The organism is Microcoleus sp. N3A4, assembly GCF_036701805.1.
Lineage (GTDB): Bacteria > Cyanobacteriota > Cyanobacteriia > Cyanobacteriales > Microcoleaceae > Microcoleus.
This window is the reverse complement of sequence record NZ_JAUBRJ010000039.1, coordinates 17,272-61,871: the sequence shown is the minus strand read 5'-3', so window position 1 is coordinate 61,871 and position 44,600 is coordinate 17,272. Positions and strand designations below refer to the sequence as shown.

The 44,600-nt window shown below is 45.8% G+C and carries 37 protein-coding genes, 2 pseudogenes and 2 CRISPR repeat arrays; of the genes and pseudogenes, 26 read left to right on the top strand and 13 right to left on the bottom strand.

Annotated features, from left to right (window positions below; all coding sequences use genetic code 11):
* Positions 1 to 13: 13 nt before the first annotated feature.
* From QUA56_RS36900 to QUA56_RS21625, 5 genes and pseudogenes are all read left to right on the top strand, one after another.
* Positions 14 to 571, top strand: a pseudogene (locus tag QUA56_RS36900) (leucine-rich repeat domain-containing protein); the annotation flags it as partial.
* A gap of 15 nt (positions 572 to 586) precedes the next feature.
* Positions 587 to 1,666, top strand: a complete 1,080-nt coding sequence (locus QUA56_RS36895) for a DUF6745 domain-containing protein (RefSeq protein ID WP_445242934.1) — start codon at positions 587 to 589, stop codon at positions 1,664 to 1,666.
* A 260-nt stretch (positions 1,667 to 1,926) separates the two neighbouring features.
* Positions 1,927 to 2,877 carry an ABC transporter ATP-binding protein gene (locus tag QUA56_RS21635; protein ID WP_333361330.1) on the top strand — a complete coding sequence of 317 codons (951 nt, stop codon included), beginning with the start codon at positions 1,927 to 1,929 and terminating at the stop codon, positions 2,875 to 2,877.
* A gap of 193 nt (positions 2,878 to 3,070) precedes the next feature.
* Complete coding sequence (locus QUA56_RS21630; RefSeq protein ID WP_333361328.1) at positions 3,071 to 4,747, top strand: hypothetical protein; 1,677 nt, start codon at positions 3,071 to 3,073, stop codon at positions 4,745 to 4,747.
* Between the two features lie 715 nt (positions 4,748 to 5,462).
* Positions 5,463 to 7,625, top strand: coding sequence for a DUF4394 domain-containing protein (locus tag QUA56_RS21625; protein WP_333361327.1), 2,163 nt, complete (start codon positions 5,463 to 5,465; stop codon positions 7,623 to 7,625).
* Between the two features lie 45 nt (positions 7,626 to 7,670).
* Here QUA56_RS21625 and QUA56_RS21620 read toward each other — a convergent pair whose 3' ends face one another.
* A complete protein-coding gene (locus QUA56_RS21620) occupies positions 7,671 to 7,802 on the bottom strand; it encodes a hypothetical protein (protein ID WP_333361325.1) in 132 nt (43 codons plus the stop codon).
* Positions 7,803 to 7,838: 36 nt separating this feature from the next.
* Between QUA56_RS21620 and QUA56_RS21615 the strand changes: the two genes are divergently transcribed.
* The 4 genes from QUA56_RS21615 to nrdJ all read left to right on the top strand — a co-directional run bounded on the left by QUA56_RS21615 (position 7,839) and on the right by nrdJ (position 14,181).
* Positions 7,839 to 8,123: a hypothetical protein gene (locus QUA56_RS21615; RefSeq protein WP_333361323.1), complete on the top strand. Its 285-nt coding sequence runs from the start codon at positions 7,839 to 7,841 to the stop codon at positions 8,121 to 8,123.
* A gap of 266 nt (positions 8,124 to 8,389) precedes the next feature.
* Complete coding sequence (locus tag QUA56_RS21610; RefSeq protein WP_333361321.1) at positions 8,390 to 8,791, top strand: hypothetical protein; 402 nt, start codon at positions 8,390 to 8,392, stop codon at positions 8,789 to 8,791.
* Between the two features lie 644 nt (positions 8,792 to 9,435).
* Positions 9,436 to 11,265 carry a group II intron reverse transcriptase/maturase gene (gene ltrA / locus QUA56_RS21605; RefSeq protein ID WP_333361319.1) on the top strand — a complete coding sequence of 610 codons (1,830 nt, stop codon included), beginning with the start codon at positions 9,436 to 9,438 and terminating at the stop codon, positions 11,263 to 11,265.
* 21 nt (positions 11,266 to 11,286) lie between these two features.
* Positions 11,287 to 14,181, top strand: coding sequence for a ribonucleoside-triphosphate reductase, adenosylcobalamin-dependent (gene nrdJ / locus QUA56_RS21600; RefSeq protein ID WP_333361318.1), 2,895 nt, complete (start codon positions 11,287 to 11,289; stop codon positions 14,179 to 14,181).
* 183 nt (positions 14,182 to 14,364) lie between these two features.
* On the opposite strand, the gene QUA56_RS21595 is transcribed toward nrdJ, so the two are convergent.
* Positions 14,365 to 14,583, bottom strand: a complete 219-nt coding sequence (locus QUA56_RS21595) for a hypothetical protein (RefSeq protein ID WP_333361316.1) — start codon at positions 14,581 to 14,583, stop codon at positions 14,365 to 14,367.
* Positions 14,584 to 14,744: 161 nt separating this feature from the next.
* On the opposite strand from QUA56_RS21595, the gene QUA56_RS21590 reads away from it, so the two are divergent.
* From QUA56_RS21590 to QUA56_RS21580, 3 genes are all read left to right on the top strand, one after another.
* The gene (locus QUA56_RS21590; RefSeq protein ID WP_333361314.1) at positions 14,745 to 14,945 is read left to right on the top strand and encodes a helix-turn-helix transcriptional regulator; all 201 of its coding nucleotides are present in this window, start codon (positions 14,745 to 14,747) and stop codon (positions 14,943 to 14,945) included.
* Between the two features lie 165 nt (positions 14,946 to 15,110).
* The gene (locus QUA56_RS21585; RefSeq protein ID WP_333361312.1) at positions 15,111 to 15,593 is read left to right on the top strand and encodes a hypothetical protein; all 483 of its coding nucleotides are present in this window, start codon (positions 15,111 to 15,113) and stop codon (positions 15,591 to 15,593) included.
* A 4-nt stretch (positions 15,594 to 15,597) separates the two neighbouring features.
* The gene (locus QUA56_RS21580) at positions 15,598 to 15,996 is read left to right on the top strand and encodes a hypothetical protein (RefSeq protein ID WP_333361310.1); all 399 of its coding nucleotides are present in this window, start codon (positions 15,598 to 15,600) and stop codon (positions 15,994 to 15,996) included.
* A gap of 78 nt (positions 15,997 to 16,074) precedes the next feature.
* Here QUA56_RS21580 and QUA56_RS21575 read toward each other — a convergent pair whose 3' ends face one another.
* Together QUA56_RS21575 and QUA56_RS21570 are read right to left on the bottom strand one after the other, a co-directional pair.
* The gene (locus QUA56_RS21575; RefSeq protein WP_333361308.1) at positions 16,075 to 16,236 is read right to left on the bottom strand and encodes a hypothetical protein; all 162 of its coding nucleotides are present in this window, start codon (positions 16,234 to 16,236) and stop codon (positions 16,075 to 16,077) included.
* A gap of 16 nt (positions 16,237 to 16,252) precedes the next feature.
* Positions 16,253 to 17,539: a Glu/Leu/Phe/Val dehydrogenase gene (locus QUA56_RS21570; protein WP_333361307.1), complete on the bottom strand. Its 1,287-nt coding sequence runs from the start codon at positions 17,537 to 17,539 to the stop codon at positions 16,253 to 16,255.
* 362 nt (positions 17,540 to 17,901) lie between these two features.
* Between QUA56_RS21570 and QUA56_RS21565 the strand changes: the two genes are divergently transcribed.
* A complete protein-coding gene (locus tag QUA56_RS21565; protein ID WP_333361305.1) occupies positions 17,902 to 18,513 on the top strand; it encodes a DUF4126 domain-containing protein in 612 nt (203 codons plus the stop codon).
* Between the two features lie 184 nt (positions 18,514 to 18,697).
* Here QUA56_RS21565 and hemH read toward each other — a convergent pair whose 3' ends face one another.
* Positions 18,698 to 19,861: a ferrochelatase gene (gene hemH / locus QUA56_RS21560; protein ID WP_333361303.1), complete on the bottom strand. Its 1,164-nt coding sequence runs from the start codon at positions 19,859 to 19,861 to the stop codon at positions 18,698 to 18,700.
* A gap of 100 nt (positions 19,862 to 19,961) precedes the next feature.
* Between hemH and QUA56_RS21555 the strand changes: the two genes are divergently transcribed.
* Positions 19,962 to 20,621 (top strand): class I SAM-dependent methyltransferase, encoded by a 660-nt coding sequence (locus tag QUA56_RS21555; RefSeq protein WP_333361357.1) that lies wholly within the window; start codon positions 19,962 to 19,964, stop codon positions 20,619 to 20,621.
* Positions 20,622 to 20,974: 353 nt separating this feature from the next.
* Here the strand turns inward: QUA56_RS21555 and QUA56_RS21550 are convergent, their stop codons facing one another.
* From QUA56_RS21550 to QUA56_RS21540, 3 genes are all read right to left on the bottom strand, one after another.
* A complete protein-coding gene (locus QUA56_RS21550) occupies positions 20,975 to 22,096 on the bottom strand; it encodes a hypothetical protein (protein WP_333361301.1) in 1,122 nt (373 codons plus the stop codon).
* Positions 22,097 to 22,463: 367 nt separating this feature from the next.
* Positions 22,464 to 23,180 (bottom strand): GDYXXLXY domain-containing protein, encoded by a 717-nt coding sequence (locus tag QUA56_RS21545; RefSeq protein WP_333361299.1) that lies wholly within the window; start codon positions 23,178 to 23,180, stop codon positions 22,464 to 22,466.
* Positions 23,181 to 23,289: 109 nt separating this feature from the next.
* Complete coding sequence (locus QUA56_RS21540) at positions 23,290 to 24,690, bottom strand: DUF2157 domain-containing protein (RefSeq protein WP_333361298.1); 1,401 nt, start codon at positions 24,688 to 24,690, stop codon at positions 23,290 to 23,292.
* A 191-nt stretch (positions 24,691 to 24,881) separates the two neighbouring features.
* On the opposite strand from QUA56_RS21540, the gene QUA56_RS21535 reads away from it, so the two are divergent.
* Positions 24,882 to 25,019: a hypothetical protein gene (locus tag QUA56_RS21535; protein WP_333361296.1), complete on the top strand. Its 138-nt coding sequence runs from the start codon at positions 24,882 to 24,884 to the stop codon at positions 25,017 to 25,019.
* A gap of 246 nt (positions 25,020 to 25,265) precedes the next feature.
* Positions 25,266 to 25,685: a Uma2 family endonuclease gene (locus QUA56_RS21530; protein WP_333361294.1), complete on the top strand. Its 420-nt coding sequence runs from the start codon at positions 25,266 to 25,268 to the stop codon at positions 25,683 to 25,685.
* A 317-nt stretch (positions 25,686 to 26,002) separates the two neighbouring features.
* Here the strand turns inward: QUA56_RS21530 and QUA56_RS21525 are convergent, their stop codons facing one another.
* From QUA56_RS21525 to QUA56_RS21510, 4 genes and pseudogenes are all read right to left on the bottom strand, one after another.
* A complete protein-coding gene (locus QUA56_RS21525; RefSeq protein WP_333361292.1) occupies positions 26,003 to 26,845 on the bottom strand; it encodes a GNAT family N-acetyltransferase in 843 nt (280 codons plus the stop codon).
* Between the two features lie 78 nt (positions 26,846 to 26,923).
* Positions 26,924 to 28,285: a CRISPR direct-repeat array (repeat unit 37 nt; unit sequence GTTTCAATCCCTGATAGGGATTTAGGTTGATTGCAAC).
* Positions 28,286 to 28,534: 249 nt separating this feature from the next.
* Positions 28,535 to 29,245 (bottom strand): DUF547 domain-containing protein, encoded by a 711-nt coding sequence (locus QUA56_RS21520; protein ID WP_333361290.1) that lies wholly within the window; start codon positions 29,243 to 29,245, stop codon positions 28,535 to 28,537.
* Between the two features lie 47 nt (positions 29,246 to 29,292).
* Positions 29,293 to 29,433 (bottom strand): annotated as a pseudogene (locus QUA56_RS21515) (pentapeptide repeat-containing protein); the annotation flags it as partial.
* Between the two features lie 15 nt (positions 29,434 to 29,448).
* Positions 29,449 to 29,652, bottom strand: a complete 204-nt coding sequence (locus QUA56_RS21510) for a pentapeptide repeat-containing protein (protein WP_333361288.1) — start codon at positions 29,650 to 29,652, stop codon at positions 29,449 to 29,451.
* A 144-nt stretch (positions 29,653 to 29,796) separates the two neighbouring features.
* Here QUA56_RS21510 and QUA56_RS21505 point away from each other — a divergent pair, with 144 nt between their 5' ends.
* The gene (locus QUA56_RS21505) at positions 29,797 to 31,275 is read left to right on the top strand and encodes a bifunctional orotidine-5'-phosphate decarboxylase/orotate phosphoribosyltransferase (RefSeq protein WP_333361286.1); all 1,479 of its coding nucleotides are present in this window, start codon (positions 29,797 to 29,799) and stop codon (positions 31,273 to 31,275) included.
* A gap of 478 nt (positions 31,276 to 31,753) precedes the next feature.
* Here the strand turns inward: QUA56_RS21505 and leuB are convergent, their stop codons facing one another.
* Positions 31,754 to 32,839 (bottom strand): 3-isopropylmalate dehydrogenase, encoded by a 1,086-nt coding sequence (leuB, locus tag QUA56_RS21500; protein ID WP_333361284.1) that lies wholly within the window; start codon positions 32,837 to 32,839, stop codon positions 31,754 to 31,756.
* Positions 32,840 to 32,949: 110 nt separating this feature from the next.
* Between leuB and QUA56_RS21495 the strand changes: the two genes are divergently transcribed.
* The 9 genes from QUA56_RS21495 to cas2 all read left to right on the top strand — a co-directional run bounded on the left by QUA56_RS21495 (position 32,950) and on the right by cas2 (position 42,642).
* Positions 32,950 to 33,600 carry a DEAD/DEAH box helicase family protein gene (locus QUA56_RS21495; protein ID WP_333361282.1) on the top strand — a complete coding sequence of 217 codons (651 nt, stop codon included), beginning with the start codon at positions 32,950 to 32,952 and terminating at the stop codon, positions 33,598 to 33,600.
* Entirely contained in the window at positions 33,581 to 35,653 is a 2,073-nt protein-coding gene (gene cas3, locus QUA56_RS21490; protein WP_333361280.1) for a CRISPR-associated helicase Cas3', read from the top strand. The genes QUA56_RS21495 and cas3 overlap by 20 nt, the downstream gene beginning before the upstream one ends.
* Before the next feature lie 182 nt (positions 35,654 to 35,835).
* A complete protein-coding gene (locus QUA56_RS21485; protein ID WP_333361278.1) occupies positions 35,836 to 37,653 on the top strand; it encodes a hypothetical protein in 1,818 nt (605 codons plus the stop codon).
* 12 nt (positions 37,654 to 37,665) lie between these two features.
* Positions 37,666 to 38,640, top strand: coding sequence for a DevR family CRISPR-associated autoregulator (locus QUA56_RS21480; RefSeq protein ID WP_333361276.1), 975 nt, complete (start codon positions 37,666 to 37,668; stop codon positions 38,638 to 38,640).
* Positions 38,621 to 39,403, top strand: a complete 783-nt coding sequence (locus QUA56_RS21475) for a hypothetical protein (protein ID WP_333361274.1) — start codon at positions 38,621 to 38,623, stop codon at positions 39,401 to 39,403. Before QUA56_RS21480 ends, QUA56_RS21475 begins: the two co-directional genes overlap by 20 nt.
* Positions 39,381 to 40,394 (top strand): CRISPR system precrRNA processing endoribonuclease RAMP protein Cas6, encoded by a 1,014-nt coding sequence (cas6, locus tag QUA56_RS21470; RefSeq protein WP_333361272.1) that lies wholly within the window; start codon positions 39,381 to 39,383, stop codon positions 40,392 to 40,394. Before QUA56_RS21475 ends, cas6 begins: the two co-directional genes overlap by 23 nt.
* Before the next feature lie 379 nt (positions 40,395 to 40,773).
* On the top strand, positions 40,774 to 41,358 hold the full coding sequence (gene cas4 / locus QUA56_RS21465) for a CRISPR-associated protein Cas4 (RefSeq protein ID WP_333361270.1): 585 nt from the start codon (positions 40,774 to 40,776) through the stop codon (positions 41,356 to 41,358).
* Between the two features lie 3 nt (positions 41,359 to 41,361).
* Complete coding sequence (cas1d, locus tag QUA56_RS21460; protein WP_333361268.1) at positions 41,362 to 42,339, top strand: type I-D CRISPR-associated endonuclease Cas1d; 978 nt, start codon at positions 41,362 to 41,364, stop codon at positions 42,337 to 42,339.
* 6 nt (positions 42,340 to 42,345) lie between these two features.
* A complete protein-coding gene (gene cas2, locus QUA56_RS21455; protein WP_333361266.1) occupies positions 42,346 to 42,642 on the top strand; it encodes a CRISPR-associated endonuclease Cas2 in 297 nt (98 codons plus the stop codon).
* Between the two features lie 406 nt (positions 42,643 to 43,048).
* A CRISPR array of direct repeats spans positions 43,049 to 44,561; the repeat unit is 37 nt; unit sequence CTTTCAACTAATAGAATCCCGGCAACGGGACTGAAAC.
* Positions 44,562 to 44,600 lie beyond the last annotated feature (39 nt).

Sequence of the window (44,600 nt, the reverse complement as noted above, 5' to 3'; positions counted from 1 at the left end):
GTGCAACAATCAAATTAGCGACATCAGCTTCCTCGGCTCGCTCACCAATCTGACAGAGCTGCATCTGGGCAACAATCAAATTAGCGACATCAGCTTCCTCGGCTCGCTCACCAATCTGACCACACTCGATCTCTACCACAATCAAATTACCGATATCAGCTTCCTCGGCTCGCTCACCAATCTGACCACACTCGATCTGTGCAACAATCAAATTAGCGACATCAGCTTCCTCGGCTCGCTCACCAATCTGACAGAGCTGCATCTGGGCAACAATCGAATTACCGACATCAGCTTCCTGGGCTCGCTCACCAATCTGACAACACTGCATCTCCACTACAATCAAATTACCGATATCAGCTTCCTCGGCTCGCTCACCAATCTGACAACACTGAATCTGGGCAACAATCGAATTACCGACTTCAGCTTCCTCGGCTGGCTCACCAATCTGACAACACTGGATCTGGGCAGCAATCAAATTACCGATATCAGCGCCTTGCGTAAGCTCACCAATCTGACAACACTGTATCTGGGCAGCAATCAAATTACCGACATCAGCGCCTTGCGTAAGCTCACCAATCTGACAACACTGGATCTCTACGACAATCAAATTACCGACATCAGCGTGTTAGGCGAACTCGCACAGAAACGTCTTACTCTCTCAACTACGCCAATTGATGCTCAAAAAGCCACACAAGCCATCAAAGTTGCCTATGCCGCTATAGGGCTAGAAGAACCCTCCGTTATTATTTGCAGCAGTCCCCGCGACGCTTATCTCCAAATCTTCAACTTGCCCAAACAGGATCGTTCACAAAACTGCTGTGACGAATACAGCAATAGATTGGGGAAAAATCTAGACCAGAAATGGATGTCCGCTGTGGGAGAATTTGCAAGTCCGGGCGTGTGGAAGTATGAGCTCTTTTGCATGACGATCGAGCCCGAAGCAGACAGCACACTGAGTTCGCTAGTGTACGAATTGGTTGAGGAATATGAGCGATCGGAACAAACGAAGGGGAATCTTTTTCCCGATTATTTGTTGGGCCTCCAATCCCCTCAAACCCCCACGACTTTGTTTAAAGAAATCTATTTGACCCAATTGTATATCTCTTCATTAGGCGTCAATATTTCCCAAAAGGCACAAGAAATACATCACTGCCAAAAGCTGCTTTTCGAGCATTGCGGTTTTATATTTCCCTTTGAAAAGATTTGTTATGTATGCGATCGCCCCCGCCACCTGCGCTTTGACAGTCAAAACCGCTTGCACGCAGAAGGAGAACCTGCTATTGAGTTTGCGGACGGATGGAATTTTTACTATTATCACGGTGTCGAATTGCCTGAAAAATACGGCAAAGTCCACCCAAATCAATGGCAATCCCACTGGCTTTTAACAGAAGAGAATGCCGAACTTCGGCGAGTGTTAATTGAAGGAATTGGTTACGATCGCATTTGTCAAGAGTTGTCAGCAAAACAAATAGATAGTTGGCAGGAATATGCACTATTAAAAATAGATAATGCCGATGTCGAGCCGATTTGTTTGTTAAAAATGACTTGTCCGAGTACGGGATTCATTCACGCTTTGAGAGTGCCGCCTAACCTGACATCTGCTAGGGAGGCAATTCGCTGGGCAAATTGGGATATCGATCCAGAGGAATTTTCCGTGCAGACTTGATATAGCAGAAGGAAGAAGGAAGGCACTACACGGATTAACACGGATACACGGATTAAAGGGTGCGCGTATCAGATGTCATACCGAATCAGCGATCGGGAAGAAGGAAGACTTAATACTAGCAAGAATTTCAGCGATCGATAATGTCTTTGTTTTAATTTCAGAAACGAGATGACAATTCATTGAAGAACGGGCTAGGCTAGTTGTAGACTTATATTTCCATGCCAGGAATGCACCAATAAAACTTCATTCACCCTCAAAAAATGGCAAAACAACTAGCAATAGAAACTCGCGGGCTGACGAAACAATTCGATCGCCATATAGCAGTCAATGACATCGATTTGCAAGTAGCAGCAGGCGAAGTATGCGGACTGATCGGCCCCAACGGTGCCGGCAAAACTACTTTGCTGCGGATGTTGGCGGCGGCTGAGGAACCGACTACAGGGGAAATATACATCAATGGGGATAGGTTATTGCGCGATCGATCGCATCCCATTCTCAAACAGCGCATCGGCTTTCTTCCCGACGACTTTCCCCTCTACGACGACTTGACTGTTTGGGATTATTTAGACTATTTTGCCCGACTCTACAACCTCCAGCAACCGCGCCGCCGATCGCGAATCAACTCCGTGTTAGAACTCGTGCAACTAACCAACAAGCGCAACAGCTTAATTTCCACCCTGTCGCGGGGGATGAAACAGCGCCTGAGTTTGGGGAGAACTATTATCCACGAACCGCTGTTGTTGTTGTTAGACGAACCCGTTTCTGGCTTAGATCCGATCGCCCGAATGCAGTTTCGCGAAATTATCAAAGTTTTGCAAGAAGCCGGCATGACTGTAGTTATATCATCTCACGTTCTCAGCGACTTAGCCGAACTTTGTACCTGGGTAGGCATCATGGAACTCGGATATCTGGTCGAAAGCGCACCTTTGCAAGAACTTTACAAACGCCTCAGCCGCCAGCAAATTTTCCTGTCGGTTTTAGGTAATTTAGAAGCGCTAACATCGGAATTAAAAAACTTTCCTTGGGTGGAAAATTGGGCAATAATCCCGGAAACTCAACAGGTGTGCGTTGATTTTTCAGGAAGCCCGGAAGATGCCGCAAATTTATTACGGGAACTCGTCGCCGCCAACATTCCCCTAACAGAATTTCACTGCACTCAAGAAGACTTAGAAACCATCTTCCTCAAGATGGGACACCAGCAAGCATCTTAATTTAGTCGTTTCCAGAATCAAATTAATTCTTTGTGGAACGGGCATTTTGCCCGTTATTGAAAATAATTCAACAGTGAGTTATAACTGAGTTATATTCTTTACGGTTGGACCGGAATTATTTAACCGCAGAGAGCGCAGAGGACACAGAGGAAGAGAAGAGAGAGAATTACCAATCACCAATAACTAATCAACCATGACACTCAACTTACTAGACAAAATAGGCAACTGGAATCCCCAGTTATTTCGAGAAATCAAGGGCCGCTTGAATACTGGCAATATGGCGATCGCCTCTGCGCTTTCCCTGGGCGCTCAACTGCTACTGTTCATGTATTTCAGCGCCCAGATACCAGTTGCCCCTCCTCATGGGGAGTATACTAACTCCATCTCTCACAGATTTTGCACTGTAGAGATTGACAATTTCGGAGAGAGAAAGTGCATCAGAGATGCCTTGGGCAACTTTGCCATTAACTGGCCGCAGTGGTGGCTGGAGATATTCACTTGGCTGAGCATATTGAGCGTCTTAGCTTTATTAGTAGCAGGCACTTATATGCTTGTGAGCGACTTAGACAGGGAGGAACGCCGGGGCACGCTCAACTTTATTCGCCTCAGTCCCCAGTCTGCGAAAACAATTTTTATCGGCAAAATTCTGGGCGTCCCAATTCTACTTTATCTAGCAGCAATTCTGGCAGTACCGCTGCATTTGTACGCTGGATTAGCCGCTCAAATACCCATGAATGAAATTTTATGTTTCTACACAGCGGTTGCAGCTAGCTGTGCTTTGTTTTACAGCAGTGCGATGCTATTTGGATTGACAACCAGTTGGTTGGGAGGATTTCAACCTTGGTTGGCTAGCGCTACGGTTTTTGTTGTGTTTGGGATGTCTGCGATCCAATTAACGCGAACTGCTTGGGATTTGCTAACATTTTTGTCTCCCATTTCTATCCTGAGATATCTCCTTTTTGGAGTTGTTAATAAAGGTCATTATTTCCATTGGTTAGTAATTGCAGATTTAGACAAGTTGCAATGGTTTTACTCGCCACTCGGTACAAATATTGCGAGCGGCCTTGCTTTGTCTCTCTTGGTTTGCGGTACAGGAAGCTATTGGCTGTGGCAGGGATGGCAGCGCCGCTTTCCCAATCCCAGTGCTACAGTTTTGAGCAAGCGGCAAAGTTATTTGCTAGTTATCTGCTGTCAAGCAATATTTTTAGGATTTGCACTCCAATCAAGCCCTCCACCCTACGCTAATGAAGTTAGTTTACTGCTCTTGAATTTGCTGATGTTCTTAGCTTTAATTGCAGCTTTAACATCTGACCGACAATCTTTGTACGATTGGGCGAGGTATCGGCAACAAATTGTTCCCAGCAGTCAGAAGTTGTGGCGGCGCTACCCACTACTCGATTTAATTTGGAGCGAAAAAAGTCCGGCTGGAGTTGCGATCGCGATTAATCTCCTCAGCTCAGTCATAATTTTAACACCTTGGGCGCTGTTGGAAAAATCTGAGACAAACGGATTTTGGGGCGTAATTCTCTGCCTGAATCTGATCCTAATTTACGCAGCCATCGTCCAACTATTCCTATTGACAAAAAATCGAAATCGGGAAATGTTGGCAGTTCTCACAATCGGCAGCGCTATCTTGTGGCCACCTCTGATTTTATCTATTCTGTTGCTCACTCCAGACAAAGCTCCTATTTTGTGGTTGTCTTCAACCTTTGCTGGCTTTTTGTCTTCGTCGTCTCTCGCAGCAGCGGGAAATAGCATTTTGCTATCCATACTCAGTCAGTGGACTGTGTTGGTGTTGTTGAACTTCAAATTGCGATCGCAACTGAAACTCGCAGGGGAATCAGCTTCTAAAGCACTGCTGAAAGCTTGAAAAAGCAGGGGAAGAGCTCGAACGTGAAACTCCGATTCAGGCAGGGGTTTAAACCCCTGCCTGAAAACTTAACTCCTCTTCAGACGACTGTTCAACTAACTTATTATGCCAATTCTGCATTTATAGCGTTTCTTAATTATATGAGGTACAAAAACGATCCCCCCTAGCCCCCCTTTTTAAGGGGGGAACCGGAAAAGCCCCCCTTTTTAAGGGGGGTTGGGGATCAAGCTCTTGTACCTCTGCAGACAGAGAAATGCCATACAATCCACTTTATATTGAGCGATGGTTCTTGCGGCTACACACACAAAGCCCACCTTCGGAGCATTTAAGATTAAAGTTGAAAATTTATTTCTGACTGTAGAGATCCAAAATTAGAGATTCAGCGTATACTACTCATGAACGCAGTACAAAATTTCATGGGTTCGCACCGCTAAAAATTTCAGCTTGCCTGTTTGCAGTTGAGCTGCGATCGCCCTTGGCTACACAGCCAACTATAAAATACGGTTAAGTCGATCGGTATTTAGGGGTGGGTTGATTTGAATCGGGGGGCGGGTTTATGTATCATTTCACCTGCCTGTAATACTTTTATTGCAACCCACCCCTACAGCCGAAAATAAGAAAAACTATCCTAAAAGTGCGAGTTTGTGATATTTTGAACGGAGAATACCGCCGCCTTTAGGCAACGGAAGTATCAAATTTAGAGGGTGATTAGAGCATGGCAGAAATTAGAGGCACCGCCCAAGCAGACTTGCTAGCAGGAACTCCAGAAGATGACCTGATTTTTGGTTTGCGGGGCAATGATGTAATTGCTGGAAACTCGGGTAGTGACAGCATTTTTGGAGGAAAAGAAAGCGATTCAATTGATGGAAATTCAGGCCGAGATTCACTCTTTGGAGATTTAGATAACGATACAGTTAACGGCGGCGAAGATAACGACTTTTTAGTGGGAGGAAAAGGCAGCGATTCCATATCGGGCAACTCGGGCAATGATGTTTTGTCGGGCGATCGAGATACTGATATCCTGATAGGCGGAGACGGGGCAGATTTATTTGTTTTGAGGCGCTACTCTGAGGCAGATCCTGTTCGTACCAGCGGCGGTGTGAGTTTGGCAAATGCGGACACGATCGCCGATTTTGCAGACGGTACAGATTTAATCGGTTTGGGGGAAGGTGTCAGTTTTAGCGACTTGAATATTCTCGAAGCAGGAAACGATACTGTTATTCAAGACCGGGTAACAGGAGAATTTTTCGCTACTCTCAAAGGGGTGAGCAAAAGTGCGATCGACCAAGCAGATTTCACGACTAATATTGGCAGCATTGTTCCCAATCCTCCGCCACCACCGCTGACAACGGCTTATGCTTTAACTCCTGCTAATCGGATTGTCGGTTTTAGCCTTTCCAATCCGCAAAGTGTGATCTCAGATTTGCCCGTGACAGGATTGCAAGCCGGTGAAAGTTTGCTGGGAATTGATTATCGACCGGCTAACGGCAGACTTTACGGTGTGGGTTCTAGCAATCGCTTGTATACTATCAATCCAAAAACTGGGGAAGCCAGTCAAGTTGGTAGCGGGCAATTTTCTGTTCCCCTAACTCCGGGGGCTGCAGGTTTTGATTTCAATCCGACGGTCGATCGAATTCGGTTTGTCAATCAAGCCGGTCAAAACGCCCGCCTCAACCCGGATACCGGGGCAATTGTCGATTCAGACACGCTGGCGGGGGGAATTCAACTCGACGGGAATTTGGCTTACCGCGCGGGCGATCGCAATTTTGGGTCAACTCCAGGGGCTGCTGCGGCTGCGTACACGAATAACTTTGCAGCGGGAACTTCGACAACGCTGTTTGCAATTGACAGCGATTTGGATGTTTTGGTGCGACAAGATCCCCCGAATAATGGGGTGTTGAATACGATCGGATCTTTGGGAGTTGATGCAACTAGCATTCTCGGCTTTGATATCAGGAGTATTGGCGGCCGCGATGTCGCAGTGGCGGCACTGGAAGTTGGGGGCGTTTCGGGCTTGTACAATATCAATTTAAGTACCGGTCAAGCTTCCTTCGCGGGTCAAATTGCCGACGGAAGACAGATTGACGGTTTGGCTTTGCCTTTGCCTACAGCTTACGCCTTAACTGTCAGAAATGGCGCCGAAACAATTGTCGGTTTTAACGAGGCGGCACCGCGGGCGATTCTCAGCGACGCAGCAGTTACAGGGTTGCAGCCGGGAGAAACTTTGCTGGGGATTGATTTTCGCCCCGCTAACGGTGTGCTTTACGGTGTGGGTTCTACCAATCGCTTGTACGCCATCGATCCCGTTACTGGGGCTGCAAGTCAAGTCGGTAGCGGGCAGTTTGCTGTTCCCCTAACTCCGGGATCTGCGGGTTTTGATTTCAATCCGACGGTCGATCGAATTCGGTTTGTCAATCAAGCCGGTCAAAACGCCCGCCTCAACCCGGATACCGGGGCAATTGTCGATTCAGACACGCTGACGGGGGGAATTCAACTCGACGGGAATTTGGCTTATGCTGCGGGCGATCGCAATTTTGGCAATTCTCCCGCAGGTGCGGGGGCTGCCTATGTGAATAACTTTGCCGGGGCCACTTCGACAACGCTGTTTGCAATTGACACCAATTTAGATGTTTTGGTGCGTCAAGATCCGCCGAATAATGGAGTGTTGAATACGATCGGATCTTTGGGAATTGATGCTGGTACCGTTCTCGGCTTTGATGTCAGGAGTGTTGGCGGTAACGAGACGGCTTTGGCTGCGATCGAAGTTGCCGGAGTTTCCAGCTTGTACAATATCAATTTGACGACCGGTCGGGCTTCGATTGTCGGTCAAATTGGCGACGGGCGATCGATTAAAGGTTTGGCGCTGACTTTGATTTAAATGGTGAAGTCCGATCGGCGATCGAGTCCGGTTGAGCAGTCGTAATTATTTCGCAGTGCGAGCTTCTAGCTCGCACTGCAATTGCGATCGGGCAATTCTCAATTCCCCATTCCCAATTTCCATTCCCAATTTCCATTCCCAATTCCCAATTCCCGATTCCCAATTCCCAATTTCCAATTTAAGTTAATCTATTATTTTCACAAACAAGATAAAATGTTATCTCAAGTTTTTTACTTGCTGCGTTCTCGTGCTGACGGCAAATATATCAGCGCTTGTCCCAATCCAGATTCGGCAGTGAGTTACCTGCTGATGTTTCGCGAAGACTATGACGCTTTGAGCTATCTCAACGCCCACGCTGCTGATGTTGCCGATCGATTCGGAGTAGAATCGATTTCCGGTTCTCAGGTAAAAAAGCTGCTCGAACGTTGGGGATTTAACGGCGTGGGGGTTGTTCAAGACCCGCTGTTACCCAATATAGAGTTTTTAACGACTCGTTAGGGTCGCTTTCTGCAATCGAAAATCGAAAATCGAAAATCCACAATCTAAGTAGGGTCATTTTCCAGAATCGAAAATCTCAAATCCCAAATCCCAAATCGAAGTAGGATGGCTTTCTGCAATCGAAAATCGAAAATCGAAAATCGAAAATCGACAGATGCCCCATATTTAGTGCAAATTGTCAAATATATTAACCTTTAACCCTAAATCTGAATCCTGTTGTATATTCGTAGTCTGTTGATTTATTCCGACACGTCAGTACACAACCTATGGTTCGAGAATTAGAACGATCGAGTGCCAGCGACAAACGCAACCTGTCCGATTTCCCTGAAACAGCACCCGCAGCCAATCCAGTATTTTTCAGGACGTACAGCCGCCGTACCGAGACGGGAAGGGAGACTTGGGCCCAAGTGTGCGATCGAACAGTCAAGGGGCTGCAAAAGCTGGGAAACCTCACCCCCGAAGAAACAGAACTGCTGCACCGGATGCAAAACCAGCTCAAAACCCTCGCTTCAGGCCGCTGGCTGTGGGTAGGCGGCAGCAAATGGATCGAACAACCAGAGAACTTTTCCGGCGCATATAATTGCTCCTCAACAAATATTCTCGACTGGCGGGCCTTTGGTTTGTTGATGGATTTGGCAATGATGGGCTGCGTGCGACTCGTTGGCTAGAAACCAAACCTCATAAGGGTTTGGGGGATTAGCCGCAAGGTAAGTCTACCAATAACGGTAAGAACCTTGACAACTTGATAGTCATGTTGGTGACATCGAAATAATATAATGTCAGTACAGCAAAACCATACAAATATCTAATGGTAAATCTGGAAAGCATATAAATAACTGATGAAGCCCAACCCCCTAAGTGCAAGGGTGAAAGCACTTTCCCCACGGTAGCGACTAGCCATCAATCCGTGAAGCGGGAATGAACGGTGGTAAGAAGTCAGTCCAGACTTCGACTCCAACTAGCAAGAGAGCATGGTTAGCGAAAGCAAATCTACGTCTGAATCATCGTGATCATGTAAAACAGCCTAGTGGACTAACAGGCTGTGCCAAAAGGCAAGGATAGAGTGACCCCAATAGCAACCGTTGCGGTCTGCACCACTCGCAATCCCGGTGAACAGTAGAAACCTAAACTCTCAACCAATGACTATCAGGAACGAAGTAACCACATAGTTTCTCTCAGGAGGTCGATGCCTGAGTAGGTGCTAACCGGATGAGCTATGTGGCGAGATTGAGTCAGAAGCTAATGCCTGCGGTAATGCGTAGGATATGCTGACGGACTCACGGAAAACAGATATATGTAGGTACAAGTAGCAATGAAAACGACTAAAACGAGTTTTAAGACTACGGCGGTATGGAACAACATCAACTGGAAGAAAATTCAGAGGATGGTGTTCAAGTTGCAAAAGCGCATACATAAAGCTGCTCAACGTGGGGATGTCAAAGCAATGCGACGACTCCAGAAAACCTTGATGAAATCCTGGTACGCTAAGCTTCTAGCAACGCGACAAATAACCCAAGACAACCGAGGCAAGAAGACAGCGGGAATAGACGGAGTAAAATCCCTCAATTACGCTCAACGTTTGGAACTAGCAAAAAATCTAAAGATTACCGGGAAGGTCAAACCAACCCGAAGAATCTGGATTCCCAAGCCAGGGACAGACGAAAAGCGACCCCTAGGAATTCCCACAATAACAGATAGGGCTTTACAGGCATTAGCCAAACTAGCCTTAGAACCACAATGGGAAGCCCACTTTGAGCCAAATAGTTATGGGTTTAGACCAGGGCGGGCAACACACGATGCCATCGAAGCCATCTACTTAGCTATCCATTGCAAAGCTAAGTATGTCTTAGATGCAGATATCTCTAAGTGCTTTGACAACATTGACCATCAAAAACTGCTGAGCAAAGTAAACACCTATCCATCCATGAAACAGTTAATCCGTAGCTGGCTAAAAGCTGGATATATGGATGGGCAGAATATATTCCCAACAGAAGCAGGTACGCCACAAGGGGGAGTTATCTCTCCGCTGCTGGCAAACATTGCTTTACACGGAATGGAAGAGGCTATTAAGGAGTATGCAAATACCCTACCTACTCGTAGGAACCACGGGAAAAAGCAAAACCGAAATGCTCTCAGTTTAATTCGCTACGCAGACGACTTCGTGCTTATTCACGAAGACATCAATGTTGTGTTAGGGGCAAAAGCCGTCATTGAAGGTTTCTTAAAAGACATCGGCTTGGAATTAAAACCAAGCAAGACTATAATTTGTCACACCTTTGAAGAACATGAAGGGAAACAACCCGGATTTGATTTCTTAGGTTTCAACATACGACAATTTCCAGTCAACGATGGGATGAGCGCCAAAGCACCCAAATCAGGAAAAATCCTGGGATTCCAAACAATCATCCAACCCAGCAAAAAAACGGTACAACGTCACTATAAGGCTATATCTGACATCATCGATTCCCATAAATCCGCACCACAAAAAGTGCTAATTCAGAAACTCAACCCCCTCATTCAAGGATGGGCTAACTATTACTCATCTGCTTGCTCAACAGATGCTTTCAGAGATTTGAATCATCTGATTTATACCAAGCTAACAGCGTGGGCGAGATACAGGCATCCTAATAAGGGTGCTGAATGGGTAGTTGAGAAATACTGGACAAAAGTAGGTGGGGATAACTGGGTGTTTGGTTACATCAACCCAGATACAGATGAAAGATATATCTTGTCAAAGCATACATGGACTAAGATTGTTCGCCATATCAAGGTTAAAGGCGATGCCTCACCATTCAACGGTGATTTCGTCTACTGGGGTTCAAGAACTGGGAAGAGTAAAGAAATTCCCTCTTTACTCGCCAAAACCTTGCACAAGCAGAAAGGAAAATGCGCCCAATGCGATCTAACTTTTACAACGGAAGATCAAATTGAGCTTGACCACATTCAACCAATCAGCCTGGGCGGGAAAAAGAAGTTCGAGAACATTCAAGCATTGCATAGACATTGCCATGACCAAAAGACAGCCAGAGATGGCAGTCTGAGCAGTTCCTATGACAGAGGTATGTTTTCTGAGGAGCCGGATGAGGTGAAAGTCTCATGTCCGGTTCTGGAGACGAGTAGCACTCGCGAGGGTGTTGCTTAGTTTAATGGCACCGGGGCAGTCTTGGAACCACAATATATCAACCAACTGCCGCCGATTCGCAACCGCTTAACCGTGACAGTGCAAGGCAAAATCGGCTCTACACCCGTTCAATCGCGCCGCCAAGAAACCGAAGTAAAAATAGACGAAAAAACCGCCACTATTTATGTCGGAGATTCTCGCCAAGGTTGGGTAAAATCCTATCAAGCTTTGCTGGAATTATCCACAGATGAAAGGTTTGCAGGAGAAGTTGAAGTCTTCATCGATTTGAGCGACGTTCGCCCGGTGGGAGAACCGTTAAAAGGTTTTGGCGGAGTAGCAAATCCGGTGAAATTGCCCGACCTTTATCAGCGCTGCGCCGCTATTTTGAATAAAGCTTTAGGGCGGCAGTTAAATTCAGTTGAATGCTGCGTGTTGATTGATGAAGCTGCGGTCACGATCGTTGCTGGCAATATTCGCCGAAGCGCGGGAATTCGTCAGTTTGATTCTGGTGACGAACTAGGCGCAAATGCTAAAGATAATCTCTGGCAACAAGATGAAAAAGGCAACTGGAAAATAGATCCCGAACGCGATGCTTTGAGAATGGCAAATCACTCTCGTGTTTTCCATTACAAACCAACACTGGAAGAATGTATTGATGCTGTTAGAAAACAGTATTATTCTGGTGAAGGTGCAATTCAATGGGCTGGTGAAGCTGTAGCTAGAGCTAACGTTGATTTACTTTCAACACCAAGTCTTAAAATAGAGTTCTTGAAAGCTTACGCACAAGGAAAAGCTAAACACTGGTTGCAGGAACGCTATCCTGACATGACTGCTGAGGAAGTAGAACATCGGTCAGTTCGTTTGGGCTTAAACCCGTGTGGTGAGATAATTGGCTCTAATTTTCACTGTGTCAGTGGTGACACTTTGCTAATTACGAAAGACGGACTGCATAAAATAAAGGACGTTGTTGGAACTGAAATAGAGATTTGGAATGGTAAAAGATGGAGCTCAGTCACACCATTTAAGACAGCGAGCGATACGAATGGCGGGCGACGCAAACTTTATCGCGTAAAATTTGCTGATGGTACTTATCTGGATGCTACAGAATATCATCGTTTCTTTGTCAAAGATCGATTTGGTAAAGTTTACCGAGAAGTTAAAACCACAGACTTGATGGATACAAGTCGATATAGCATTCATACTGAACCTTTTACAATTCAGTATGAAGATGGCTTGAATATCGATGCAAGTTATGCTTACACTTTGGGTGTGGCTGTAGGAGATGGAACTACAGACCAAAATGACAATGCAAAAGTTCGACTTTACGAAGGCAAAATGGCCTTGTCAGTAGCAGGAAATAAGTCTCCTGAAAGAAGCTATGACTATTTACCTGTTTTTACAGATGTAACTAACTTAAGCTTTTCTGGAGAGTTTCTGAAAAGTTTGAAAGTTAACCCAGAAGCATTAAATGTAATTGCGAGCTGGAACCGGCAAGCAATTTTACACTTTATTGCTGGATTAGCCGATACGGACGGCTCGAATACCCATAGTAATGGTATCAGAATTTATATTTCCGCTCGCGCTCGCGCTTTGAGAGTTCAGCTACTTTTGACCAAATGCGGTATTCGTTCGTCGCTAAATCTTTGCGCTCATCAAGGAGCAATTACTAATTACGGTGTCCGAAGTCAGGATTTGTATTACTTGCAAATTACTGACTGTGGTGAAATTCCTTGTCAGCGGTTAGATGTGAGCAAAGGAACCAATGCTAAATACAAAGGTAAATGGCAAGTTGTTAGAAGTGTCGAAGAATTACCAGGATTGCACGATACTTACTGTTTCAACGAACCCGAGTTTCATAAGGGAGTTTTCGGCAATACCCTAGCTGGAAACTGTAATCTTTCGGAGGTTCACCTCAATCAAATCGACCCTTACAACTTCAAAGAACAGGAGGAAGCTTTCACGGCTGGAGCTCTATCTGTCGCGGTACTTCTCAATCACAAATTTAGCGAACCCCGCTATCAATACAGTCGCGAATTAGACCCGATTGTCGGCGTATCTTTCACGGGATTGTTCGATTTCTTCGTTCATGCTTTTGGCGTTGAGTGGCTGCGCTGGTGGGTGGAAGGCCGCCCGCAAACTCCGCAAGGAATCGCTTTTAAACAGCGGGAAGAAGAGTATTTAACGGGTTGGCGGGAGATTGTGAATCGGGTAGTATGGGATTATTGCGATCGCCATTCCTTAAAACGCCCAAATCGCTGCACAACCGTTCAACCATCGGGTACTAAATCTCTGCTGACAGGTGCTTCCCCCGGCTGGCATCCGCCGAAAGCCCAGCGTTTCATTCGCCGCATCACTTTCGGCAAAAACGACCCCGTAGCCCTCGCCTGCATCGACTACGGATACAATGTGATTCCGTCTCAATCAGACAAAGATGAAAACGGCAATTTGCTGAACAATCCCTTCGACGAACGCTGCACGGAATGGCTGGTAGAAATACCCGTTGCGGTAAGTTGGGCTGATTTACCCGGTGCTGATGAAATTGACATTAACAAATTCTCAGCGGCGGCACAAATGGACTTTTATATGCAGGTACAAAAGTTCTATGTCCGACATAACACTTCGGCCACGATTGAACTGCGCGAAAATGAAGTTGAAAGTTTTGGCACGCGGATTTATGAAGCGATTCGCGACGACGAAGGCTACATTTCCGCAGCGCTTTTAGCTCGGTTTGATGCTCTTGAAACTTTCCCGCGTCTGCCCTTTGAACCAGTGAGCAAGGAAACTTACACCAAGATGGTGGAAGAGACTTTAGCGCGCCGCGAAATTGATGTTTTTCATGCGGCACTAAGTCGCTATGATTTGGGTGAAATGATGGATTCGGGGCCTGCTGGCTGCGATTCCGATAAGTGTTTGATGCCGGAGACTAAGGCTATGTAATAGCCTTGAAGGAAATCCCCCGTTTGGGGGATTTTTTTAGGTTTTTAAGTGCTGGTTCAGCAAAAATCGTAGGGGTGGGTTCACCAACCATCATTGCCTAAAATCAATAATCTAGTAAACCCGCCCCCACCCAACGACTAATTGTCACTCCCTCCCCGTTTCGGGGAAGGGATTCTTTGAAAATTAGCGATCGAATGTTCTGTCGGAAGTGTCAGCTTGCTGGGACTCTAGCAGGTCGGGGTTAAATATCACCGCGAATTTCCCGCCAGGAACCAAGCGACGGAGAATCTCTAGATGACCGTCCGCATCCGATCGAGTGCGGAACTGACCAACTGTCAACCGCTGCATTTTGGGCAGCAAACGAACCAGCACCCAAGGATAAAGTCGTTCTTTGTAAGGCATAATTAACTTGTCTCCATTACGTATGGGAGCCAGAGCCAGTGCTGATAGGTTGGTAGCCGGGACGCACTGGCTTTCTGACGAATGTGATGTTCTCCTCTCATACTACGGACAAATTGTGGTTAAGTCAACTTAACCACAGGAATTCTGAAATTGGATAGTTAATGAGTAGTGTGGGGGAAAAACTAAAACAGCGACGCCAATCGCTTTCTTTGACGCAGCAGCAAGTTGCTGATGAATTGGGCGTGACTGTAATGACGGTGAAAAATTGGGAAGCAGGTAGACATATTCCAAAGCTGTATCTAGAACAGACGAAAGCATTGTGCGACCTCCTGAAGCTTTCCTTAGAGGATTTGGTAAATTAAATATTTGTATGGTGCGTCGCTACGAGATTTTCAAGCCGATCCGCAGATTATAGACAGCGACGCACCCTACGGTATCTACAGAACTTCATCAGATACAATTCTGAATTAAACGGAAATGATATAAAAGCCCGATCGTACAATTAAAACTAGCCTGTTTTTTAGAATATGAAGATTCGCTGCATTGCCAACAAAGGGGCTTATCTACCGGAAAACTACCTAAATCCGCCGTTAGACATCACCAAAGAAACTGAATTTAAACTGATAGTAGGGAAAGAGTATATTGTCTATGCTATATCTGAATGGCAAGGTAATTTATCATATTATATTTGCGACGAGCGGTATACTTATTATCCCATACACAATCCAGCCCCGTTATTTGAGATAGTGGATGCCAAATATTCTCGGTACTGGCAAGTGCAATTAGCAAGTAACGGTTTGTTAGAGATTGCTTTTGAGCATTGGTTCTCCATACCTTATTTTTACGAAAAACTAACTGACTCAGAAGCAGAAGCTGTTTTGATTTTTGATAAAATAAAAGAACTCATGGACGCTGAAGCTGCAATTCCTCAACCCCAACCTTTCTCAGTTGATGAATTGTTGGCGAGGCCTCCGTTGCAGCCGGATCAACTAGCAAAAGTCCCTGGTTGAAATTATGTCAGAAAATCCAAATGAACCTAGAGAATACGATGCCGTTCTCGGCGGTCAAAATTTAATTCCTGTCAATGCTGCGGTACTCGGAGGCATCCCAGGCGTTAAAAGCCGCTTAGCTTCGCCCGCTGTCGAAGTTAGAATCGCCGCACTCTCCGAAGCGCTGAAATATGGAGAAGCAGGCTTGGATTTGATAATTCAAGCATTGCAAGATCGAATAATGTCGGTGAGATTTGCTGCCTATTTGCTGCTAAAAGATCGCGATGAGGAGAAGATAAAACAATATTTACGAAACTATAATACATCTGACTTTGATGTCATCATAGAAGATGCTTATGGAGAAGAAAACAGCAGCAGTAACTCATTTGCTGACTTTTTTCCCAATATCGTAAGAAGGGATTGAAATCGGCGGTTTGAATCCCCTCTACACAAACTTGATTCCCCGCAACGCTAGACTAAAAGAACATAGCCGTGTTTTGCGTTATTTGAAAATATCTTTCCGCTTCTGCAACAGCAAAGTTACGGTTAAATAAACTGCGGCGTGCAAGCCCAAAATTCCCCAATTCAGAGCCAAGTTTTGCCCAGTCGGTTCGTAGACTGCACTTTTTTCAAATAGCTGCGGTAAGATTGTACGATCGCACAATCTTACCGCACTTCCCTCAACCGTTCACATAATAATCCCGCGTTCCCTTCGCATTCATCGCTTCTCCGAGTCGATTTAACCCGTACACGTAAGCAGCAGTTCTCATGGAAACTGACAATTCCTCAGCTATTTTCCAAATTGCCTCAGTTTCTTCGACCATTTTATGCTTCAACCGCTGGTTGACTTCATCCAGCTTCCAATAAAGCCCGCTGCGGTTTTGCACCCACTCAAAATAACTAACCGTTACGCCTCCGGCATTGACTAAAATATCAGGAATTACGTGAATTCCCCGCGTTTCTAAAATCAAATCAGCAGCAGAATCAATCGGCCCGTTAGCTACTTCAAAAATAAACTTAGCCTTAACATCATTAACATTTGCTTCAGTTATTTGATTCTCCAAAGCTGCTGGAACCAGCACGTCCACATCTAATGCTAAAATTTGCTCATTTGTCAATATTTCGTGTTCTATAATATTGCAAACCGAACCTTCGCAGTAAATAGCTTTAATACCTTTATTAGAGTCTTTAAAGCCTCGAATACTGGGGATATCCAGCCCTTGTTTAGCATAAATTCCCCCTTGGGAATCGCTGACAGCAACAACTTTGTAACCGGCTTTCCACAGCAATTCTGCTATTTCTGCACCGGCATTACCAAAACCTTGTACTGCTACAGTTGTATCTTGAGGCTTTAGCTGAAATTTGGGTAGAATAGTTTCTACTACAAAAAAAGCACCCATTGCTGTTGCCGTATCTCTGCCCAAACTACCGCCAATTGTCACTGGTTTTCCAGTCACCACCGCCGGAGAAAGCTGCCGCTTAATAATATTGTACTGATCCATCATCCAACCCATAATCATGGGATTGGTGTAGACATCCGGCGCGGGAATATCGACATCGGGGCCGATGAAATCTGCGATCGCATCGACATAGCCCCGGCTCAACCGTTCCAATTCCAGTTTGGACAATTCTTTGGGATTGAGAGTAATTCCGCCCTTTGCCCCTCCAAAGGGCAAGTTGAGAACTGCACATTTAAAAGTCATCCAAAATGCCAAGGATTGCACTTCATCAAGGGATACATTTGGATGATAGCGCACTCCTCCTTTAGAGGGGCCTCTGGTATTGTCGTAGCGCACCCGATAACCTTGAAAAATTCTCAGGGAACCGTCGTCCATCCGCACGGGAATCGATACAATTAAACTGGATTTGGGATGTTTCAGCCGTTCGATCGTATCCTCGGAAAGCGACACGTATTTTAAGGCTCGTTCTAATCGGCGACTGGCATCGGCAAATAATGAATCAGACATAAGAAGTTAGTTGACTGTTGTTAGTTGTCACTTGACAGTTGTTAGTTGTCACTTGACAGTTGTTAGTTGTCAGTTGTCAGAGAGAAGAAGGCTTCTGGTACTTAAGCTAATTTAATCACAATCCGGGTTGAATTCTGTCAACACTCAACAGTTAACTGTCCGCAAACGGCCTTGTGTCGATCGACTTTTCGAGCAGTCCGAAGCCGCGATTAAGCAGATACACTTACAATAGAGGGTGATATGTAAGCTCAAGCCGCAATTTGAGTTCGATCGCTCAAATCACAGGCAGCCACCAGGGGAATTAAATTCTGAAATAGATCGAGGCTTTAGCTGACGTTATCAACTCAATTATTATTATTATTATGGTTGGACTCCTAGCCGCACTCTCTGCGTCGGCGGCAGGGGGTATGAGAATTGCCCTGCCCCTGCTGTTAATTGGTTTGTTGCGGATTGACAAACTTTGGTCGGAAATACCTCTATTGTCGGGGGTTCACCCCCAGGTGGCGATCGCCATCTTGGTGAGTTGGTCGCTGTTAGAATTATTTGCTTCTAAAACTTTTGTGGGACAGCGGGTGCTGCAAGTTGTGCAAATTATTTTCAGTCCCATTGTAGGAGCAATTATGGGAATTGCGATCGCTCAGGTAAGTTCGATCGACGAAATTATTGCTCACCCTTGGATGCTGTGGATTATTGGTGTTGTCGGAGGTTTGTTGGCTTTAGTGCTGCAACTGGTACAAGCAGGATGGCTTTACCGGCTGCGGGGTTTGCCGATTTGGGTGATTTTCCTCCAAGATGTTCTGTGCATTTCCTTGGTTTTGTTTGCCTTTGACGCCCCGCGGCAGGGAGGGTTAGTTGCTATGATGCTGCTGTGGCTGGCAATTCGCAGTTCTAAAGAGTGGTACCGCTGGTACAGAAGTCAGGGAATACCGGGCGATAAGGGAAATCCCCGCCGCCGCAAGCGCGATCCTGATTAATTAGTGATTAGTTATTGGTTATTAGTTATTAGTTATTTAAGTGAAATTTAAAATATGTAGGTTGGGTTGAGGTAACGAACCCTACGCTTCGCTCCGCCCAACTCTTGGTTGGAAATAAGGTGTTGGGTTTCGCTATCGCTCAACCCAACCTACTTCTGTCAACTGTCAACTGTCAACTGTCAATTTAAAGCAATCCGATCGAGTGTAGCGGGCCCTGACCCGTAATTAACTCGATCAATAGTGCGATAAAACCAATCATTGCTAAACGACCGTTCCAAACTTCCGCCCCCGTAGTCAAACCCCACTCCCACTGCTCTTGAGGGTACATTTTCACTGTCTTGGAAGGGCGTACAACATCCGAGAATTTAACGCTGGGAGATTCGATCGACTCGATGACTAAATCGGCCAAGGCTTCAATAAACACCGGATGAGTATTCAGGGCGGGCACTCGGTAGAAATTTTCAATCCCCGATTCTTCTGCTAATTCTCGATACTCCATGTCAATTTCTTGTAGAGTCTCGATGTGTTCGGAAACGAAACTAATCGGAACTACCAACAAATCTTGCACTCCATTTTCTGCCAATTCGGTAATGGCGTCTTCGGTGTAAGGCTTGAGCCATTCCACCGGGCCAACCCGACTTTGATAAGCTAGAGTGTGTTCGTTCGATCGGTTCAAATGTTCCATAATCAGACGAGTGCAATCTTGTATCTCGCGCTGATATGGGTCTCCAGCCTCTTCTACGTAGCTGAGGGGGACGCCGTGGGCGCTGAAAAAGATGTGAACTCGATCGGGATGAGGATTGTGGTCTAGTTCTTGGGCAATCAGTTCCGACATTGCCTGAATGTAGCCCGGCCGCTGATACCAAGAAGGAATAGCCGTATATTCGATCTCGGTGAGGGCTGGATCTTTGCCCCACATTTCTTCTAGCTGCCGGAAGCTAGAACCGCTGGTGCTGATGGAAAATTGAGGATACAGCGGCAAGATTGTCAAGTGTTCGATGCGATCGCGCTTAATTTTGGCGATCGCCTCTTCGGTAAAAGGATGCCAGTAGCGCATCCCCACGTAAACCCGAGCATCCTGTCCCTTTTTTTGCAAGAGTTCTTGCAGTGCTAGGGCTTGTTCTTCGGTAATCCGCCGCAAAGGAGAGCCTCCCCCGATTTGGCGGTAGTTTTCCTGAGATTTCTGAAAGCGCAGGGTCGAAATCAACCAGGCGAGCGGTTTTTGCATCCACGGAAACGGAATGCGAATGATTTCCGGGTCAGCAAACAAGTTGAACAGGAAAGGGCGGACATCCTCGATTTGATCTGGCCCGCCCAAGTTTAATAGCAATACTCCCACACGACCCATAGCGGTTACAGCTCTCCCATCGTCTCAGTTCTGTTATTTATCTTTATCATATAACTTAATAATATATTAAGTCGATAGCAAGGTATACATAATTTTGACTGTGGCAACAATTTTTAGAGATTTAAGTTATCGGTATCAGTGGCTGTACGATGCGATCGCGCGTCTTGCGGCTTTGAGCGTAGGCGGCGAGGCTCGTTTCCGCCAACTAGCCCTGCAAAATTTGACCGTCAGCGCGGAAACTAAAGTTTTAGACCTTTGCTGCGGTAGCGGTCAAACTACGCAGTTTCTGGTGCAATATTCGGAGGATGTCACGGGACTTGACGCTTCGCCATTATCGCTGCAACGGGCAAGGAAAAATGTGCCCAGGGCCAATTATGTAGAAGCTTTTGCCGAGTCGATGCCTTTTCCAGACTCTCATTTTGACTTGGTGCACAGCAGCGTTGCGATGCACGAAATGCAGCGGGCCCAATTGCGACAAATATTTCAGGAAGTATACCGCGTGCTCAAGCCGGGTGGTGTATTCACTTTGGTAGATTTTCACTCGCCCGCAAATCCGGTGCTTTGGCCGGGGTTGGCTGTATTTTTGTGGTTGTTTGAGACTGAAACTGCTTGGCAATTGCTCGAAACTGACTTGGGGAGTTTGCTGGCAGAAGTGGGATTGCGATCGTACAATTCCGAAGAAGCTCAACAACCCAAACTTTATGCTGGCGGCAGCATTCAAGTAATCCAAGTTCAAAAGTCAAAAGTCATTAGTCATTAGTCATTAGTCCTTAGTCATTAGTCATTAATCATTAGTCATTAGTTATTAGTTATGAAGCATTAGTGATGAGTAAATATTTCTCAGTTTAAAAGTAAGAATTCAGCAGTATTTAGTCAATAATTGGCGCGTCCGTTACTCATGACTAATGACTGCTGACTAATGACTAATGACTAATGACTCATACAGCATATTCCATGTATATGCGGTACACACAATCTTGAGATCGCCCGTGTCAGGTGCGTCGCCCTCAATGAACTGCAAGTTTTATCAAATATGAAGCAGATCCGCACCCTACTGATTAACACTAATGACTAATGACTAAGGACTAATGACTGATGACTAATGACTCCTAACTAAAAAAACTTCTTTGCTTCTGCCAAAGCCGCCTCAAACTTGAGCAATACATCCTTTTCTGTGTGAATAACTTTCTCTTGTTCCAGCAGCGGGCGGCCAAAGCGAAAAATGCCGTCCTGTTCTACGTGATCTACATAAGGTAGCGTTTCAGGATGCGGCAAAAATTTTCTGCCAATTGTGTACGGCGTGTGGAAAGAAAAACTAAAATCAGGAAACTTGTCGCTCTTGATTTCCAGGTAGTAAAGCGAGTAATAATCTTTGGTTTCGCAGTACACGCATTCGCGGCACTTATTTACAAGTTTGCGGTTCTGATAGAAAAACTCCCACTTGTCCCAATAGTAGCCATCTTTCATCATTTCCTGGTGGTCGTCGCACAGTTCGAGATATAATTTGTCAGCATCCGCCGGACGGTAGAAGTAAAGCATGGCGTAGGGCATTTCAATCAGTAACTTGACTGCTTGATTTTTTCGCTGATACCATTCCTGCTGGTGAGTTTCGTAGACTTCTTTATATTTAATTGCTTTAAAGCTGTTGAGCTGATTTTCTTTGGCCCACCGCGACGCCCAAACTGTCCAGTAAGCTAGCTGGAAAGTTGCTGAAATTTCCGCCGAACCTTGTTCTTTCCAGTCGGCAATGATTTTTTCCCAAGCTGAACTAAAAGCTACTCGCGATTGTTCGTTTTCTTCGGGCTTTTCTGTATAGATTGGAGAGGTTGTTGGGCGATTATTTTGAATCAGCCCTTTGGGTTCTTGGCGCCAATTATTAATCTCGGTTTGCGTAAGACTTAAGATGAATCTTCTGTCGTGAACTGGATATTCTAAATGGATTCCTGATTTGCGGAAAGAGCGGTATTCTAAAATAGGAAGTTTGCCTTGTTCAATCCACTGCTGGCGTTCTGCTGGCGAACACTTGAGTATTTCTTCTAATTCTACCGGATCGACGGCTAATTCACTTTTGAATGTCTCCCAAAATCTTTCTTGTTCGGCTGCATTTACTTCCAGCACTGATACAATTGTGCTGACGAGGTGATCGGTTTTGTCTTGGCCATTGTCGGGAAGTCCTAAAAATTCGAGGAGTTGGGTCTTGAGTATGCGTCTGGCAGAGATTAGCTCGGCTAACATGAGAAGCTCCAGTAGAGTCTGAACTTGCACCCTTGAATTGGCAAGATTTGCACAAGTCTTATATATCTTAATAGATTCTCCTGAGTTGTCGGCAATTGAAATGTCCGCGCCAGCGAAGCTATCCCGAACGCGGGTGCGAGCCCGTTGCGGTAGGGAATCGCCCAACCTCGGCTTCTGTCTAAGCCAAAATACTCAAAACAAGACCAAAAGGTCGATCGACCTTTTGGCTAAATTGGCTAAAACTCATATGTTGCACCATTCTCAATTACTTCTTTAGGAACAGGCTTTCCGGCCTGTGAAGCGAGAAAATTTATATTTTGTGGAACAGGCCGGAAAGCCTGTTGCTGACAATGGTGCAAGATATCAGCTAAAATCGATAATTGCGATCGCGCACCCACAAACTCACAGGCACAGCATGGCCTGTTTTGTCAACCTTTACTTCCACCAACAAAGATTGTCGCTGGTTCCTTTGAGCTTCGCTAATCTCCTGATTGACTTTTTCCCTTTCATCCTCTGGCATATAATAAGTTTCTAAGCCGTATTCCATCCGCCAACTGTTATATTTGCCCTTAATTGCGATTTGATTGGCGGGCAAATTGGCGGGATTTTTTAGACTGACGCTGACGGGTTTCCAAGCTTGGGGGCGGTCGGAATTCGCCGCCGCTTTTGGCGCTTCTAGTATTACATAAAAACTGGTTTGTGGCTTGGGATTGTGCGTATTTTGCGGACAAACAACCCCGGGCGGACAAGAGATTTTTTCGGCAGGTAAATCTTTCCAGCCGGGGAGTTTTTCGAGATTTGTGCGATCGGAAATATCATAGCTCAAAACTTGGTAATATCCGCGCAGCAAATCGTAAGGGTCTACTGGTGCTGTTTGCAGGACAACTGTTTTGCCAGTCATAAAAGTGTAAACTGCTGTAGCCGGTACTGCGGCAATTAGTCCGATTTGCAGCAGCAAAGGAACCCACAGCCGCCACGCGGGAAGGCGTTTAGCCGCGGGGGGAAGGGTGAAGGATGGGGGATTAGCAGTGGTATCTGCTATTTCGGAACTTTGATCTGTTGAAGCTGGATTTTCGGTGTTCATATTGGGAATAGGGAATTAGTTCGCAGAATAATATCGTTTACCTTTGAATCGGCATAATAATCTTCCGAGTGCAGTGCGATCGTCTCGCTCGCACTATAGTAGAATGCTCCTATTCATCGGGGATTTTTGCGAAGTGGCGCTCGAACCACAAACCCGCAGCAATTACGCCAATCCCGCACAAAACAAAGACAAAAGATTTGAGCAACAATCCTGTGTTGTATTCAAACACTCGACTGATAATTTGCAGGGTTATTAATACCATCCCTCCCCAAAAAGTCTGGCGGTTTCCTAATGCTAAACCTTCTCGGATTAAGCCGACAGCAAGCAAAAATAAGCAAACATTGAACAGAAAAGTCGCTAATTGAGGAATGGGAGTAAAATTGAGGTGAAAAAGCGGTATAAAGGCGCTGGCGAGGATTAAAATGCCGATCGCACTTGTAGTCAAATCCACTGCTTTTTGTTTGGGCCGCCGCAGTTCCAAACGTCCCAAACGCAGCCATTCAAACACCGTGAAACCGCCCAAAACAACAACATTTGCCAGCAAAACCCAATTGGGATCGGTTGGCGCAGGAGTCGGCGAATCTTGCCACAACCCGTAGAAAGAAAGAACATAAAACAAACCGGCGAGAAACAGCAGTGCTAAACTGCGGGCGGTAGCTTGAAACAGCCTGCTGTGTACCTTCGGCCAGATTGCGTCGTCGTATCCCCACAGCAAAGCGGGCGGTAAAGCACAAAAAATTGCAACACCCCAGGTTGGATTTAACCCTTGGACAATAGAAACTTGTAGGGAAAAAATTATCGCGATCGCACCTATGGCAAAAATAGCACGCGATCGACACCAATAAGCCAGCGGCACAAACATTATACTGGCTGCGATCGGCATTTGCCGCACCAAAACTTCCAGCCAAGAAAACTCGACTTTAGAAGACCAATCTAACACGGCAAGCCAATAGCCCAAACCGATTAAAAGTGCGGACAAAACGCCCAAGGAAGTCAACCGCAAACTGTAAGCCATTCCGAGCACGCCGATTCCCCAAGCAAGGAAAAGTCCGTAGGAAGAACCGCCAATGTGGAACATTTGCGCCATCAATGCCATATTTGCTCCTAAAATCAGAGCACCTAACAGCAACAATCCTTCACCTAGCAGTTTGTTTCGCCCTTTTGTTGCGGGCATATTGGGATTGGAGTTTTGGCTTCGGGATGGGGGAATTCGCCACAGATAGAAACCCGCCGCATTGACTGCTACGAAAAGACTTAGCAGCAGTGCAACTCTCACTTCGCGCGACCAAACTTGCCAGTTGGCGGCTACAAAGGTGATGACTCCTATACCGAGGAGAATGCCGCCGAGACTCATCAGAATGCTGAGGAATCGGTTGCGGGAGGCGGTTTCGAGTGTGTTGAATTGGTAGCGTTCCGAAAGTTGTTGGTAGAATGAAGTGTCGATGAGTCCTTCTGCTTGCCAGAGTTTGGCTTGTTCCCGCAACTCGCGCCGAAATTTATCTGAAATCATTGTTTATATTCCAGAGGATTTGAACTGTGATAGTTTTTAATATGTCATTTGTGGGGCGATCGTCGATGGAGGGTGGGACACCTGCTGAACTTGCACAGCAGATTTGATTGATATCCTTCGGGTGTTGAAACCGTTTCTACATAAACAAACTCCTAGCATAAAGAAACGAATAAATCAAGGAATGTAATATTATGGTACAAGCTCAATCTAAAAAGTTAACTTTTGACGAGTACCTTAATTACTCAAATGATACGGGTCAACGCTATGAGTTAATTGATGGGGAGTTAATAGCTTTGCCGCCAGAATCTGAACCTATAGTTCTCAGGTAGATGAGGTATGACTGACAACTTATATAACGGCTAAATAAAGAAGAGGGCTGAAGCCCAACAACGTACCTCATTTACTTGAGAACCGCTATCATAATTTTATTGCTAACTATAGCGGTTCTCAGAAAGATGAGGTACGTTGTTGGGCTTCAGCCCTCTTAGTTTCAGTGGTTAGATAAGCTATCACTCATACCTCATCTTTCGCTCGAAAGGCTATATCTATTTTTCTATTTGGTTAGCAGCGGGCTAGTGACACTCAGGCCGATTAAAACGCATAATTGCGAGGTTCAAGTTGCGGTTTTGCGATCGTCCGATGCAGCCAACCGCTACCCCGATTTGATAATTCTGGAACCCGAACACATTCCGCTGACAGCAATCAGGCTAACTATCACTTTCGATATGCTGCCTCCTCGGTTGGTTGTCGAGGTAGTCAGTCCGGGTAGACTGGGCAGGGATCGGGATTACGAGCGCAAACGAGCTCAGTACGCAGCGCGGGGCATTGCAGAGTATTGGGCGATCGATCCAATTGAACAAGTAGTGACGGTTTTGCGGCTTGAGGAGGGGCAATATGTTGAGGTTGGGGTATTTCGGGATGGAGAGGCGATCGTATCTCCGATGTTTCCACAGCTAAGTTTGACGGTTCAACAGATTTTGAGTGGAGAGGTTTAAGGGCGGATCGATAGCTAACTGGTTAGCATTCATCTAACCAGTCACTTTTCCGAGTAATATCAATTCCGTTAGCATCGGAATGATATAAACGGAGGACACGGCAGTGCCGTGTCCCTACCACGATTAATTGTAGGGACACGGCACTGCCGTGTCCTCTATATCATTCCGGTGCAGCCGGAATTGATATAACGCAGAATTTTGTTTCAATCCCCGATCGGGATTTAGTTTGATTGCAACTATGAATCATTTGTTGCCGAGGATTATAATCCTCGATGTTTCAATCCTAATAGAGTTTTATGGTAATTGCAACCGGATGTTTAACCCAGTTCTAAGGTTGTCACCCCAAACACTTGATTTAGGGGTAAAATTGGTGGCGTTAATGTGTACATTCGTGCAGTTTCAAAAACTGGTTTCATTCGGTACTTATCAGCCAGATTAATAGCTTCTAAATTGGTATCAGGCACATCTAAAAATACAGTAGCATCAGGTATTTTGGCCATTAATCCTTGCAATAACAATTCGGCAAAACCGACATTATCGGCAAATAACGGCCCAATTTTATACCCCTGACGGCAAACTCTTAAAACGCCGTAACCGCTTAGTTGTCCCTGATGTTTGACACCGAAAGCGAATATTTCAGGTTGTTGAATCCAATGCTTTAAAAAAACCGGACGGGGAACAGGAAAATGTTGAGAATCATAGGCTAAAATTTCTTCCCAAGGAACCGTTGAAAGTGGAATCAGCTCGTCAGGAATAACTCCAAATCCTAGACCTTGATAACGAATGTGACGGTGAGCTAATTTAAAACCAGATTTTTGATAATTTTCCTGTTGGGCAATAACGCCATCCAAACCAATATTTCGCGTTCCTAAATATTCGATCGCGGCTTGCCACAATTTTAATCCCCATCCCTGGCCCCGAAAGGAAGGTTTGACAATATATAAACCAATAAAACCAAAACTGGCATCATAGGCAACGGCAGAAATTGAAGCAATAGGTTCATCATTCAAATAACCCATGAAAAATCCTTGAGGATCGGTTTGAAAAAAACATTCGGCATCATAATATCCGGGGTTCCAACCTTCTGCCGCTGCCCAATCTACTGCTAAATTAAGTTCCGATATCGTCATCCCGCTAATCATCCATTGTTTTTGGGTCATATTTTTGTACTTAAAGTTATTGGATCTGGGGTTTTTGGTGGTTGCAACATCGGCTGCCAGTTCATGCGCTGTTACTGCGTTTCAATCCCTAATAGGGGTTTAGTTTGATTGCGGCTACAAGCGAAAGCTTTGAGCGGATTGTCTGGTGTTAGTCAAGTTTCAATCCCTAATAGGGGTTTAGTTTGATTGCGGCGCGTAGGGGATGATTACAATAAAGTTGCTTTCACCCGAGTTTCAATCCCTAATAGGGGTTTAGTTTGATTGCGGCCCAATTGTCAAGGAGGAGATTCATCCGAAAAGTCCGTTTCAATCCCTAATAGGGGTTTAGTTTGATTGTAGCCAAAGCAAACTAAGGTTCCGAACAGCTCAGAATGTGAGTTTCAATCCCTAATAGGGGTTTAGTTTGATTGCGGCGAATCTAATCGCTTACCAAAGACAGTCTGCCGACGTTTCAATCCCTAATAGGGGTTTAGTTTGATTGCGGCGTTATGAGTAGCATTGGTGGCAACTATAATTTTGGTGTATGGAAGTTTCAATCCCTAATAGGGGTTTAGTTTGATTGCGGCATCCGGAGTATATTTTCGGCGAATTAATGACTGGTTTCAATCCCTAATAGGGGTTTAGTTTGATTGCGGCGTGAATGCACAGCGCACTGCACTTAGTCCGAGCGTTTCAATCCCTAATAGGGGTTTAGTTTGATTGCGACGCTGAAGTTTTTGCCTAAATAGAAAATTAGTACAGGAGTTTCAATCCCTAATAGGGGTTTAGTTTGATTGCGGCAATTTGAGATTGACAACGAAGTTTATTCCGTAGGTTTCAATCCCTAATAGGGGTTTAGTTTGATTGCGGCTTGATTACACCATCAAAACCGAAAAACCCAGGTATGAAAGTTTCAATCCCTGATAGGGATTTAGGTTGATTGCAACAACTTCTTATTACTTAGGCAAAAGCTTTTATCTAGAGTTTCAATCCCTGATAGGGATTTAGGTTGATTGCAACGTTTGGTGTCGCGCTAGCCCCTATGGGCTTCATGGTGTTTCAATCCCTGATAGGGATTTAGGTTGATTGCAACAGAGCAATTAGAGCAAGCAGTTAAGAAGGGAGAAAAGTTTCAATCCCTGATAGGGATTTAGGTTGATTGCAACTAAAAGCTTAAGAAGTTGCTGAAATAGATAAATCAGCGTTTCAATCCCTGATAGGGATTTAGGTTGATTGCAACATGGTGCAATAATTGAGAGAGCATCAGAATGGATTGTGTTTCAATCCCTGATAGGGATTTAGGTTGATTGCAACTCTGGAATATCCCGGAAGGAGATTTGCTTAAAGAAGTGTTTCAATCCCTGATAGGGATTTAGGTTGATTGCAACTGGAACTACTTCTTACGCAGCCAATCAAGTAATGGGGTTTCAATCCCTGATAGGGATTTAGGTTGATTGCAACAGTTAGTTTCTGAAACTTTTACTGTATTTAATTTTCAAGGTTCGTTTGCGTCTGCACTAAAAGTACCATTTCAATACCGACCTGTCAAGAGGCAAATTTTTCAACAGCCCTCAAAACCAGTCACAGCAAGCATTACAGCGTTTCCGCGAACCGATTTCTTCCCACAATTAGCTCAAATCCTTACATAGCAAGCGATACAGCCGAAAAAAAACCACCCCCAAAAAAAACACCTACCCGTTCCCGGAAAACTCAACCATCAACCTGATTCAAATTCCAGTCGTAAGGCAAAAAAACGATCGCCCATCCATCGCCCACAGTCGCCTCCGGCCCCAAATAACCGCCCACATACTCAGCCACCGAACCCGCCGCCTTTACAAAATCCTCGCCGTACCACTCAAAAATCTTGCTCAAATAAAGCGTCTTTTTCTCGGCATCGTACCGCACCTTATCAGGATTGTGAATAAAACGGCTGGCATCCGCTTCTAGTTGAGTCCGTACCGACTCGGGAAAATAAGCCCCCCGGCGCAGCAGCGGGCACCCGACAGAAGCGCAAACTAATGCAAAATGGATGCGCGGTTCGGCAAATTCCGGCCGCAAAATTGCGTGTTCGATTTGATTGAGACTGTACTTTTTGCCGCCAATAATCGAATTTGAACGGGTGAAAAAATCCAAAAAACTCAGCCAGTTGGGAATTCCCAAAACTTTGGGACGGATGGACGCGATCGGATATACTTCGAGAACTTGAGAAATTGCGATCGCATTATAGGCATTCAGCCACAACGCCAGCCGCGCATCCGCATCAGTACAATCCGCCAAATCCACATCTGCCAAACTTTCCAGCCACCCCCTCAAAACATCTGCCCCCTCAGCTTTCCAGCGCCGATAATTGACGCGGCCGAAATCGTCAACGTAGCGTTGCAGCAACTCGTCCCAAATCGTAAAGTCGATCGTACCGATCATTTATTACTATCCATATGATAAGGCTGGCATTGCTTTAGATTCTGCTTCTATTTAATACTACCGTCAACCAAAATAGCACCTGCAACATTAGGGTTTTGCAGATTTGCCCCCGTCAAACCGGCAGCGGTTAAGTTAGCTTCGCTCAAATCAGCACCTGCTAAATTAACTTGCCACAAAGAAGCCCCGCTGAAATTTGCCCCGGATCAATTAGCTTCCCTAAAATTTGCTCTTCTCAAATCTGCCCGTTGCAAATAGGCATTTGCTAAACTCGCGTGCCCCAGGGGAATGCTTCTCAAATCGCATCGGGGACACTGGTTAGTTTGCTGCAATCGATCGACTTGTTGGGGGTTAGCTGCTGTCGCCCCTGTTGCCAACCCGATCGCCTGTCGCAATAAAACCGATCCCAAATTTACAGATTTAATGCTCTTTACCTTCTACAATTATAAAATATTCTCAATTTAAACTTCAACTGGGATCTGTTTCTTCCGGCACAACACCCATCCCACTTTCATCTGCAATTTTTTGAATTTTCCTTACCTCCCTAACAAACTATGAGCGATCGAACCAACTTTTTCGATAAACTGTTAGCGGCTGTTGAAAGCAATCAAAGTTTGCTGTATTTAGCCCTCGATCCCGACCCCGAAAGCTGGTCGGATTCTGCTTCAGCAGCGTCCGGGAACACTCAAAGTTTGATGGATGATTTGTTGGCAAAGCTGAAATGTGCGATCGACCAAACATCGGATTTAATTTGTGCCTGCAAACTCAACCTCGGTTTTTACCAATCTCTCGGTATTCCCGGCTGCGAATTGCTGCAACAAATTTTAGCAATTATTCCCTCTCACCTCCCCGTAATTTTAGATGCCAAACACTGCGATTTAAACACCAGCACAGTGTTTGCCAAAACAGTATTTCAAGACTGGCAAGTTGATGCTATTACCTTAAGTCCCTATGCCGGATTCGACCAAGTAGCGCCTTTTTTGTTATACCCCGGAAAAACTGTTTTTGTGCTCTGTGCCACCGCCAACGCCTCAGCGGCGGCTTTGCAAGAATACCCGACGCCAGAAAACCCTTTGTACTTGCAATTAGTCCGACTCTCTCAACTTTGGGGAACTCCCGAAAAACTCGGTTTAGAAGTAGGAGTAATGCCGGATATGTTGGCGCGCATCCGCCAAGCGGCTCCTGAACGCCTAATTTTAGTCGAAGGAGACATCTCGGCAGAAAATGACCTCGCAGAAGAAAACGACCTCGCACAACTGCTGGCGGCCGGTTTAAGCAAGAATGGTGAAGGTTTGCTGCTGCCAGTCCCCCCGAGTTTATTAGCGGGGAAAGAGCCGCGCCGAGAAATTGAGACATTGCGGGATAATATTAATCAACAGAGGCTGCGGGCGATCGAAGGTAGTCCCACTTGCGAATTGTGGCTGCCCGATGTTTGCTTTTTACAACAGGAACCTCACCGCGATTTAATCTTGCAACTTTATGACATCGGCTGCGTAGTTTTTGGCGACCACGTACAAGCATCAGGAGCCGTATTTCCATATTACATCGACTTGCGAAAAATTATCTCAATTCCCCAGATTTTCCACCAAATTGTCAGCGCTTATGCAGACATTCTCAAGAGTTTAAAATTCGATCGCATTGCCGGAATTCCCTACGGTTCTTTACCCACAGCAACGGGTTTAGCATTGCGGATGGAACGGCCGATGATTTTCCCGCGCAAGGAGGTGAAAACTTACGGTGCGGGCAAATTGATTGAGGGGCATTTTCAGGCAGGAGAAACGATTGTCGTAGTCGATGATATTTTGATTAGCGGCAAAAGCGTGATGGAAGGCGCGGGCAAGTTAAAATCTGCCGGGTTAAAGGTGGAAGATATCGTGGTATTGATCGACCACGAACAGGGAGTCAAAGATAAGATGCAGGCCAACGGTTATCGCGCCCATTCTGTGTTAGCGCTTTCGGAAATAGCTGAGATTTTGTATCGAGCAAATCGCATCGATACCGAGCAATTTAATCTGTTGACTGCGGAACATTAAATTATAAAATTTCTAGTTACCAGGCTCTGCCTGGTAATTAAGATCGGGAGGCTTTGCCTCCCAAATTCTGTCTCGTTTGCCTTGTCTTGTTTGCCTTGTTTTAGTGGAGGCAGAGCCTCCTGAAAGGAGTTACCAGGCAGAGCCTGGGAACGAGTAAGAACGAGTAAGAATTAATTGTCTCGTTTTCTAGTTACTAGGCTCTGCCTGGTAATTAATACCCCGAGGCAGAGCCTCCTTTACTTATGTCTCATTTGGCTTGTTTTAGTGGAGGCAGAGCCTCCTGAAAGGAGTTACCAGGCAGAGCCTGGGAACGAGTAAGAATTAATTGTCTCGTTTTCTAGTTACCAGGCTCTGCCTGGTAATTAATACCCCGAGGCAGAGCCTCCTTTATTTATGTCTCATTTGGCTTGTTTTAATGGAGGCAGAGCCTCCTGAAAGGCGTTACCAGGCAGAGCCTGGGAACGAGTAAGAAGCGAGATCAAGCTTGCAAAACTTCAATTAAAGCATCGCCCATTGCCCGACAGCCGACGAGTTTCATGCCTTCCGACATGATATCACCAGTGCGATAACATCGATCCAAAATTTCGACAACTGCTTGCTCGATTTTATTAGCAGCTTCCGGTTGATTTAAGCCGTAGCGCAGCATCATTGCCGCGCTTAAAACTTGGGCGATGGGATTGGCTTTATCTTGTCCGGCGATGTCTGGTGCAGAACCGTGCACGGGTTCAAAAACTCCCGGGCCGGTTGCTCCCAAACTAGCAGAAGGCAGCATCCCAATACTACCAGTTAACATCGCCGCCGCATCGGAAAGAATGTCGCCGAATAAATTGCCTGTGACAATTGTATCGAACTGTTTCGGACAGCGAATTAACTGCATTGCTGCATTGTCAACGTAGAGGTGAGAAAGTTCGACATCAGGGTATTCGGAAGAAAGGGCAATAATACGATCGCGCCACAGTTGCGAAACATCCAAAACATTCGCTTTATCAACGGAACACAGCCTTTTCCCCCGCTTCCTGGCCGTCTCAAAAGCAACTCGCCCGATTCTGTCAATTTCTGACTCGGTGTAAGCCATTGTATTGACGCCGCGTTTTTCGCCTGTTTCCGTCTCAAAAATACCTTTCGGTTTGCCGAAATAAATGCCGCCTGTGAGTTCGCGGATGACCATCATATCCACGCCTTCGACAACTTCCCGTTTCAAACTAGAAGCATTAACCAATTGCGGTAAAATAGTCGCCGGACGCAAATTCGCAAACAATCCCAATCCGGCGCGCAGCCCTAATAATCCTGTTTCCGGGCGCTGTTCGCGGGGCAAATTATCCCACTTGTAACCGCCGATAGCCGCTAATAATACGGCATCGCTATTGCGGCATTTTTCCAGAGTTTCTGCTGGTAGCGGATTGCCTGTTGCGTCAATAGCAGCGCCGCCCATTAAAGCTTCTTCAAATTCAAAGCCGATGTCCAATTGTTTGCCGACAAGTTTCAGGACATCTACCGCCACAGCGATAATTTCAGGGCCGATGCCGTCCCCCGGTAAAAGAGTGATGCGGTAGTTTTGAGTCATATCAATTTTGGAGTTTTGATTGTAGATTTTTGAGGGGAAGCTAAGAACTTCTCGCCGGCTTAGAATTATATCAGCTTCTGTACGCCATCGCACAAACTGGATTTTCACCCGTGAAGACATTGTATACAGATACCGACATCAACGAATACTTTCGCGCGCTGACTGGATTTCCACCCCGACAATTCCAAACAGAAACAATCCACAAAATTCTCAACCGCCAAGATGTCCTGCTGAGGGCGCCCACGGGTTCGGGAAAAACTGAAACTGCGATCGCCCCTTTTCTCTTCGCCCAAACTCTCAACCTCGACTTCCCCAACAAACTCATCTACGTTGTTCCCCTGCGAACCCTCGCTAACAGTCTCCGCCAAAGAACAGAAATTATCCTCAAAAATTGGTCGCAAGTACATCTATTAGCTCGTCCTTTGACGGCGGGGCTGCAAACCGGAGAAAACCCGGAAGACCCGAGGTTTGAAGGCGATATTATCTTTTGTACGATCGACCAAATGTTGAGCAGTTTTTTGAATATCCCTTATTCTGTAGGTCGCGGTTCTGCTAATGTCAATTCAGGAGCAATTTTTGCGGCTTATTTAGTTTTCGACGAACTGCACTTGCTCGATCCAAATCGCTCTTTTACTGCGGTTATCAAGTTGTTGCAGCAAGTTAAAGGAATTTCGCCCTGTTTGCTGATGACGGCTACTTTGACTGACGAACTTGCCGATCGCATTATCGAGGAAATTAACAGTGAAATTAGTAAAAGTTGAAGATGCGGATTTAGCGGAAATAGAAGGCAACCGCTGCCGGACTTTTCGTGCTGCATCCAACCCCTTGACGGCTAGTGTTATTCTCGCCGACATTCAGCAGCACTCGCGCCGGCGAGCGATCGTAATTTGCAATACTGTCTCTCAATCTCAAGGTCTTTTTCAAGATTTAAAAGCAGCAGATTTAAACGGCGATTTAGAAATTACGCTGCTGCACTCTCGGTTTTTGCCAGAAGACAGGGCGAAAAAAGAAACTTACTTGCAAGCAACTTTTGCTGAGAATTGGTTGGATGAGGGAATCTGTCAAGTTTTGATTGCTACTCAGGTAATCGAAGCGGGACTTAATATTACTTGCGAAGTCATGCACTCGCATCTTTGCCCGATGAATTCTTTGCTGCAAAGAGCCGGCCGCTGTGCGAGATTTCGGGGAGAAAAGGGGGAGGTTCGCGTTTACCGTTCTTTTCAATTGTCGGAACTTAACTCGGAGTTAGCAGCAGCAGATTTTGATGACAGCGAAGCTGAAAATACTCCTAAGAAATCCCGAAAGTTTTTGCCTTATGATGATGGCATCTGCGAAGTTACTTGGCAAGTTTTACAGCAACACTCGCAATCGGAAACAGCCGATCGCCCTGTGGGCTTTCGCACGGAGGAACAGTGGATCGATCGGGTTCACGCAGCCGAAGATTCGCTGCAAGCCAGACGCAGACAGAACGATCGCTCTGAGTTCGATCGCAAATTTAACGCAGCCGTTTTTCAGGGCGATCGCAGCGTTGCTAATGACTTGATTCGGTTGGTAGACAACCGCAGCATTTTTGTCTGGGAAGAAGCAAGTTTCATCGATTTTGATAGCGAACAAATTGACCCTAAAAAACTGTTGCCTTTCTCGGTACCGAAGACAACTTTGTGCAAAGTTTGGCGCGAATTCCAAAATTTAGAATATCAAAATGATTGGATATTCAAGCGAATTGAATACCCCGCAGATCGCACGGCAGAAACTTACAATCAACCGATATGTACTCCCATACGTTCCACCTCGGATTTGCTCGGCAGCGTCCAAATTTTAGTTAATTCCCGCTACATTCACTACGATCCAGAGGTTGGCTTAGTGATGGGTGCTGCTGTAGTTGGCAGCCGCTTTGCATCGCCGGAAAAAGTAAGAAAGCAGGTAGCTAGCGAATACAAATACCGCATGGATAATTATGTCGGTCATTTAGTTTTGATGGGGAAGTGCTGGCGGGAACCTTTTTTAGCAAAAATGTTAAAAAACGGCAATATTTCTGAGGTAAAATACGGCAGCGTTCGGGATGAATTGCTACCAGCCGGAGGGCGGTTTCTGCAAAGCAAGATATTTCCAAAAGCGACAGCAGTAGAAACAGCGGCACTTTTTGAATATTTGGTATTTTTGGCAATTTTTACTCACGATTTGGGGAAGTTGCAAGTTAAATGGCAGCAGGTAATGAGGGGATGGCAGGAGATTGCTTGTCGCGAATTTGGCGGCAGAAATCCCAAGTCGGAATTGCTGGCGCATACGGATTACGATGCGGGCGATCGCGAAAATCTAGACTCGCAAGGAAGAACTCAACAACAGGCGCTGAAAGCTTGGGAAAATCAGCACAAACGACCGAATCATGCTGTAGAAAGCGCGTTTTTGTCGAGGGAAATTTTGAGACAAGTTCTTGTGCCCTTGTTGGAGGAGAGTTTTGATGCCGATCGCGAACAAATTCAAGATATTTGCTATGCAGTTATTTTAGCAGCAGGGCGCCACCATTCGGCTTGGGCGAAGGGATGGTCGAGCAAGGATGTTGCTAAGATGAGACCGATGCAATTGCATCCAGATGCTCAAATGGCGATCGATTCTAGTTGGCGAAATTTAATTCGTTTTTTACCGAAAACTCTGCCAGTTTCTGAGGAAGCGCCTAAGTTGAGCCGAATTTCATACGATGCGAAAGTTTTCGATCTCGATCGATTTGAGGTGGATCAAACTGAATATTTGCAATTGTATTCGCTGGTGGTGCGCGCTTTGAGACTGTGCGACGCGCGATCGGTGCAATTATAGATGTAGGCTGCACAATGGGTACCTTACGAAGATTAGCCAGCCGAATAAAATTCGCGGAGTTTACGGGCACACAAACAAAGTTGGCGCAACGCGAGACTGGGAGAAGATTAATTAACTTCGGAAGACCCCCTTTCCGTTGGGATGATACCATTAAATTCAGAAAATAAATTGAGGCAAAAGCAGTGACAGTCGATCGGCTTTTTGTAATCAAAAAATTCGGTACATACGCTGACACATTTTTAATGCTGGGATTAGCTAATTTAGCTGAAGATGCGCTTTCTCGAAGCAAGCTAAAAACACAAATGCAGCTTATTGATGAAGGAACGCGCTACTGCATTCAGTTCAAAAAGCCTGTCAATCTCGAAGCTTTTTCGCAACTGACTTATGCCGATGCTTTTCCTCCGGTATGCGGCGCAAAAACCGATCGCACTCCAATTTCCGCCGATACAACACCTTTTGATACTGTTGAACGCACAGAAATCAGAAAGCTGTACCGCGATTATTTGTTTCAGCAGCGGGCCAGACCTGAATTCACAGAAGAATCTCCGAAACCTCCCGATCCGAGGACTCAAAACGGGACAATTTTAGTCTCTATGAGGCGCGAAAAAAAGCATAATGATTTGTGGCTGCAAGGGCGACAGCTAAGCAATAATTACGGCAGCTTTATTGTGGCTTTATTGCAAGCATTCAGCCGAGAAACTATACCCGACTCAAAAAGCCAAACTCAGCTAGTCGCCGAATTGTTTAAACAAGCAACAGCCGAGAAATTATTTAAGCCTGTAAGTGCCGTTCAAATTTATTTGCCGACAGCAGTTCAAGGTGTTAACCGGATTAAGGCAGATAGCAATAAAACCGACAATCAAAAAACTGATTGGTTGAGTTTGTGGCTGATTGCCGGCGGTTTGTTTAATTTTGCACTGTGCGATCGCATAAAAATAGCTGAAAGAATTTACGATTGGCGGGTTGTTGCCCTGGAACCCAGCAACATTTCGCTGGGAAAATACCGCAAAGTTCTCGATGACTTGCGCGTACACAACCCCCCTGGCGGCGGACACGGCACTGCTAGATTTGATGCTGAATTAGTCCTGAGATTCTGTCAAACGCTGTTAGACAATCATCCGGCACAAGCTGAAGGCAAACTAGAAGACGACCTGGAAATTGGGGAATCGGTCGATCGCTATGTCGGCGGTTTTAGCGGGACGCATTTTGGCTCAAAAGGTCAAGTTTACGGTGTCAAAGATATTTTTACCCTAGGAATTCCCGGTTGGATTCACCCCGAAAATGACGAAGAAGTGCTCGACTATCAAACGGTTTTGCACGAGCATTTATCAGTTATAGTGTCTTTATCGTCTGAGGAAGGAAACAGCGAATTACTAGCAGCTTATCGAGATTTTATTGCCGGAAATAATCTTCGCAATTTCTTTCCTTTTCAAGTTGGTTATGCAGATTTTGCAGTCAAGCGCCTTGCTGACTCTAAATCTAAGTCTCCCCGTTTATTTTCTGTAACAGGACTCAACACGATGACTAAAAAAGATGCCGATTTTTTGACAATTACTAAAGATGAGAGTTTTCTCCGCATTGCTAAAGCGATCAATCAAGCAACGGTTTATGCAGGGAAAGTTCAGACGAAAGGTGGGGTGAAAGAATTAGATTGGCAGCGACAATACGGTTTGGCACAAGTTTTGAGCAGTCAATCGGGTTCTAAGAAAGATTTTGTTTGCGCGATCGCCGATTTTTTGGCTAAGTACGAATCTGAGAATTTGCGGCTTTTGGAAGGCTATCTCAAGCAAGGCAAGCGTTTGATGCGAGTGCAGCCGACAAAAGAAGATTTAGACAGGTTAATGGAACTTCTCAACGAATTTGATACGGTTTTAGTAGCGAATTTGCTGATTGCTTACGGTTACGCGAAATGGTCGAAAGCCAAGGATGAGCCGCCCGATGACTCCCTAGAGGAAAATAGCTCAACTGCGGAATCCGAAGATTTTGAAGAACAAGAATAAGGATAATTTATCATGAAAAACTCAACTTTTCCCGTTTATTCGATTTCCCTCAGCGGACTGGTTTCCTGGCAGCTACACGCCCTGAACAACGAAGGAACCGAGGGCAATCAATCTCTAACTCGCCGCTACTACATTGTGGAAAAAGGCGACCCGGAACCGAAATTTGTCAACGGCGTTTCTGGGGACACGATCAAACACATTCAGGCGGAACATTTACACCGAATCTGCACTGAAAGCGAACTGCCTTTGTCTGAAGGTGGCAAACAATGCAATCCGGATCGCATCGGGTTTGATATCGATTTAGCTGAAAAGCAAAAAACTGCATTTTTTACCGAACAAGAGGCAAATTTAGCGGCAAAAACTGCGAAGGTTCTTCAAGTCTGTACCATCAGCGATTTAGAAGGATTTATGGTGACAGAAAAAAAGGGACAAACTCTCAAACGCGAGTCGGTTATTGAATTTGGCGCGATTGTCGGTTTGCCCAGTTTTGTCAAAACTCAGAGTTACTTTCACGCGAAATACGGCACTGACAATCCTACTCCTTATAACGTGCAAATTAGCTCTGGTTTGTACGCGACTGTTCTCAATATCGAAGCGTTTCGGATCGGCTACAATCCTCATACTTTTAATTATGCAGTTGCTGCTGGCGATCGCAAAAAACGCCTTGATGCTTTGCTCAAAAGTGTGCTCTACACTTTCCTGCAACCCAACGGCGCGAAACGCAACACAAATTTGCCCCATCCCGACCATTTTGAAGGCATCATTGCTGTCAGCACGCGCCGCTGTCCCGCACCGATGATCAGTGCTTTAGATGCTGATTATCACCGTCAAATTGAAAGCCTCGCGAACACCCTCAACCGGATGAATGGAGAGGGAACAATTCGGCTGTTTAGGTTTGAAACAATGGCGCAATTTGCCGAACAAATCCAAGAATTAATCACCTTATCTGCACCCTGGGAGAGCAACCGTGCCGAAGCGATCGAATAATTCTCAAATCTCTCGAAACTCTGATTCTAACCGTGCAAATACGGATAATTTGGGGGGTTCGAGTCAGTGGTTAGCTGTCAGTTACCAACCCGTTAGTTTGTTTTCTCTCAAGCGTTCGGATGCTACCAGCATGGCTGCTCGTTCTAACTTAGTGCCGACTCCTTACGCGATTAAGATGGCGCTGTTAAAAGTTTTGTTGGAAAGCGAAGGCGCGCTGCATTCCAGCGATTTTGACGAGTGGATTAAAGGGGAATTTGCCTGGATTCGAGATTTGCAAATTTGGGTGCGGCCGCCGGAAAGATTGGTAGTTAATCGCAACGGTTACAAACTCCGGTATTACGATCAAACAGCGGATAAAGCTGATAAAAGTCGCTCGACGGTTCCGATGCAAGGCGGGTTTGTGTTTCGGGAATGGATTTATTTGGAGGGCAATTTGGAAATTCACTGCGGGGCAAATTCTCGATCGCCCGAATTGACCAAATTGTTCGCTCTCATCAACTATTTTGGCAAGCGGGGCTGCTTTTTTCAGTATTTGCCCGATCGAACTCAAATCACTCCCGAACCGCTGTGGCAGCCGGATTTGAGCCTTAGTTTCACCGTCGGGGCGATCGACGATTTAGGCAAAAACACCACCTTTGGCAAAATCAACCCCTTCTCTTCGGAAAGAGCAACACTTGACAAAGACCGCACAATTGTTACCGGATTTCTGCCCCTAAAACTAACAGCAACCAGCGCGCGCTATGACTTTTACCAAAGACTCTGAACAAGAATTTGCCGGATTGAGCTTAGTATTAAAACCTGCGGCTGGCTCAACTCGTTCTGTTCCATTAATCGAGTGGCTGCCTGCTTTTAAATCTCCATTAGTTTGGGTGCCAGCAGCTCCGAGATCGGGCGTTTTAAAAGCAATCGCAGTTTTGCAGCAGCCGGAGTTTTATGCAGAACTAATGCAGGCGGTTTGCTGGCAAATCAGCAAGCATAAAACAGTCGAATGGCAAGGGAAAATTTGCGAAGTTACGGGAGTAGAAGTCGATGCTTCATCCCTGCACATTCTCCAAATTCCGCTGGGGGCAACCGAAGAGCTTCCGCACACTTTGGGAAGGGCGATTCACGCTCAATTTTTCCACTGGATGGGAACTGGAAATGCCGAACTAACTGAAGAGTTGCACCAACAGGATAACTTTCCCGGTGCTTTAGTTTTGAAACCAGGCAAATCTCCCCAGCAAAAATATCTCAAATTCGGATTGCTGCGGCCGGAATTGCTGGCTCCTTTGCTGTGGGGATTGAGTCAAGATATCGGCGCAGACATAGCTTTGACGGGGATTGCTTGCCGTTTGGGGGAAGCGGTGGAAGTTGTGGAAGCTAGCAGTTATGAGATTTTAGCAGAATCGCCGGCCCAAAGGTCGATCGAACTAGAGTTTCTGTCGCCGACAAGTTTCAAGCAACTTCAGTCATGTCAGCCTTTCCCTTTGCCGGAATTAGTATTTGGAAGTTTGCTGCGCCGCTGGAATGCTTTCGCGCCTGCTGCGCTGCAATTTCCAGCGGTTGAGTGGACGGGTGTCACTGCTGCTTACGAGCTCAAAACTCGCGCTTTGAAAATGAAAGCGGGAGCAGAAATTGGGACGACTGGATGGGCGAGATATGAATTTGCAGATGCCGAACAGGCAAAAATTGCTGCGGTTCTTGCCCGTTTTGCGGCGTTTTGTGGAGTGGGGAGAAAAGTAGGAATGGGCATGGGACAGGTGAAATTAAGGTAATAGTTTGCTGTGCATATAAGGAATGTAGGGAAAGTTAAAAATCCTCGCTTGGAATCGGCGGTTGCAACCGCTCTTTGCCAAACGAAGTCTTAGCAGAGGGGGACTGAATAATTATTCAGTTTTATGCAAGTTTATGCAAGCGGAATCGGCGGTTAAAACCGCTACTAGACTATCCCCGTAGGGACACGGCATTGCCGTGTCCCTACTTCACAAACCTTTGGCAGGGCATTTAGAATCGTTGCTTTTTCTTGTTCCTGAAGGGATACGGCATTGCCATTTCCCTACTTCACAAACCTGGAATAAGCGTCGGTAGTTATCCCAACTCCGGCAATACCAATATATTGCCGTGTCCCTACTTCACAAACCTGGAATACGCTGTATGAATGAAAACTTTTTGCCTTTGGCTTATCTCAATGCTTGGGAATATTGTCACCGTCGGTTTTATTTGGAATACGAACTGGGGGAAATGGAGGATAACGAACATATTCTGATCGGGCGGCATTTGCACCGGAATATTAATCAGGAGGGAGTGAGTGAAGAAAATGGTGTTTTGATTCACCGTCAGCAGTGGGTGTGGAGCGATCGCCTGCTGGTAAGCGGCATTATTGATGCTGTGGAAGAGCGGGATGGTTTGTTAATTCCTTTGGAGTACAAAAAAGGAAAAATGGGGAATTATCTTAACGATCATTTTCAACTTTGCGCTGCTGCTTTGTGTTTGGAAGAACGCTTGGGGCGGGAGATTGGGTGGGGGGAAATTTTCTATACCGGCAACAAGCGGCGAGAGAAAGTAAATTTTTCGGCGCGGTTGCGACAGATGACTGAAGCAGCAATTTTTGCGGCACAAATTGCTGTCAAAGGTGCGATTCCCGCGCCGAGTGACAATGCTAAAAAGTGTCAGGCTTGCAGTTTGCAAGGAATTTGTTTGCCGTTTGAAGTTAAACAGTTGCGTCAGGAGATGATTTAAGTTATGCCTGTTGTTTATGTGACTCAGCCGGATGCTGTTTTGAGCAAAACCTACGAAGCGTTTACCTTGGCGCTGCGGCAGGAAGATGGTAGTTGGAAAAAGCATTCTATTCCGGCTCAAACTGTCGAGCAAGTGGTGCTGATTGGCAATCCTCAAGTTACGGGGGATGCGATGGTTTACGCTCTGGAATTGGGAATACCCGTGCATTATCTTTCGGTTTTTGGCAAGTATTTAGGAGGGGCGCTGCCGGGGTATTCTCGGAATGGGGCGCTGAGATTGGCTCAGTATCAACTGCACTGCGATGCGGCGAGAAGGCTGGATTTGGTAAAGTCGATTGTGGCGGCTAAGATTCAAAATCAACATACAGTTTTGTACCGCCAAAATATTAAGGACAATCCGCTGAAAGCTAATAAGAAGTTAGTGACCCAAAAGCAGACTTTAGATGAGGTGCGAGGCGTTGAAGGTTTGGCGGCTAAGAATTATTTTGGTGCTTGGTCTTCGATGTTGAAAGCACCTTGGTTTTTTCCGGGGCGAAATCGGCGGCCTCCTACCGATCCTGTGAATTCTTTGTTGAGTTTTGGTTACGGACTTTTGCGGGTGCAAGTAACGACTGGGGTTCATGTTACCGGACTCGATCCTTATATTGGTTATTTGCATGAAGTGAGTCGCGGCCAACCGGCGATGGTGCTGGATTTGATGGAGGAATTTCGCCCGCTGGTGGCTGATAGTTTGGTGCTGTCGATGCTGCACAGGCGCGAGTTTGAACCGGCAGATTTTACGGAAAGTTTGGGGGCTTATCGGCTTTCTGATGGCAGCCGAAAACGGTTTTTGCAGGCTTTTGACAGGAAGATGAATGATGAGTTTAATCATCCGGTTTTTGAATATCGCTGTACTTATCGGCGGGCGATTGAGTTGCAGGCGAGGCTGTTGGGCCGCCACTTGCAAGAGGGTGTTGCTTATAAACCTTTAGTTTTGCGGTGAGAGAGGATGAAAGATACTTTGTTTTATTTGGTGATTTACGATTTGCCGGATTCCGAAGGTGCGAACAAACGGCGGAAGCGGCTGCACAAGTTGCTGTCTGGATACGGAAAGTGGACGCAGTACAGTGTTTTTGAGTGTTTTCTGACTGCGGTGCAGTTTGTGAAGCTTCAGCAGCAGATTGAAAAGTTGATTAGGCCTGTGGAGGATGCGGTGCGTATTTATGTTTTGGATGCGGGCTCGGTGAGGCGGACAATTACTTACGGTTCGGAGCAACCTAGGGAGGAAAGGACGATCGTCTATTAAGATTCACGAATTAGGCAGAAACCGGGTTTTTTTGCGAAAATACTGTATCAAAGTTTTAAATCTCAAAAAACCCGGTTTCTTTGGTATGAACGCCTAAGTCCTGTTTGGCTGGTGCCGGTAGAATGAATGAACCCGGTTGCTCGACCAAACCGGCTTTTTGGCTCGGAGTGATCTTGACAGGGGAAGCGCGATCGACTTATGATGATTTTCGTGAACCGAAGTGAGGGCAAAACTTGCGGAGGTTGACGAAAAACGCCAGAACCTTGACAAGTTAATAGTTTCAAGATTTGCGATGTCAGCACAATTGCGAAGCTGTTGCAATAAGCGGGGCTGTAATGAAGGTCAAAATGAGGTTGACGAAAACCGTTGGCAGAACTCTTTCTCTGACTGGTTTTGGGCGATCGAGCTTTCAACTAATAGAATCCCGGCAACGGGACTGAAACGTGTCGATCGAGTAAGTGTTGACTGTCTCGCCTTCCTCTTTCAACTAATAGAATCCCGGCAACGGGACTGAAACAAAAATGCCAGCCGAGGACAAAATATGCACAAACAACTCTTTCAACTAATAGAATCCCGGCAACGGGACTGAAACTTTTGCCCCTGGGCTGTTCCATCCAAACATTTGAGTGCTTTCAACTAATAGAATCCCGGCAACGGGACTGAAACTCGAAAAAGGGTTTGGATGGTTCCAGTCCGGCAAAACTTTCAACTAATAGAATCCCGGCAACGGGACTGAAACCAAGATTATTCGAGCCTTATACGAGGGGAGTTGGCTTTCAACTAATAGAATCCCGGCAACGGGACTGAAACTCCCTGGCTACCCGACAAGTTGTGCCATAGATGTTTTCTTTCAACTAATAGAATCCCGGCAACGGGACTGAAACAATTACTAATGGGATTGTTTGAGGCGCTCGGCAATGATGTTGGCTTTCAACTAATAGAATCCCGGCAACGGGACTGAAACAAATCTGTGACAGGATTGCCGACTGTTTGACCGGGAACTTTCAACTAATAGAATCCCGGCAACGGGACTGAAACGATTGAGCTGTCCGTTTTCCTCAGCTTTGTGATGAACTTTCAACTAATAGAATCCCGGCAACGGGACTGAAACTGGAGAATTTGAGAATCAACTAGAGCAAGCTGGTATCCTTTCAACTAATAGAATCCCGGCAACGGGACTGAAACACCTTCTTTGTAAGAAGGCACATCTCCTCCTAATTTTACTTTCAACTAATAGAATCCCGGCAACGGGACTGAAACAATCCAGCTACTGCTGCACCTACTGTTTGTCCCGGCTTTCAACTAATAGAATCCCGGCAACGGGACTGAAACCACAACCCACAAACACGGGACACCGCATAGAAGCCACCTTTCAACTAATAGAATCCCGGCAACGGGACTGAAACCTGTGTTTGTCATTGGTTAAAAGAATGAGTTTTCGGCTTTCAACTAATAGAATCCCGGCAACGGGACTGAAACATATTTTCCTTTAATTAGGTTTGCGAAAAAGTTTAGTCTTTCAACTAATAGAATCCCGGCAACGGGACTGAAACATTTTGGTTGGCTTGGGCGATCGGCAGGATGCTGCAAACTTTCAACTAATAGAATCCCGGCAACGGGACTGAAACGTGGGGTATAACTCTTGCTGAGTTTCAACATAAAGCTTTCAACTAATAGAATCCCGGCAACGGGACTGAAACAATAGCAGTGCCGGCAGCACCCGAAACAAAGGCAGCTTTCAACTAATAGAATCCCGGCAACGGGACTGAAACTTTAAAAATTTCTCGCATTAAGTGCGACAGGCTAAACTTTCAACTAATAGAATCCCGGCAACGGGACTGAAACAAGAAAATCCCTGAATTCCTATAAATAAATCAAGTGGCTTTCAACTAATAGAATCCCGGCAACGGGACTGAAACAATAGCAGTGCCGGCAGCACCCGAAACAAAGGCAGCTTT

What these genes read in the sequence shown, in the direction of transcription:
- QUA56_RS21635 (WP_333361330.1), top strand. Translation starts at nt 1,927, where the DNA reads ATGGCAAAACAACTAGCAATAGAAACTCGCGGGCTGACGAAACAATTC.
- QUA56_RS21630 (WP_333361328.1), top strand. Translation starts at nt 3,071, where the DNA reads ATGACACTCAACTTACTAGACAAAATAGGCAACTGGAATCCCCAGTTA.
- QUA56_RS21625 (WP_333361327.1), top strand. Translation starts at nt 5,463, where the DNA reads ATGGCAGAAATTAGAGGCACCGCCCAAGCAGACTTGCTAGCAGGAACT.
- QUA56_RS21615 (WP_333361323.1), top strand. Translation starts at nt 7,839, where the DNA reads ATGTTATCTCAAGTTTTTTACTTGCTGCGTTCTCGTGCTGACGGCAAA.
- QUA56_RS21610 (WP_333361321.1), top strand. Translation starts at nt 8,390, where the DNA reads ATGGTTCGAGAATTAGAACGATCGAGTGCCAGCGACAAACGCAACCTG.
- ltrA (WP_333361319.1), top strand. Translation starts at nt 9,436, where the DNA reads ATGAAAACGACTAAAACGAGTTTTAAGACTACGGCGGTATGGAACAAC.
- QUA56_RS21595 (WP_333361316.1), bottom strand. Translation starts at nt 14,583, where the DNA reads ATGCCTTACAAAGAACGACTTTATCCTTGGGTGCTGGTTCGTTTGCTG.
- QUA56_RS21590 (WP_333361314.1), top strand. Translation starts at nt 14,745, where the DNA reads ATGAGTAGTGTGGGGGAAAAACTAAAACAGCGACGCCAATCGCTTTCT.
- QUA56_RS21585 (WP_333361312.1), top strand. Translation starts at nt 15,111, where the DNA reads ATGAAGATTCGCTGCATTGCCAACAAAGGGGCTTATCTACCGGAAAAC.
- QUA56_RS21580 (WP_333361310.1), top strand. Translation starts at nt 15,598, where the DNA reads ATGTCAGAAAATCCAAATGAACCTAGAGAATACGATGCCGTTCTCGGC.
- QUA56_RS21570 (WP_333361307.1), bottom strand. Translation starts at nt 17,539, where the DNA reads ATGTCTGATTCATTATTTGCCGATGCCAGTCGCCGATTAGAACGAGCC.
- QUA56_RS21565 (WP_333361305.1), top strand. Translation starts at nt 17,902, where the DNA reads ATGGTTGGACTCCTAGCCGCACTCTCTGCGTCGGCGGCAGGGGGTATG.
- hemH (WP_333361303.1), bottom strand. Translation starts at nt 19,861, where the DNA reads ATGGGTCGTGTGGGAGTATTGCTATTAAACTTGGGCGGGCCAGATCAA.
- QUA56_RS21550 (WP_333361301.1), bottom strand. Translation starts at nt 22,096, where the DNA reads ATGTTAGCCGAGCTAATCTCTGCCAGACGCATACTCAAGACCCAACTC.
- QUA56_RS21545 (WP_333361299.1), bottom strand. Translation starts at nt 23,180, where the DNA reads ATGAACACCGAAAATCCAGCTTCAACAGATCAAAGTTCCGAAATAGCA.
- QUA56_RS21540 (WP_333361298.1), bottom strand. Translation starts at nt 24,690, where the DNA reads ATGATTTCAGATAAATTTCGGCGCGAGTTGCGGGAACAAGCCAAACTC.
- QUA56_RS21535 (WP_333361296.1), top strand. Translation starts at nt 24,882, where the DNA reads ATGGTACAAGCTCAATCTAAAAAGTTAACTTTTGACGAGTACCTTAAT.
- QUA56_RS21525 (WP_333361292.1), bottom strand. Translation starts at nt 26,845, where the DNA reads ATGACCCAAAAACAATGGATGATTAGCGGGATGACGATATCGGAACTT.
- QUA56_RS21520 (WP_333361290.1), bottom strand. Translation starts at nt 29,245, where the DNA reads ATGATCGGTACGATCGACTTTACGATTTGGGACGAGTTGCTGCAACGC.
- QUA56_RS21505 (WP_333361286.1), top strand. Translation starts at nt 29,797, where the DNA reads ATGAGCGATCGAACCAACTTTTTCGATAAACTGTTAGCGGCTGTTGAA.
- leuB (WP_333361284.1), bottom strand. Translation starts at nt 32,839, where the DNA reads ATGACTCAAAACTACCGCATCACTCTTTTACCGGGGGACGGCATCGGC.
- QUA56_RS21480 (WP_333361276.1), top strand. Translation starts at nt 37,666, where the DNA reads ATGAAAAACTCAACTTTTCCCGTTTATTCGATTTCCCTCAGCGGACTG.
- cas6 (WP_333361272.1), top strand. Translation starts at nt 39,381, where the DNA reads ATGACTTTTACCAAAGACTCTGAACAAGAATTTGCCGGATTGAGCTTA.
- cas4 (WP_333361270.1), top strand. Translation starts at nt 40,774, where the DNA reads ATGAATGAAAACTTTTTGCCTTTGGCTTATCTCAATGCTTGGGAATAT.
- cas1d (WP_333361268.1), top strand. Translation starts at nt 41,362, where the DNA reads ATGCCTGTTGTTTATGTGACTCAGCCGGATGCTGTTTTGAGCAAAACC.
- cas2 (WP_333361266.1), top strand. Translation starts at nt 42,346, where the DNA reads ATGAAAGATACTTTGTTTTATTTGGTGATTTACGATTTGCCGGATTCC.